Genomic DNA, 56,400 nt, shown 5'->3' with positions numbered 1-56,400 from the left:
CTAAGGCGCGCGCATTCGCCGCTCAATTGTACAGAGGTAAAGGGCCTATATACGAAGGTAAGTGGGGCGCGCCGGCAACCAACGCGACTGCGGCGTGGCCTCCGACCATCAGCGCGCGTGGTTCTTCGTCCGGTGGTTCAGGCTTCGCCGTCATGCAGCTGCGCACGAAACGCGCGCGGCGACAATCCCGTGGCGGCAGCATAGACGCGGCTGAAATAGGCGGGGTCCTCGAAGCCGAGCGCGTAGGCGATCGTCGAGACCGGCAGGTTGGTGTAGACGAGGTTGCGCCGCGCCTCGCGGATCAGCCGGTTGAGGATCAGATGCGAGGCGGTGTCGCCGGTCGCCGCCCGCGTCACCCGGTTGAGGTGAGTGGGCGTGATCGACAGCGCGCCAGCGTAGTCCGCAACGCTCCAGCGCTCCAGATGGTGCTGTTCGAGCAGCGCCTCGAAGCGGCGGAATAGCCCGCTCTCTGCCGTGCCGTTGCCGCCGCTCTCGCCCGTGAGCGCGCGGGCCACGAGCCCGATCATGGCCGACGACAAGGCGCGGAGCACGTGCGCACGGCCGAAATCGCGGGCGGCGTGTTCGGCGAAGATCTGCTTCATGGTGGCGCGGATCTGCGGCGTGCCGCGCACCACGGCCGATCGCGACAGCGGGCCGCGCAGACCCTCGGCGGCAAGCAGCGCCTCGTCCAGAATCTCCGCGGCGATGGTCAGCACCCAGCCCTGGGTATTGGGCTCGAAGCGAAAGCCGTGGACGTGGCCGACAGGCACGTTGACGATCTGCATCGGCCTCAAGGGCACCACGCGTCCGTCGAGCGTCGCCTCGCCGCCGCCGCGCTCGATCAGCAGCACCTGGTGCAGCCGGGCATGGCGATGCACGGCCAGCGTCCAGTCGTGCAGCACCGAGCGCGACGCGATCGTCTCGCAATGCACGACGTCGGGCAGATCGCCGGATTCGCCGAACAGATTGTAGACCCGGATCGCCGGGGCGGGGGCTGCGCTTCTCATGTTCGAATAGTACAAGACAAAGGCAAAACCCTCCATCGGTTTGCAGCGCCCGATCTGCAAAAAAGTGCCGACGGGAGGATGTAAAAATGAAAGTTCAGGTCTGTATCATCGGCGGCGGGCCGTCCGGGTTGTTGCTGTCCCAGCTTCTGCACCTGAAGGGCATCGACACCATCGTGCTGGAGAAATACAGCCGCGATCACGTGCTCGCCCGCATCCGTGCCGGCGTGCTCGAGCACGGCTTTGCGAAGCTGATGCGCGAGGCCCAGTGCGGCGAGCGAATGGACCGCGAGGGGGAGATCCACCAGGGCTTCGAGATCGCCCATGATGGCGTGCTCTCCAAGATCGACCTGCACAAGCATTCCGGCGGCAATTCGGTGCTGGTCTACGGCCAGACCGAGCTGACGCGCGACCTCTACGAGGCGCGCGACCGGCTCGGCGGCAAGGTCGTGCACAATGCCGAGGACGTGACGCCACATGATCTGACGTCGGACCGGCCCTATGTGACGTACCGCTCGAACGGGGAGACGATCCGCATCGATTGCGACTACATCGTCGGCGCTGACGGTTTCCACGGCGTCAGCCGCAGGTCGATCCCGAAGGACGTGCTGCGTGAATATGAGAAGGTCTATCCGTTCGGCTGGCTCGGGGTGCTGTCGCGCACCAAGCCGGTGTCGCCCGAGCTGATCTATGTGAAGCACGAGCGCGGCTTCGCGCTCTGCTCGCTGCGCTCGCAGGTGCTGAGCCGCTACTACATCCAGGTGCCTTTGACCGACAAGGTGGAGGACTGGAGCGACGATGCGTTCTGGGCCGAGCTGAAGCGCCGCCTGCCGGAGCAGGTCGCCGGCCGTCTGATCACGGGACCCTCGATCGAGAAGAGCATCGCGCCGTTGCGCAGTTTCGTCGCCGAGCCGATGAGCTATGGCCGGCTGTTCCTCGCCGGCGATGCGGCCCACATCGTGCCGCCGACCGGCGCACGCGGACTGAACAGCGCCGCTTCCGACATCTACTATCTCTACCACGCCTTGCTCGCGCATTATCAGGGCGGCGACGATTCCGGTCTAAAAGGCTATTCCGCCAAGGCGCTCGCGCGGATCTGGAAAGCACAACGCTTCTCCTGGTGGATGACGATGCTGCTGCACCGTTTTCCCGACCGGCTCGAATACGAGGACCGGCTTCAGCAGACGGAGCTGGACTATCTGCTCTCGTCCGAGACGGCGCAGCGCCTGCTCGCGGAGAACTACGTGGGGCTGCCGTTCTAGCGCGGCGTCTCTTCACCCTCCCCTGGAGGGCAAGGCAATCGCATATGGATTTCACGGGGATTGTCCGCTGGCTTGCTCCGCCTCTCCCGCTTGCGGGAGAGGCCGACGCGCTCGCAGAGCGCGGCGGGTGAGGGCTCTCGCCACGCAGGGACGTCCTCAGTTAATCTCAATAATCCCAGCGCGGAGACACCCTCTCCCCAACCCTCCCCCGCAAGCGGGGGAGGGAGCCTAGTGCCGATGCCGCCGCACCGTGCGCACCATATGCGATTCCCCTGCCCTCCAGGGGAGGGTAAGAGGCCGCTACTTACCTTCCAGCGTATTGACCGGTGTCCAATCCGGCGGCGGCGGAGTCTCGGTCAGCACTTTCGCACGCTTGGCGAACCGAGCTGACGCAGGATCGATCTTCGCTACGCCGTCGAACGCATCAGCCGCCTTCGCAAACTCCCTCGCCCGCCAGCACGCCAGCCCTTCCGCATATGCCGCGGCAACCTTGGTCTGCTCGTCGTTCGCGGCGTCCTTCTCCGCCAGCGGCTCGAACACCCTGATCGACTCGCCGCGCCCCTGGACCCTGATCGCATCGAGCTCGCGCCAGGCGAAGGTATCGCCGGTCTGCGCCATCGTGGTTTCCGATGCCATGATCGCGGTGCCGTAATATTTGTTGGCGCCCTCGAGCCGCGAGGCGACGTTCACGGTGTCGCTCATCACGGTGTAGTTGAAACGGCGCCGCGAGCCGATATTGCCGACCACGGCTTCGCCGCTGTTGAGTCCGATGCGATGCGACAGGCCGTGGCCGGCGAAGGCGGGATGGCCGGCATTGAGCTCCGCCAGCTTCTCGTGGCACTTCAGCGCGGCACGAACCGCGTTGCGCGCGTGCGCGGGATCGTCGGCCGGCGCGCCGAACATGGCGACGATGGAATCGCCGATATATTTGTCGACGTAGCCGCCATGGCTTTCGATGATGTCGGTCATGGCGGAGAGATATTCGTTCATCAGCGTGACAAGCTCGACCGGCGTGATGGTCTCCGCGATCGAGGAGAAGCCGCTGAGATCGGAGAAGAACATCGTGACGTTGCGCATCTCGCCGCCGAGCGCCGGCATCTTGCCGGACGCCATCATGTTATCGATGACCTCGGGCGCGAGATAATAGGCAAAGCTCTTGCGGAGGAAGCGCTCGTCGCGATCGGCCAGCACGAACCGGTAGCCTATCATCATCGCCAGAGCGGCGAGGCTTGCCAGGGCCGGTTCGACGAGAGGCAGCGCCAGCGCATGCGCGAACGCACCGACGGCGAAGGCTGAGTAAACGGCAATGACGGCAAGCCAGGCGGTCACCGCACCGACCGGTGCAAGCATGCAGGCCGCGCAGGCGATGATCGCCGCGAGCGCAATCGTGAGAGCGGTCCGCGCGGCAAAGCCGGGCTCGGTCACCGCGTCTTGCTCGATCAGATTTCGGACCGCAGCGGCATGCACGAACACACCCGCGATGTCGCTACGGGCCTGCTGCGCGGTGCCGGCGCGGGCGGGCAGGGCGCAGCGTGGCGCGGGCGAGCCGTCATAACCACCGGACAATCGCATCGAGGTCAGCTTGCGGTCCTCGAAGTTGAGGATGGTGCCGAGCAATACCACCTTGCCGTCGAAGCTGCGGCGGAAGAAATCGTGATCGCCCTTCTCGGCGCAGGCGCGCAGGTCGGCGAAAGAATAGGTCGGGACGTCGCGGCCCAGGCCGCGAAAGTTGAGCGTCAGCGTATTGGGCTCCGCGCTCGGAATCGCGTAGCCGGACAGCTTCATCACGCCGGATGGGCCGATCGCGGGTTTGGCGCCGAGTGCCCGCGCGGCGAGCTCAACCGCCATCGCGGGCACCGGCTTGTCACCGATGGAGAAGGTAAGCGGCATCCGTCGGATCACGTCGTCGGGGTCGGTATGAACGTTGAGAGCGCGGATATTGTTCTTCACTGCCAGCTGCTGCGCGCGGTAGGGCCTCTCCGGATGGTCGTTGCTCAAGATTTCGCCGAGCACCAGCTTGCCGGTGTCGGAGATCTGCCGCAGGGCTATCAGGTAGTCCCGGTCAAAGCCCTTCATGCGCGTGCCGAGCGGCGCGTCGTCAAAGGAAATCTCGGATTGTTCGATCGAACTCGGAAAGATGACGTCGAAGCCGATCACCTTGGCCCCGCCCTCGGCGATGCTCCCGAGCACCCGGCCGATCTCGCGCGTCCAGGTCTGCGTCGGCGATCCCTTGAAGGGCGGGGTGTCGTAGGTCTCCCCGTCGATCGCCACCACGACGACCGGCGAGGTGGCGGGATCACGGCGATCGCCAATGACCTTGCCGCGCAGCGCCGTGAGGATGTCGAGGGAGAGACCTTGCAGCGTCTGAAGCGGCGGTGACGTGAAGACCGCGCCCGCAAGGAGCACAATCAGGATCGTCGCAACGATGTCCCGCCTGCCGATCCGCCGCATCGCGCCTTCGCGGAGCCGCCTATTCGAGCCGCAGCAGGCGGCCGACGATCGGCGTCGGCGATGACGTGGCGCTGGCGTCGATCTGGAAGGCGTAGCGCTTGGCGCCGAGAATGGCGAGATAGCTGCCGCCGGGCGTCAGCGACTTCCCGGCCTTGGCGAAGTCATAGAACTTGCCGCCGACCATGGTTTCGTTCCTGAGCGGCACGGTGATCGTGGGCTCCTTGCCGTCGGTGCGTTCGATCACCAGCGTGCTCCCGCTCCTGGCCTGCACCAGTGGTGCGACACCGTAGAGCGTCGGCAGCTTGGACGGGGCGCTCTTGGCGTCCGGCCCCACGCTGCGGAAGGACGTTGCGGCACTCTGGTTGGCCTGGCGCTCCGACAGTTTTGCCGCATTGGTATCGCAGGGCACCTTCTCCCGCTTGACCTCGCCCAGCTGTACGATGCTCTGCTCTGTGCCGACCAGAACGACGCCCTCGCTGATCGTCTCGCGCTCACACGATTTGAGGTAGCTGAGCGTGATGCTGGCCTTCGGTCCGAGCTTGATGATCTTGCCCGGCGCCACATAGTCCATGAACGCGATGCCGTCGACCTTGCCTTGAACGTCCTCGACGATCGCGGCAGGAGTCTGCGCCAAAGCGGGGGCGGCAAGGCAGAACGCGCCGACGAAGGCGCCGATCAGGCTTTTCATGGGAAGTCTCATCCAATTCGACGATGCTCTATCGGCCCGTCCCGGTTCGATGCTTACAGCAGGGTGCCCCAAGCAAGTGTGATCAAAATCACTCTTAGTTGTTGGTGCCACTCTAGCAGGAACAGGTTCAAACCGGCGACTAGAGAAAAAATGGAGCCGCGACAGGCTGTTGGCCGGCTGATCAGGTCACGCGGTCGGGGCGGCCCCGGCCGAACGGCCCTCGGTCGAACCGCTCTCCGCCGCACTCACTGCGACGGAGCGAGAGGGGCCTCGGTCCACTGAAAAGGAGTCGTCCGCTGGCCGGCGGCGATCTCGACCACCTCGTCCCAGCGCGACAGGAAGGCCTCAACGCAGGCTGGATCGAACTGCCGCCCCGCGTTCTCAGCCAGGTAATTGCGCGCCGCCTCGAGCGGCATCGGCTCCTTATATGGCCGCCGCGTCGTCAGGGCGTCGAAGACATCGGCAACTGCGACCACGCGCGCGGCGACCGGGATTTCATCCGCCTTGAGGCCGTTCGGATAGCCCGCGCCGTCCCAGCGCTCGTGATGGCCTGCGGCAATTTGCGCGCCGAGCTGGATCAGCTCGCAGCTGGAATCGGCCAGGATCCGCTCGCCGATCGTCGCATGCGTCCGGATCACCGCCATCTCGTCGTCGGTGAGCTTGCCCGGCTTGAGCAGGATGTTGTCGGGAATGGCGACCTTGCCCACGTCGTGCAGGGGAGCGGCCAGATAGATGTCGCGGCACAGCCGGGCCGGCAGGCCCAGCTGGTGGGCGATGATACGGCTGTACCTGGCGACCCGCAGCGTGTGCTCGCCGGTGTCGTTGTCGCGGTATTCGACCGCGAGCGCGAGTCGCAGGATGATCTCCTCCTCGCGCTCGCCGAGCTTTCGTGTTGCTGCTGCGACGTCGCTGGCCAGATGCGCAGCGCGGTCGTTGAGCTTGCGCACGGCTGCACCAAGCTGAATTAAATTCCGCAGGCGCACCGTCATCTCGAGGCTTTGCGGCTGCTTGGGCAGAAAATCGGTTGCACCGGCCTGCAGCGCTTCCATCTTGACGTCATCGGTCTGACGCGAGGTGATCATCGCGATCGGGATGTGGGTGCAGCCGGGAAGCCTGCGAAAGGCGCGGATGAAGCCGATGCCGTCCATATGCGGCATTTCGTAGTCGACCAGCACCAGATCGAAGGGGCGCTCCTGCGCGCAGGCCAGCGCCTCCACGGGATCGAGGAAGGTGGTGGCCTCGACCAGACCTTCAGCCTCGATGTGACGTTTCAGAAAGTTGAGGACGGAGCGGCTGTCATCAACCACGAGCGCTTGGGTCAGCATCGGTGGCCGGGGCTCTCTTCGCTGCAAAGACACGAACCCCAGCCATAGCCCAGGCGAATTTAACGCGAAGCAAACGGCCGCACGGATGTGCACGTCTCGATGACATCTCAGCAGGTTGTGCACGCCTGCGTACAGTTGCGCGAATTCCGAACGAGTGTCACCCGTAGTTGTACGGATGCCCGTGTTAGGGGTTTGCTCACTCGATTCGCGTCAAACGAGTGTCGGAATTCTAGCAAAGGCGGGGCAGCGATGGCGCTCAATCCGACGGAGCCGAAGTGGTCGTTGCGGTTACCCGCGGACTGCAGCATCGCAGCCATTCGCAGCGTCTATGAGCTCATTCGCGAGGCGTTCGGCCGCCAGGAGCGACTCGAGATCGACTGCTCCAGCGTCGACAAGGCCGACGTGACCTCGATCCAGCTTCTGCTGTCGACCGCCAGGACGGGCAAGGCCCAAGGCCGTCCGGTGGTGCTCACGTCATTCTCCCAATCTCTGCGCAACACCCTTCGCCGCGCCGGCTTCGCCAGCGAGGCGATGATCGATCAGCACTTCCCGCAAAAGAAAGATGGCACCTGATGGCCACGATTCTTACCGTCGACGATTCCCCCAGCATCCGGCAGATGATCAAGGTCGTGCTCGAGCCGGCCGGTCACAACGTGATCGAGGCGGGCGACGGCGCCCAGGGGCTCGCCAAGGCGCAAGCCGGCAAGCTCGATCTCGTCATCACCGATCTCAACATGCCCGTCATGAACGGGCTGGAGCTGATCCGCGCATTGCGCAAGCTGCCGAGCGCGGTCGGCATGCCCATCGTGTTCCTGACCACCGAATCCAACGACACGGTGAAGCAGGAAGCCAAGAGCGCCGGCGCTACCGGCTGGATCACCAAGCCCTTCAAGCCTGAGCAGTTGCTCGCCGTGGTCGCCAAGCTGGTGCGCGCATGAGTGCGATGGATCCGACCGAGATCTTCCGCCAGGAAGCCAGCGAGCTGTTCGAGGTTCTGGAAGGGGCCCTGCTCGACCTCGGTCAGCGTCCCGACGACCGCGAACTGGTCGATTCCGCCTTCCGCGCCCTGCATACTATCAAGGGATCGGGCGCCATGTTCGGCTTCGACAAGGTCGCCTCCTTCACCCACGAATTCGAGACCGCATTCGACCGCGTCCGCAAGGGCGAGATCAAGCCGACGCAGGAGCTGATCTCGGTCGCGCTCGCCGCCAAGGACTACATCCGCGCGCTGATCGAGGATCCGCAGTCGACCGACGACATCATCGGCGAAGCCATCCTCGACGACCTCAAGCGCTTCGTTTCGTTCGACCAGCCTGCCGCTCCCGCCGTTGAGATCGCCGAGGCGCCGCCGCTGGTCCCTAGTGAAAGCAAGCAGGCCGGCTGGCACCTCTATCTGGAGTTCGAATCCCACATCCTGCGCAACGGCTCGAATCCGCTCGACCTGTTGGAGGATCTCTGCAAGCTCGGTCCGTGCTTCGTCGTGCCTGTCACCGACGGCATCCCGTTCCTCGACGAGATGGAGCCGGAAGACTGCTATCTGAAGTGGGACGTCAAGCTGCACGCGGCCTGCGACAAGGACGCGATCGACGACGTCTTCATGTTCGTCCAGGACGAGTTGAAGCTCACGCTCTCGCCGCTCGAGCATGTCGAAGCGCCCGCGCCTGCACCGCTCTTTCAGCTCCTCGACGAGGAGCCGGCACCCATGGCCGAGACGCCTGCGCCCCCGGTCGAGCTTCCCGCCGCGCCGGTCGCCGAGCAGCCCGTCGTCAAGACCGAGCCCAAATCTGAACCGAGGCCGGAGCCGAAACCCGAAGCCAAGCGCGAAGAGCGCGGCATTGCCACCGTCCGCGTCCAGGCCGAACGCCTCGACGAGCTGATGGACCGCGTCGGCGAGCTCGTCATCGCCCAGGCGCGGCTGACCCAGCTCGCCGCCTCCGGCTCCGACCTCTCGATCAAGATGATCGCCGAGGAGATCGAGCGCCTTGCCTCGTCATTGCGCGACACCACGATGGGCGCCCGCATGGTGCCGATCGGCTCCTTGTTCGGCCGCTTCCGCCGCCTCGTGCACGATCTGTCGCGGGATCTGTCCAAGCCGGTCGAATTCGTCACCTCGGGCGAGGATACCGAGCTCGACAAGACCATGATCGAATGCCTGGCCGATCCGCTGGTGCACCTCATCCGCAATGCCATCGACCACGGCATCGAAGATAACGCCACGCGCGCTGCCAATGGCAAGACCGAGCAGGGCCGCATCGAGCTCGCCGCCGTGCATTCCGGCGCGCAGGTGCTGGTCACCGTGAAGGACAATGGCGGCGGCCTCAACACCGCGCGCATCCGCGCGAAGGCGGAAGAGCAGGGGCTGATCGCGGCCGGCGCCGTGCTGACCGATCACGAGATCCACCAATTCCTGTTCCATCCCGGCTTCTCGACCGCCCAGACCATCTCGGCGCTGTCGGGCCGCGGCGTCGGCATGGACGTGGTCAAACGCACCATCGAGAACATGCGCGGCTCGATCGATTTGTCGACCAGGCCGGGCCAGGGCACCACCGTGACGCTGCGCCTGCCGCTCACGCTCGCGATCATCGAGGGCCTCCTGATCCGCGTCGGCGAAGGCCGCTACATCATTCCGCTGCCGGCGGTTGAGGAGTGCGTCGAGCTGACGGCCGAGGACGAACGTTCGCGGGGCCGCAACTTCCTCAATGTGCGCGGCAATCTCGTCCCGTTCTTGCGGTTGCGCGAGATCATGTCTTCGACGGGTTCGCCCGACAAGCACCAGAAGACGATCATCATCTCTACAGGCGAGACCCGCGTCGGCCTCGTCGCCGACCAGATCATCGGCAACCACCAGACCGTGATCAAGTCGCTCTCCAAGCTGCACTCCGACGTCACGATTTTCTCCGGCGCGACGATTCTCGGTGACGGCACGGCGGCTCTGATCCTCGATGTCGCGCAGCTGGTCCAGCTGGCGCAGTCGAAGGTCGAGAAGCAGCATATCAGCGAGGCGGCGTGATGGACGGGAATTTGGCCAGCGAGCATCAGAGCGGCGCAATGCAGGTCGTGATGATCGGCCTCGGCGAGGAGAAGTTTGCACTCGACGCCGGTCTCGTGCGCGAGATCATCGATCCCGTCCCCGTCACCAAGGTGGCGGGTGCGCGCGCCTTCGTTCCCAGCGTGATCAACGTGCGCGGTAACGTCATCCCGCTTGCCGATCTGCGCATCCGCTTCGGCATGCCGCAGCTCGACAATTCGGCCGACACACGCATCGTCGTCATCGAGCTCGATTTCGACGGCGAACCGGTTCTGGTCGGCCTCACCGCCGACAAGGTCTACGAGGTCACGGAGATCGCGCAGACCGACGTGCAGCAGACGCCGCGCGTCGGCATGCACTGGAAGCCGGAGTTCATTCGCTTCATCGCGAAGTGGCGTGAAGAGTTCGTCATCGTTCCCAACATGGAACGCATTCTGAATTGAAATGAGGTCTCGGGCGAGACTTGGGTAGGGGCTGGAAATGAGATTTACCGTCAAGGCAAAGCTGGCCAGTGCGTTCGGCTTGATCATCGTCCTGTCGGGAGTGGCGGGCGGCGTGGCCTACTTGAAGCTCGGCGACATGATGGCGACCGCTGACACCATGGTCCTGCGTGCAAACCGGATGGAGAAGGCAACGCAGATCGAAAAGGACATCCTGCTTCAGCTTCGCGCGGAAAAGAATTCGATCCTCGCCACCGAGGCGCAGACCGAACAGTTTGCCGCCGAGGCAGCCAGACTTCGCGAGCACGTGACGAAGACCAAGGATGAAGTCTACGCGCTGGCGAGCGAGGGAGGCCGGAAGCTGCTCGACAGCTTTGCAGCCACATACGCGAAGATGAATACGTATCAGGAAGAGACGATTCGGCTGGCGAAGACAGACAAGACGAAAGCTACCGAGCGTTCGACAGGCGACGGCCGGAAGGCCGTCGCAGATGCGATGGAGGCGATGGGTGCCTACGTCGTCAACACGAAGAAGCAGCTGGCCGAGCAGGCTGTCCAGTCCAAGGCAGAGGGGCATCAGGCCCAGTTTCTGCTGATGACGTTGATCGCCATCTCGCTGGCGGTTGCGATCGGGGCGGCGCTGTGGATCTCCATCTCGATCAGCCGCTCGCTCGGACGAGCGGTCGGCCTTGCGGGCGCCGTGGCGGACGGCGATCTCAGCCAGACCATTCCCTCGGCGAGCAACGATGAGATCGGAGATCTCGTCAGGTCGTTGAACGTGATGGTCGAGAAGCTCCGGCAGATCGTCACTGAAGCGATCACGGCGGCGCAGAACGTTTCCGCCGGGAGCCAGGAGCTCTCCGCCAGCGCCGAGCAGCTCTCCCAGGGCGCGACCGAGCAGGCCTCGTCGGCCGAGGAAGCCTCCTCTTCGATGGAGGAAATGGCCTCCAACGTGAAGCAGAACGCCGACAACGCCAACCAGACCGAGAAGATTGCGACGCAATCGGCCAAGGACGCCGAAGCCAGCGGTGTCGCCGTCGGTCGTGCCGTCGAGGCGATGCAGACCATCGCCGAGAAGATCACGATCGTGCAGGAGATCGCGCGCCAGACCGACCTGCTCGCGCTCAACGCGGCGGTGGAAGCGGCGCGCGCAGGCGAGCACGGCAAGGGCTTTGCGGTGGTCGCTTCCGAGGTGCGCAAGCTCGCCGAGCGCAGCCAGGCGGCCGCGGCAGACATCGGCACGCTCTCGACCGAGAGCGTCAAGGTCGCGCAAGAGGCGGGCCAAATGCTGTCCAAGCTCGTGCCCGACATCAAGAAGACCGCGGAACTGGTGCAGGAGATCACCGCGGCCTGCCGCGAGCAGGACGTGGGCTCGGCCCAGATCAACCAGGCGATCCAGCAGCTCGACAAGGTCGGCCAGCAGAACGCCAGCGCATCCGAGCAGGTGTCCTCGACCTCGGAGGAGCTCGCCTCGCAAGCCGAGCAGCTCCAGTCCACGATCTCGTTCTTCCGGATCGAGCACGCGGCACGCAAGGCGATTGCCGCGGCCGAGCCGATCGACCGCGCCGTCGGTCAACTCCGGGCCAAGGCTGCGCACATGGCGGCTGTGGATCGCGAGACGAAGAAGCCGGCCCCCGTCCGCAAACCGGCACGCGCGATGAAGGTCGCCGGTGGCGGTGGTGGCTTCGCCTTCGACATGCACGACGGCGAAGACGACCGCGACGCCGACTTCCAGCGCTGATCAGCAGGTCCGGCCTTTATGCCGGACCGCATTCATTTGCCAACCTTCGGATCATTGGACTGCATCATGGCCGCAACCTCGCAATATCTGACGCTCGGGCTCGCCGGCGAGACGTTCGGCATCAGCATCCGCAATGTCCGGGAGATCCTCGATATGCGGCCGATCTCTCGGCTTCCGCACGCCCCGAACTTCCTGCTCGGCATGATCGACGTGCGCGGCAGCGGCTATCCGATCGTCGACCTCAGGACCAAGCTCGGCCTGCCGGGCGTGCCGGCCACCGAAGCCACCCGTATCATCATCCTCGACGTGCCGATGAAAGGCCGCCTGGTCGGCGTCGGCTTCGTCGCCGACTGCGTGTTCGAGGTCACCGATATCGACGAACAGGCGATCGAGCCCATCCCCGAGATCGGCGGTAGATGGCAATCCGATTATGCCTCCGGTATCGGCCGCAAGGGCGAGAAGTTCGTCGTCATCTTCGACCTCGCCAGGCTGATGGCGAACGACAGTATCCCGGAAGGGCGCGATGCCGGCGCGGACGCACCGCGCGCCGCCTGAGTAAGAGTGAAGCGTGATCACGCGTAAACACCCCAATTCGAACCAACGAGACTGACATGAGATTCACCGTCAAAGCCAAACTTGCCACCGCCTTCGGCGTCGTCATCCTGCTGTCCATGATCGCCGGCGGCGTCGCGTATCTGAAGCTGAACGACATGGTCGCGACGGCCGAGCATCTGTCTGCCCGTGCCGGCCGGCTGGCCAAGGTTGGTGAGCTTCAGGAGGCCGTCCTGCTTCAGGTGCGGGCCGAGAAGAACACTATCCTCGCGGCGGAAGCCGACCAGGACAAGTTCATCAGCCAGATCGCCCAACTGCGCGAACGTGCGATGAAGGTAAAGGACGAGGTCTATTCCAGCGCGAGCGAGACCGGCAGGAAAATGATCGAGACTTTCGCCGTTGCCTACGCGAACTCCAACGCGGTACAGGACCAGACGCTTGCGCTGGCCAAACAGGACAAGGCCAAGGCGACCGAGCGGTCGATGACCGAGGGCCTGAAGGCCTCCACGCCGGCACTCACTGCGGCGAGCGACTACATCAACTATGTGAAGAAGCAGATGGCCGCGGAGAGCGAGCAGGCCAAAGTCGACGGCAGCCGCGCCACCCTGATTCTCATTTCCCTGATCCTCGTGTCGCTCGTCATCGCCATCGCTGCGGCGGTCTGGATGGCTCTGAATATCAGCCGCTCGCTTTCCAGTGCGGTCGGCCTTGCCGATGCGGTGGCGATCGGCGATCTCAGCCAAAAGATCGATTCGTTCAGCAATGACGAGATCGGCGACCTCATCAAGTCGCTGAATGCGATGACGGTCAACCTCAATCAGACCGCGTCCATAGCCAACGAGATTGCGCAGGGCAACCTCACGGTCGAAGCCAAGCCGCTGTCGGACAAGGATACGCTGGGCCTGGCACTCGAGCGCATGGTGGAGAAGCTTCGGCAGATCGTCGCGGAAGCCCTCACCGCCGCCCAGAACGTCTCCGCCGGCAGCCAGGAACTCTCCGCGAGCGCCGAGCAGCTCTCGCAGGGCGCGACCGAACAGGCCTCCTCTGCCGAAGAAGCCTCCTCCTCGATGGAGGAGATGGCCTCGAACGTGAAGCAGAACGCCGACAACGCCAACCAGACCGAGAAGATCGCCGCGCAGTCGGCCAAGGATGCGGAAGCCTCCGGCGCAGCCGTCGGCCGCGCCGTCAGCGCGATGCAGACCATCGCCGAGAAGATCACGATCGTGCAGGAGATCGCGCGTCAGACCGATCTGCTCGCGCTCAACGCCGCAGTGGAAGCCGCGCGCGCAGGCGAGCACGGCAAGGGTTTTGCGGTGGTCGCCTCCGAGGTGCGCAAGCTCGCCGAACGCAGCCAGGCGGCAGCGGCCGAGATCGGCACGCTCTCGACCGACACCGTCAAGGTGGCGCAGGAGGCCGGCGCCATGCTGTCAAAGCTCGTTCCCGACATCAAGAAGACCGCCGAGCTCGTCGAGGAGATCACCGCCGCCTGCCGCGAGCAGGATGTCGGTTCGGCGCAGATCAACCAGGCGATCCAGCAGCTCGACAAGGTCGGCCAGCAGAACGCCAGCGCATCCGAGCAGGTGTCCTCGACCTCGGAGGAGCTCGCCTCGCAGGCCGAGCAGCTCCAGTCGACCATCGCCTACTTCCGCATCGAGCAGGGTGGAAAGAGTCATGCCGCCGCGCCGATCGACCGGGCAGTGAATCAGCTGCGGGCCAAGGCGGCCACCATGGCGGCGGTCGAACGTCCGGCGAGGAAGCCGCCGGCCAAGCCGGCGCGCGCCGCGAAGGTTGCCGGCGGCGGCGGTTTCGCGTTCGACATGAACGACGGCGAGGACGATCGGGACGCGGATTTCCAGCGCTAGGATTCTGACGGATCGGCCCCCCATCGGCGGGCCGATCCGTCTTCGGCAATTTTAGTTAAAGTGTAGGATTCAAGATGCTCCGTATGGCCGGTTATGCAATGCAGGCGGCCGTCCCGGACGGGAGCCGCCGGCCATGATGCCTGCCATGCAGGATACGGCCGTGCACCTGTCCGACCGCCACTTTCGGACCATCGCCGAATTGATCGAGGGCCAGGTCGGCATCAAGCTGCCGCAAGGCAAGCGGCTGATGCTGGAGGGGCGGCTGCACAAGCGCGTGCGCGCGCTGAATTTCTCCGACCTCAATGAATATGTCGAGAACCTGTTCGAGGCGGACCATTTCGACACCGAGCTCACTCATCTCATCGATGTGGTGACGACCAACAAGACCGACTTCTTCCGCGAGCCGCAGCACTTCACTTTCCTGCGCGAGATTGCGGTTCCCGCCCTGCTCAAGGCGCGTGGACGGAGAAACGCGAATCTGAAGATCTGGAGCTCGGCGAGCTCGACCGGCATGGAGGCCTACACGACCGCGATGGTGCTGGACGACATGACGCGGACCGGCTCGCGCTTCCAGTACCGCATCCTCGGGACCGACATCTCGACCGCAGTGCTGCGCCTCGCCAGGACGGCGATCTACAGCCGCGACGTGCTCGCCCCGGTGCCGGAGCAGTTCGTGAAACGGTATTTTTCGTCGTCGCGCGACAAGTCGCGCGGCGAAGTGCGGATCGTACCCGAGCTACGGCGCATGACGCACTTCATGAGGATGAACCTCATGGACAAGTCCTATCCCGTCGACCGTGACGTCGATATCATCTTCTGCCGCAACGTCCTGATCTATTTCGAGCGCGAGACCCAGCGCAAGGTGGTGGAGCAATTGTGCAGCCATCTGCGTCCGGGCGGCTATCTGCTGGTCGGGCATTCGGAATCGATGATTCACAGTGCCGTGCCTGGGCTGAAGCAGGTTCAGCCAACCATCTTCCAGGTCTAGCCGGAGCGCAACCAGAATGCCGAAGGAGAAAGTTCGCGTGCTGATCGTGGACGATTCGGCGTCGGTGCGCCAAATCCTGCTGACGATCCTGAGTGAAGATCCCGAGATCGAGGTGATGGCGACCGCGTCCGATCCGTTCGTGGCGGCCAAGCGGCTCGAGAAGGAGCTGCCTGACGTCATCATCCTCGACCTCGAAATGCCGCGCATGGACGGCATGACCTTCCTGCGCAAGATCATGGCGCAACGTCCGATACCGGTGATCATCTGCTCCTCGCTGACCGAGGAGGGCTCGAACGTGATGTTCGAGGCGTTCGAGGCGGGTGCAGTCGACATCGTGCCGAAGCCGAAGATCGACACGCGCCAGGCGCTGCTCGAATGCTCCACCCGGCTGCGTGAGGCAGTGAAGTCGGCCGCCCGCGCCCGGGTACGCCCGCGTGCGGAGCGTCGCGCAATCGAGAAGAAGCTGACCGCCGATGCCATCATCCCGCCGCCGGTGCAGGGCAAGGTTCGGCCGACCACGGAACGCATCGTGTGCATCGGTGCCTCGACGGGCGGCACCGAAGCGCTCAACGACGTCCTCGAGATGCTGCCACTGCACTGTCCGCCCATCGTCATCGTCCAGCACATGCCGGCAGGCTTCACCGCAGCCTTTGCCAGGCGTCTCGACGGCGTCTGCCAGATCCGGGTCAAGGAGGCCGAGGACGGCGAACCGGTGCTGCCGGGTTGCGCCTATATCGCGCCGGGTGCCCGCCACATGCTGCTTCAGCGCATCGGCCTGCGCTACCAGATCGCGATCAAGGATGGGCCGCCGGTGTCCCGGCATCGCCCGTCCGTCGACGTGTTGTTCCGTTCGGCGGCCCAACATGCCGGCGCCAACGCGCTCGGCGTGATCATGACCGGCATGGGCGATGACGGTGCGCGCGGAATGCTGGAGATGCGCAAGCTCGGCGCCTCGACGCGGGCTCAGGATGAAGAGAGTTGCGTGGTGTTCGGCATGCCCAAGGAAGCCATCGCCCATGGCGGCGTCGAGAAGGTCGTATCGCTGAATCATATCCCGCGCGAAATCATGCTCTGGTATCAGACCGGGCACGTTGCGGTGGCAGGTTGAGCGCAATGTCAGTCATTCCCGCCGACACGCTTGCCGAGGCGATCGCCGCAATCGAGGACGTCTCCTCGCGTATCGAGGACGTGTTCGCGCGCGTCGGTCACGAGCTCGGGCGCGGACATCTCATCTTCAAGGAGCTGAACCAGGGCCTCGCAACGCTTTCCTCGGAACTCTCCGGCGCAGAGATCGAGGGCGCCGCGACCGCGCTACAGGAGATCGCGGCGCGGCTCAGCGACCTGGCGCAGGCGCTGCCGGCCGAAAGCGCCCTGCTCGAGACGATCGGCAAGAACACGGCGGAGGCGTCCGCCTTGCTCAAGCCGTTGTTCAAGCACATCCAGATGATCACCATCATCGCCCGCAGCGCGCGGATCGAGGCAGCCGCGCTCGACGGCGATCGCGAGGGTTTTCTCGCCTTCACGCAGGAAGCCTACGATCTCGGCAAGGCCGTGCAGGGCGCGATCGAGGGCTGTGCGCGGGATCAGCAGCGCCTCTCGGAGGCGGTCGCCACCGCATTCGGCCGGCAGAAGGAGTTCGAGAGCCGCTACCGGCATCAACTGGCGGCGGAGAGCGCCGAACTCGGCTCCGCCTATTCCGGATTGCATGACCAGCGCCGCAACAGCAGCCATTTGGCCGACCGCGCAGGTTCCAGCACCAGGAAGATCGCCGAGGCGGTCGGCAGCGCGATCGTTTCCCTGCAGGCGGGCGACAGCACGCGTCAGCGTCTCGAGCACGTCTCCCATGGGCTCGGCCTTGCGTCTGGAGCCGCCCCGAGCCTCGTTCCCGAGCCGATCGCGAGCGATGACGGCGCGCGTGCGATCTGCCAGCTGCAGGCGGCCCAGCTCAGGGATGCCCAGCGCGAGTTCGGCGGCGACATCGGCCAGATCGTTCGCGCGCTGACCGCCATCCTGCACGATGCGGGCAGCGTCGTCGGGCACGGCCGCACCTTGTTTGGCGGCGAGGATGGCGGCTCGTCGTCGTTCCTGACACGCATCAAGCAGACGCTGGCGCACGCATCGACGTTGATCGCCACCTGCGAGGGGGCGGGCCGCTCGGTCGACGAGGCGCTCGCGATCGTCGAGGATACGCTGACGAAATTTCGCCAGGCGATCGCCGGGCTGGCCGAGGCGACGATCGACATCACGCTGATCGGAATGAATGCGGGCCTCAAGGCCAGCCATCTCGGCAGCCGCGGCAGCGCCTTCGTCGTCATCGCCAACGAGCTCAAGGCAACCGCCGACCATGTCTCGGTGGGAGCGGGGCGTTTGAGGCCCGTGCTCGACGGCATCGAGCGGTCGGCCGGGGAGCTGAAGGAGCTCCGCGTGCAGGGCGATCCCACCCAGCTCGCCAAGCTCGAACCGCAGATCCTCCAGGCACTGCGCGAGGTCGAGGCCGGCAATGAACGGCTCGGCAAGCTGATGAGCCGGCTCGTCGATGAAGGTGCGGAATTCGAGGGTCTGATGAATTCGGCGCAAGGCCTGATGACCACGCTCGGTGAAGGCTCCGCGGCATTGCCCGCGGTCGCGACGCGGCTCGAGGCCGCGAGCGCAGCCGCGCAACAGCCGCGGCCGCAAGCTCAGGACGAGGTGGTGCTCGACCGGCTCTTTGCGCGCTACACGATGGAACGCGAGCGCGACGTGCACCGGGAGTTCCTGCAAACCTTCGGGCTGGCGTCTATCGCCGCCCTGCGCCCGGTCGAGACAGTCGAGACCGCGGACGACGGCATAGAATTGTTCTGAGCTTGCTGCGGGCGAAGCCCCCTGCGCCGGCGGAAATTTGACGGATTGACTTTGCACGGCGTTAACCGTGGCGGAATGCTCGCCGCCGCGGTCATTGTCGCGGCCCCACGGTTCGTTGCAAATACGCATGGAATTCATGGGTGGATCTCTCCATGCTGAAAGAGGGCAAATACGCGGCGTGGTTCAGAACCGCGCAAGCGCAAGGCACCGGTATCGTGCATGTGGCCCAGGGTCGGATTTCCGGCAGTGACAGCTTCTTCACCTATGGCGGCTCCTATCAGTTCCATGACGACCAGCGGTTCACGGCCGTCCTCACCACACGGCGACATGCCGACGGCCCGCCGACCGTGTTCGGGCTCGACGAAGTCGAGGTCGAGCTCTCCGGGGTGTATACCGGCGCGATGGCGACCTGTTCGGGAACGGCCCGGCAAGCGCCTGATGTGAAGTTCGAGGTGACGCTGATCTACAGTCAGGAAGATCCGCCGGCTGCCGACGCCCGAAGCGCGGTCGTGAAGCTCAAGTCCGACAAGCTGCCCAAGGGGCTCGACGGCCGTTCCCGCCCGCGGCGTCCTTTCACGGCTGGCTCGCCCAAGTAAGAGCCAGATCGACGACGCCCCGCGCAGCGCAACAAGAAGCTCGCACCTGCCGCCCTGATTAGCGTTGCATTGACATTGTTGTTTCGAAGTCGCGTCGCAGCCGCACTGAAGCAATGCTGCCTTTACGAGCGAGAGCTAGTATTGCGGCCAGTCAAGCGTGGTGGAAGAACATGCCTCAAATCTGGATGACATACGACGAACTCGGTGCGCTTTGCGGCTGCGGCGCCATGGAGGCCCGGGACCGCGCCATCCATTCGTCACTCGATCGTCGCAAGAGCCGCGATGGGTTGACACGCGTCAAACTCGATCCGGCGCTGATGGTCGAATTCTTTGCATCCATTCGCGAGACGGATTTCGATCTCGATCTCGCAATTGAAGCGTTGCAGAACACCCATCGGCAGATGGCCGGACTCCTCGCTCCCTCCGAGTCCCGCAGCAGGCGTGGGGTGGCTTGAGCCGGCCGCCTTAGGAAGGTGGTCTGGGCAGGAACGCCAAGATCATCTGGGCGAGCATGACGCCCACGGTGCCTCCCGCCGCCTTCTGCAACACGTCGAGGAAGCCCGGATCGCGGTCGGGTATGAACGCCTGCATCAGCTCCAGCCCCATAGCGACCGCGACGACGAGAGAGCAGGCAAGAACGAACCGTCCGGGCAGCAGGAAGGAAAGCAGGAAGCCGAGCAGCCCGTAGGCGCTGAAGCGCTCGATCACGACGACCCAATAGGCCTCGTGATGCCCCATGAGCGCGGGTCTACCCGCCAGCCTCGCCAGGGTGGCATAGACGATCAGCGCAAGACAGATGCTCGCAGCCGCTATGAGGTGATTCCTGCGCATGACGCCAACATACAAGGTTTGGTTGTCCGTCAGGTTCGAAAGCCGAAAATATCGTTAAAGGGGTCTGCCGCACACGCCTGCTTTCAACGTGATACGTTCGGGCGGTTCGACGTTGCAGGCGGAGCGACAGGCTGGACGGAGTGCGGCGAGCAGCGAGCGCTGTCGCGCCGAAGTCAGGACTTCTTGCCCGTCTTCGGCTTCAACGAAAGGCCAAGCCGTAGCGCCATGCGCTTGACTGCATCGGGTGAGCGCCCGAGAATTTTCGCGGCTTGTTCCAGCGAGGCTGAAGACTTCGCCAGCTCCATGAGCCGTCGGTCTTCCTTGAACGACCAGGGCCTGCGCGCCATAACAAAATGATCCTCTCGTCGACACAACGACAAAGCCGCCAAGCGGACCCATATTCGCTCGACGGCTTTGCTTGGGCGGGGCCGGGCCTTGGGGAAGCCCGGTGCGAGAGAGGGATAAGGAAAGCGTGAAAATTCGCAACAAACAACGCAGATTAAGCTAACCTCTCAACCTTACCGGGATGAAGTTGGTGAATGACGCTCCGTATAACCACGGATGTTTCGTTAATGTCGTCTGCAACCGGGCAGCGATCGCATTCGAAATCCGTCGAAGCCGTCTTCATCAATATCAATGCGAAGAGCAGACGTGCTCGGCCACCGTGCGCTTGCCGCTTGCCGAGAGGAACGCGGGATTCGGCTTTCGTCTTATGTCCACCCATGCCTAAGATCTTCTGCACATGAACGAGAGAGATCAGGGGCTGCCGCCGCGGACGAAGTTCGATGGCTCCAGCTTGATTCCAAGCAGGAAGAGGCTTGGCTGGCCTGGATCGCACAAAGCCGGTTGGAGCGGGAGCACGCTTTAAGCTTTGTTAACTATGCCTGACCGATGGTAGCGGCCCAGATCTCGAATGTGGGATGGCCCAAATGTTTCAGCTGTTCCTGAGAGCGCGCGCACACAATCTTCTCGGCTCCCGCCGCGAGGACAAGGGTTTCAAGGCCCGCTCCGTCGAGCGTGATGCGGCAACCGACCGCGTGCGGATCGGTGCTGTGCTGGCGGCGATTGAAACGGCATTGCAGGAGTCGGAGAGGGAGCAGGCCGGGCTCAACCGGCGCGTTGACGATGCCCTTGCGCGTGCATCCGTCACGTTCGGAAACGGGACCGATGAATATCTCGAGCGGGAGCCGCTCGACAATCATCATCAGGATCTCTTCGCGGCCGACATCTCGAACGGCCAGCGCCGGCTCAAGGAGTTGGCAAGCGCCATTGCTCACTTGAAGTTCGTCAAGACCGCGATGCTCACGCGTTTCCCGGACTTCAAGCCGCCGCAGCTCGATAGCTGATATTGCGGATCTTGCTGCGCGCTCTGCAGCCATCGTTCGCCTCGAGATCAGGACGGAGTGCGCGACAGCAGTCTCAACGGCCACGGACGCCGAATAGCCTCATCCTGAACCGCCAGCGCCGAAAGCGGACGCTGCACATGGAGAGGAGGCGCGTAAGCGCCGTCTCGAAGAACAGGCGTGCCGTCAGGATGCCGCCAACAGCCGTATGCGGCACGCGGGGCAGAGCGCGTGACAATTCAGCATCGCTTTGCGGTTTGGTGCTGTGATCCTTTTTGCTATGGTTCCGGCAAGCATTCACGGATTTGAAGGAGAGCAGAGGTGCCGGTCAGAAATCTACAGACGTTGGTTGGATTGGCAGGTGTCTTGACCCTGGCTGCGCCGGCGACGGCTTCGGCCATCACCGCCGAAGTGGCGCGCGCATGCGATGCTGCGGTCGCCAAGGCCTTTCCGCCCAGGCAAATCGGCAATCCCGCGGCCGGCAGCGCCAAGGGAACGGGCAAGGATCAGCGCGAATACTTCCAGAAATGCGTCGCCAATAACGGCAAGGTCGACGACATGCCGGCGGATGCGCCAAAGGACAACAAGCCGTCCAAATAGAAAACAGAAAGGCGGCGAGAGCGTTTTCGAGCGAGTGGATGACGGCTCGCTTGAAGAAGATGTATCGAGACAGGAATCGAGGGCTTCGGTTCCGAGACAACCAGAACCCATGTTGCTTTGGCGTCGTGTTGCGTTAGCGTCGTGGCGGCGGACAGGGCGAGTAGAACGCGCCGTTCGCCGCGTTGATGCGTTCGACGCATTGGTTGGGATCGGTGATCGTTCCGGCCACCGTGAAGTCGTAGCCCATACCCTTGACCACGACGATGTAACGCCCGGGCGCGAGCGCAAAACCGTCCTGCTCCGGTTGCAGCAATAGCATTCTCGACTGGTCGTCGATCGGACCTACCTTGTAAGGGTAGGACATGCTGCGGATGACCCAGGAATCGCCGGCGCTGACCATGGCCGCTTTGCCGGTGGCATCGACTGCCATCGACCGGGAGACTTTTGCGATCACCCGAACCTCGGTCCCACCTGCATCGACACCCCCGTCCGGCCTGAACACGATGAATTTGACGTCACCGTCCGGCAACGTGGTCACGCTCGGCGCGTTGATGGCTGCCGAGATCGCGACGCGCCGGTCCGGAATCTTTCCGGGCACCGGCTTGAGCTCATGGAGTTGGCCCTCGCTCAAGGCGTAGACGCCGAACGTGGTCGGCAAAGGCATCGAGGGGTGCGCAATCGGCGCCGGCTCCTTTGGGTTCTCCGGCGTTCGTTCCAAGGTCTCGCCCAGCGAGGGACTCGTGGTCGGTTGAGGCTCCGAAGTCTTCGCCCGCTCGGACGGCGGCGCGACCTGCGACAATGCGGTCAGTTGTGTCCTCAGCCGTGGCCAAGAGACGATCGCGGTCCCGGCGCCCGCAATGAGCAGGAGGATGGCGGTCAATCGAATGGGAGAATTGAAGGCCCCCCGCTGCTTGGGATGATCGGGCGACCTCGGCGATGCGACAGGACGACGTGCCGTTTCCGCAGCCATAAAAGGGGTCGGGAAAGCCAAAGCAGACGACGTTGGAATGGGCGGGGGAGTAACCCGCGCGTCAGGAGGGGCGTCGACTTGCGGAGAATTCGACGCGACGGTGGCACTCGCCTTTGCTGATGAGGAAGTTTCGTCTCGCTCGAAGGACCGTTCGACCTCCCGAATGGCGCGTTCGAGGACCTGCTGGAGCTCTCGTGCTTCCCACGCACTGGCGGGGGTGAATTGTTCCAGAAGCTTGACGCGAGCCAACTCGTAGACGATATCCCGCATCTGCTGCGGGTCGTCGGAGATCTCGCGAATCCGCCCCGATAGCAGGCGGACGAGTCCGGCCTTAATCTCTTGCGCCTTCGAGGCGTTGGCTGCTGTGTCGCCGGTCTCGGTCATCAAGGCCGATCAACTAGCCCGGATATTGCTGTTTCGCTAGGCTTTTCACCCCGGCTCCCCTCGGCCGGGGTGAGCGCTCTATGGCCGCCCTGCAAAGGTCCTGCGCGATCGTCTCGAAGCGCTTGCTTTTGGGCAGAAACCTGTGACATTTCGCCCGGCTCCTCATTCCGGTGTTTGACCATGCGCGGCGTTTTGACAGCAACCATGTTTTTGGCCTTCCTGGTTCAGTCCGCTTCTGCGCAAGGGACCAAGGATCGGCCAACACCACCAGTTCCAGCATCATCACGACCCCGACGAAAAAAGCGCAGACCACCCAAGCTGCGTCCCGGCCGACCGCAATCCGGAACGTGACGGGGAGCCTTCCTGCCGGAAGGGCCGCCCAAGGCGTTTGGAGGGATGGCAAGCTGGTTGCCGTGCCCAGGTGAGGTCACGCAACGAACGGTCAAGCAGCCGTGAAGGAACGGTGCCCGCCTCCCTGGCGTTCTTGATCGGGAGATATCGCATGAAACGATTGGTTTTGATCATATTCGCGTTTGCCGTCCCTGCCAGCGCTTGGGCCCAGGGCGTCAATGACCCCTCGACGCCCAATCGCAACGTGATCATCGTCAACCCCTCGCAGCCCGCACCTCCCAACGCGACTCGGAATATTCCGAGCCGGATCGAGCCGCCGGTCACGAGCGGCGGACGCGCCCGGCCCTATCACGGGAACAGGACCCGCGGGAGCGGGTCGAGCCGCTATTAGCCGCTTCGGCGGCGCTGTGAGACAAACTATTGTGGGTTGACCTCGACCTCCAGGGTAGAGGTGCCGGGGTCGTGCCGGTTTTTGCCCGAGATCAGCAGCGTGAACCTGTCGGCACCGCGCGCCGTGCTTTCGGCCGAATAGCGGAAGCCGGACCCGACCACCGCCAATTGCCCTCGCGATGGTCCGCTCACGACCGAGACGTTGAAGATCTGCATGTACGACCAACGTAGCCCTTGGATGCAGTCGGCTCCGGGTTCGATCGACATCGTCCACCTCACCGTATCCTGCGATAAGGCGAACGGCGTCCGTTCCTTGATGCAGAGGGGGCTGGCGTGCGGCGCGGGGCCAGATATGACCGAAGCCGCAACGACGACACCTGCCAGCAATACCGGACTTGCGCGCATTCTCAGCAACTCCACGGGGCGGATGCCGAAAGTTAGCAGCAATGACCTAATGAGGTCTTAGAGCAGAGCCGTCTGCCCTTGGGCCGATCCCGTGACGCGGATCTCAGGTCCTTCGATCATCCGGTTGGCCTCTCTCCGGACATGCCATTCTGCCCCTGTTTTGCCCGACAGGTCAATTTCTTTTCGGAAAACTGTAACTCCTTGATTCGACTGGCTCCGGCTACTGTGCATGGGGTTGTTTTTCGATTTTTTGCGGGAAGGCCCCCAGGGAAGCTCGCCCGCGAACTGGCTTTCCTGCCATCGGCAAAGGTGTAGGCTGAGGAATGGAAGACGAGGACATTGGCCGATGGTCGTCCTTGTCGTTCTGTCAGGGAGGCACCAGCGTGCGAACGGGTCGACGTGGCCACTGTGAAAAGCGGTTTGGGAAGCTGTCGCGGACGGTCGCAACCATCGCCGGTATACTCGGCCTTGGTCTCGCCTGTCCGGCCTTGGGTCTCGCTCAGACCGAACTGGTGCCCTCGCTCAACGACTATCTTCCATCCAGCGAGCCGGAAGTCACGCGCGACGAATGGCGCCAGCGGATCGAGGACGCACGGCGCCGCGCCAAGGACGTCTTGCGCGAGCGGCGGGAGCATCCCGAGCTCTCCAAGCCCATTCCGGTAGATCCGGACCTCGTCGCGACTGAGAGCCTGCTCAACGATGAAAGCCTGCAGCGAGGCGACATCGTCACGACCAAGAAGGGCATGTTCGTCTACAAGGGGCGATCCGATCAGCCGCGCCGCGATGAGGACTTTGTGCCCGTCAATCCGAAATCGGTACGCTGAGGAATTCGCTGCAGCCCCGGGCGCGATAGCCACAAGGCCGGCGCGGGCTCAGTACCGCCGCAAGATCTCGTTGAATTTGGGATCGGTGATCTTCGTCGTCTCCAGCAGCAGCGATTTGCCTTGCGGTGTTGCCTGCACATAGGCCGCGATCAGCAGAGGCTCGTAACGCGAGCGACTGGCCAGCGCCGACCGGATGTCGGATTGCGCCAGGAGCTTGATCTCCTCATCGGTCGCCGCCGCGCTCGACGTCACGGTCCGGACGCGAGAGAAGGCAACGTCGATCGGCACCGATCCGGTCAAGTAGGACATCTTCACCGCCGGCGTGACCGCTTCGCCGGATTGGGCCTGTAGCATGCCGAGCGTGAGCCACAGCGCGGGCCGGATCGGTGAGATTTTCAAGGCAGCCAAGACGGCGGCCTGGGCTGCCTCGTTCTCGCTGGCCCTACCGCCCGCCGCGGTCGACGGACCTTGAAGAACGTCAGCGGCCATCGCCGCCGCGTAGTTCGCAAGCAGATCGCCATCCCATGAAAACGCGGCCAAGCCTGCGGCGGCTGCCAGCTTCGCCTTGTCGGGCGGAAGCTTGCCCGAGAACAAATCGCCGGCGCGAAAGTTCGACCTTGTCAGATCGCCGTAGAACGCCATGCCGGCGTGAAGCGCCAGCACGATTGCGGTGCAGATGCCGACGACGCGAAGCAGGATCATGCGGTTCATGGAGGAATTGACGAGGCCTGTGCGGGCGGGCCCGACGACGGGACCGAGGTCTGGCCAGAGCCCTTTAAATTGCCAGCAAACTATCGCCCTGGATGGTCAGCAGCGTCAAGTTTCCGGTCGCGTAGGCTCCGGTGTCGATGTTGATGCGGTTCGGGCGGATATCGGGCGCGCTGACCGGCGTATGACCGTGAACGACATATTTGCCGAAGCGCTCCTCGGAGGTCAGGAATTCCTCGCGTATCCAGAGCAGATCCGCATCCTTCTGGCGATCGAGCGCGACGCCCGGCTTGACGCCGGCATGGACGAAAAAGAAGTCGCCGCAGGTAAAGGAGGAAGGCAATTGCTGGAGGAAGGCCAAGTGCTCCGGCGGCAGCGCACGTTTCAGTCCCTCGATCAGTTCGACCTGCTGCTCCGCGGACGGATTCATGGTCGGCGTGATGCCGTAGGAGACCAGCGTCAGAAGGCCGCCATAGTGGCGCCACTCCTGCAGGCGGGCCGGGTTCTTGAGAACCTCGAGCAGGAAGACCTCGTGGTTGCCCTTCAGACAAACCGTCTCGTGCGATTTCGAGCGTTCGATCAAAAGATCAAGAACGGCGCGTGAGTCCGGGCCGCGATCGACATAGTCACCGAGAAAGACCTGAATGGCGCGTTCGGGGGCCGAGCGGGCAAGATCGACGTCGATCACGGTTAACAGCGATTGAAGCAAATCGGCACGGCCGTGCACGTCGCCGATCGCATAGACGCGAACGCCGTCGGGAAGCCGAGGCTTGGTCCTCTTTCGAAAATGGCTGGAAAAACCCATCAGGTCGGTCGAATCGCTTCTGGCGTCACGAGCGGATCATCGCGACCGCTCTTAGCAGAAAAGTCACACTTCGGTATTCTTAATTATTTCCGACCGCTTAGCCCGCATTTTGATTAAAGGGTCGCGCGGCGTTTGAGCCGTATTTCAAGGCGTCTCACGTAGCGTCCCCTCAACAAGAACGGGGAGCGCAACATGCGCAAAGTCGTGAAATTCCTGGCGGCCGTGGCCGCAATCGTCGTTGTTGCGGGGGTGCAGCAGAATGCGGACGCCGCGTTCGTCGGCGCGCCCATGGGGCTGCGCGGTGCCATCCAGTACATCAAGTTCGACCGGCCGACGCTGGCGCCGATGGCGTTCACCATCTTTTGCCTGAAGTACAAGGACGAGTGCAAACCGCGGCCGCAACAGATCGTCTTCCGCGGCGGACGCCTGAAGCTCACGGCCCAACGCCTGGCGCAGATGCAAGAGGTCAACCAGCGGGTCAACAGCGCGATCCGTTCCGAACCCAACCTGGAAGGGCTGCGCGGCGAAAAGTGGCTGCTGCATCCCGCGAGCGGCGACTGCAACGACTACGCCGTGACAAAACGCCACGATCTGATCGCCAAGGGCTTCCCGGCGCGTTCGGTGCTGCTCAGCGAGGTCGTGACCTCCTGGGGCGAGCATCATCTCGTGGTCGTGGTGCGGACCTTCTCAGGCGATCTCGTGCTGGACAATCTCTCCGGCCATATCATGCCCTGGTCGAAGAAGCCCTATCGCTGGGTCCGCATTCAGTCGCCCAAGAACCCGAACTACTGGGCCTCGCTGGGCGATCGCGCGGTCTGACGGACTGCGCCTCTATCGTGATCCGGATTGGCTGACGCTCTGCGACAGCCCCAGCCCCACGATCACCGAGAGACACAGGATTGCTGCCGGGCGCAGCAATCCGGGACCTGCAAAGCTCTGGACGAGCGCAAACAGAACACAGGCCGCGGCTGCCGCGGGAAAGAACGAGTCGCGTCCGCGCTGCAGAGCGCCGAAGACCAGGCGGACCAAAGCGATCAGGCTCACTGCTATCATGGCAGCCAACCCAATCCATCCCATCCCCGCAAAGACGGCCGTGGCCGCCGAGGGCGCGTTCAAGACAGCTCCGGCATCGCTCTGATAGATCCTGCCCACCGCAGCAAAGGTCCCGGCACCAGCGCCGAACCAGCGAGTGTCGGCCAACATGCGCTCGAGGGCGGCCTTGGTCTCGGCTCCCATCTCCGGGACGAGCCGCATCAGGACCGGTCCGGAGCTCTGCTCGAACAGGAAGGAGAGCACGATCGCGGCGCCGACCAGGGCTGCCACCGACAATGCGCTCGCGGCCAATGGTGACAGGTCCAATCTGCGGATGACGAGGATCAGCAGCATCAGCACAACGCCAAAAGCCGCTGCGATTGCGCTGTTCGTTCCGGAAAACCCAAAGATCGCGGCGGCGCTGACCAAAGCTCCGACCAGGCCGCAAAGGCCGATCGCGGCCGAGCGCAGCACCGAGTGATGCGTTTCGGCCCGTTCAGCGGCGAGCTGAATGACCGCCAGATTGAGCATGAGGCCAAGGCCGGCCAAGGTCGTTGTGAGGTCATGCGGTACGTCTGCAGCAAACGCCGGCAACAGCCGATGCAAGTCGAGAATCAAGGCCGCAACCGCGGCTACGCCGCTCAGCACAAAGAGGATCAGCTGGGCACGGCTGCGGTTGCGCACGACTACGACGGTGACACCGAGCAACGAGATCGCCGCAAGTGCCAGCAGCAGCGCGTTCAGGGTCAAGCCGATGTCGGCTGTGATCGGCCCGAGCGGCAGACCGCCGAGGACATCGTGAGCGCTCGCCCAGATCGGATGCGCCGAGCTGAGCGGAAGAGGGACCAGTTGGCCGGCGATACACAGCGGAATGGCGATCAGGATCCACCGGCCCCATGAGGTCGCGCGAACATAGTGATCGTAGCCGGCCTTGCGCGTGCTCGAGGCGGCCGCCAGCAAGCTCAGTGCTGCGGCCATCGTCGCGAGCTGTGTCCCGAACTTGACGCCGGCGATTTCGAGAGCGGAAGCGGAAACGATGGAAACGATGAGGGTAAAATAAGCGAAGGACAAACGGCGCTCGAAGGGAATCCTGAAACGGTCAGGTCACCATACAAGCGAGCGGTGGGTTTTCAAGCAGAGGTCTTTGCCGGCAACCCGCCTGGCTTTCGCGCGCCCTGCGAAGGCTGGTGGCAGCCTCAGCCCGGCGTCATCAGCGCGCAGACTTGACCGGGCGGGCGAATACGCGCCCGGTACGCGCGGCAGCAAGGCCAAAGCGGGCCCCTGACCCGAAGAGATAGCCACCCTGCAGAGCAATGGCTGCGAACACCATGCCTTTCAGGCTCTCGATCACCGTGAGACCGATCATCAAGCCGACCGGGACGGCGGCGAGCAACATGACGAAGGTCAGCGGCACCAGCACCAGGACGCGAAAGCGCTGCCCCAGCACGGCACCGACGAGAAAGCTGAAAATCAAAAACGCGGTCATCCGAAACACTCTCCGTGGTCCGGACACTAGGTTTCCCTCCCTAAAAAGACCCTTAAGTTGTATGGCTAAATTTGGCCTATTGGCTGCAACTTGCCAGCAGCGAATGATAGGCCTCCCGCAGCCCGTTCAGCGCTACTACGCCCCTGATCTCGCTGTCGCCTTCGCTGACCGCCACGGACAGCGAGGCCGCTGTCTGCCACTTGCCGGCGGCAAAGGCAGAGACCTCGTCCGGTAGCAGCACGGTAGCGCCTGCGGCCGCCATGCGGGCGTCGAAGGTCAAGGTGCCGCCGCCGGTCGCAGCGATCGTGACCTTCGGGCGGCTCCGTGGCGGGAAGGGCCGGATCAAGGCCACCATCACGTCGATCTTGCCCTGTGGCGCACAGCGGACGATCAGGCCGGCAAAGTCCGGATCCGACTGCGCCGTATCCGCGGTCTTCATGATGGCGGCGAAGCTCTCGCCGTCCTTGGCCCCCTGGGTCCGGGTTAATTTCCAGACGGAGGAGGGGGCCGGTTGGGCGACCACAACAAGTGGCGCTTCGTGGCACGACGATTCTGGGCTGCCGGGGCAGGGGGCGGCAGGGCTCCAGGGGCGACCAGCGGCGCCAAGGAGGGAACCTGCCAACAGCGGGATCAGAAGGAGGCCAGACACGGGGGAGTCCTATCCTGAATGGACCCAGCTTTGGCGAAGGGCGGCGAGGCCTCCGCCCGACATGCTGAGGCCTCAACTTGCGCATTTTGCCCGCCCGCCGGGCACACGAAATACAACAAATAGTCACAAAGGGTTAAACCAAGCCTCCAAGAGTGGCTCGCAGGCAACACTGGCCGACGGATCGCTCTGTTAACCGCCCGGAACGCTTGTCGCACCCACCCCTGAGGCCGTACCACCTTACGTCAATTGGGGACTCTCGGGCGCCATTCATGTCATCTATTGCCAAGACCTATGTTTTGAAGCCTGCGTTTCTGGCGGTCGCTTTAGCGCTCGGGGCCTGTTCGACCAATCCCGGCTCGGGCCCACTGACGGACGACGTCAACAACAAGATCCAGACCGAGAACGCGCCGGCCTACGAGCTGGTGCCGCTCAATCCGGCGACCGTGAAGATCCTGCACACCCATGAGCCCAAGGGGCTCGCCGGCGTGTTCACCGATCGCCGTCCGCCCGCCAGCATCGTGTTCGGCATCGGCGACGTCGTCAGCGTCACCATCTTCGAAGCCGCCGCGGGCGGTCTGTTCATCCCGGCGGAAGCCGGCGTCCGTCCGGGTAACTTCGTGACCATCCCGGACCAGGCGGTGGACAATGACGGCTTCATCACCGTGCCCTATGCCGGCCAGGTCAAAGCCGCGGGCCTTACAGCGGTCCAGATCCAGCGCTCGATCATCGAGAAGATCGGCAACCGCGCCATCGAGCCGCAGGCGGTCGTTGCGATGTCTTCGCAGCGCACCCAGCTCATCAGCGTGCTCGGCGAAGTCAATTCGCCGGCGCGTTATCCGGCGAGCGCGGCGGGTGCGAAAGATCGCGTGCTCGACGCGATCACCCGCGCCGGCGGCATCAAGGGCCAGGGCTTCGAGACCTGGGTCATGCTGGAACGCGGCGGCAAGCGGGCGACCGTGCCGTTCGAAAATCTCGTGATGGCACCCGAGAACAACGTCTATGTTCGTCCCGACGACAGCATCTACGTCTATCGCGAACAGCAGAAGTTCCTGGCGTTCGGTGCCAGCGGCCAGAGCGGCGAGTTCAACTTCGATGCCTGGCGCATCAACCTCGGCGAAGCGGTCGGCAAGGCCGGCGGTCTGCTGGATGGCCAGGCCGATCCGGCTGCGGTGTATCTCTATCGCCGCGAGCCGCGCGAGGTCGCTGCCCAGCTCGGCATCGACGTGAGCAAGTACACGTCAGAGACGATCCCGGTCATCTTCAACGTGAACTTCCGCGATCCGGGCGGCTTCTTCCTCGCCACCAAGGTCATGATGAAGAACCAGGACATCATCTACGTCTCGAACTCGCGCAACGTCGAAGTTGCCAAGTTCCTGACCTATCTGCGTGTGATCATGGCGACCGGCAGCGATGCCGTGAACCTCTCCAACGATGCCCTGATCTTCCGCAACAACATCAAGCTGGCGCCGTAAGACGCCAACTTGATCGACCAAGTCCGATGGCACCGGGCCTTTGTCCCGGTGCCATTTTCGTTTAGCAATCGAAGCGGTTCTGCCGGGGCTACCAGTTCGGGATTTGGATCAAGGCGCCATTGAACGCGGCGTGCCGGTCGTCGGTCCACCCCGGAGTGTTGCAAGGGGCTTCATGCGGTTTCGAGCATTCTGGCGTCTTCTGGCGCTCGTTCCTCTCGCCTTCGGGCTTGCACCGATCGGAAAGGCTCTCGGGGCTGCCGCGGAGCTGGGCGTCCGCCATCGGATCGACGTGCTGGTCTCCGCCGAGCCCGATGCTCCGATCCTGTCGCGCCTGAGGGGGGCCAAGGGCGAGCTGTCCTTGACCGTTCGTCTCTCGGCGAACTCCAAGGAGAGCAAGTTCTTCGGAATGTTGCGCCCGTCTTTTCCCGATATCGTCGTTCCCGATGGCGCCGGCAAACCGCTGGTGCAACTGACCAAGCTCTGGGAGGAGGATGTCTGCCATCAGCGCCGCGGGCTGCCCAAGGTCACCGTGACCCAGCTCAGCGGGCATTTTGCGGACGGCGAGGGGCGGATCGAGATCTCCGCCCTCAACCGGCACATCGGCCTTCTGGTCCCGCCCGACGAATTAACCCCCGGAATAAAACTCGACCCCGGGACCGATAGCCTCGGGGCATTCTATGCCTACCGGGCACAGACCCGGAACAGCCGCCTGAATGTGGATCTTAGGATCTACTCGATCGATTGCCCTCTTTAGTTCGGGCAAGGAGCAATCAGCCTCGGCCGATGAGCTGGCGCTTCCCGATCTGATCTGCTCCCGACGCGCTATCGCGCTGCGTGCGTGTCGTACCAACCCGCTGGAGGAAAGTCCGGGAAGCGGTAATCCTTTCGCCCGGCCGCGCGCACCAGCGCGGCCTGAATCCCGCCAAGCATGCGGAATACGCTCTTTCGCCCCTGGAAGATGCCGGCGTCTCCCGCCAGCGCATAGCCGCGGAAGATCCCCTTGTAGACCTCAAGCGCTTCGAACATGTCCATCCACCGCCCGGGCAGTTCGTTGCCGAACAGTCCGCTGCTGCCTTGTTCGAATCTGTGCGGCTGGAAACAGCCTTCGGTCGCCGGTTGAGGCGGCTCCTGCAGGGAGACGAGGCTTTGATCCACGATCTTGTATTTGGAATAACCCAGGCTCCTGAGCAGTTCGAACTCCCTTACGAGATCATTCCAATTCTTCTTCTCGGACTCGATCGACACAAATCGCGGGGGTTCGGAAATGTTCTCGAGTGAGGACAATGCGTCGAAATCGTTCCCTTCGATATCGATCTTGCAATATCTGGGAATGCCGTGGTCGCGCATGATATCGGCCAGCCGCTCGGCTTTAGCCGTTATCTTTTGCACGCTCGCTGCGCCCAGCATCTGGTTTCGCTTGACCCATTCGAGATTTGCCGTTCCCCAGACCGAGTGCTCGGTGTTGACGTAGAAGTCGATATTCCCCGGCGTCCTGGCTACGGCCAGGTTGAGGATCTTCAGTTGCCCTGTGGCAACCTGCTGGGAAAACTGCTGGCCAAGTGCGCTACAGAATTCCGGTACAGCTTCGATGGCAACGACCTTGAATCCCTTTTTGAGATAGAACCCGGTGTCTTCACCCTTGTGGGCGCCGAGATCGTAAATGAGGTTTTCGTCAATCATGGTTTTCGTACTCGTGTCCAGAGCGTGATGAGCGTCGTGCGCAATTCGTTTCTAAAGCGCGATGTGATTAGGGTGAATCGTCATGGCGCTTTAGGTTGTTGTTTAAGTATGGTCTTTTCGGAAAACCGCTGCGCACTTTTCCGGATCATGCTTTAGCGGTGGAAGGACAAGATGTTGGTTGGATGAATTGATCCGGCAATCAAATCCGCCACTGCAGCCATGTTTCCGGCTAGCCTGCCTCGATAATCGATCATCGGATGCTCGCGAAGTGAGCGCAGCGCGTTGGACGCGAGCGCTCGTGTCCAAAAGTATGCGCATTTTCCGAGGGTAATTGTTCCTTTGCGTGCAAGGTAGAGCGGATTGGCGAGCTGCGAGTAACCATATTTGTAGCCGCTGACCCGTCCGGACTTTGACCCGAGATGTACACCGGTCAAGTTTGAAGCTCGATAGATGTCCGAGAACCTCCTGATCTGTCCGGAAAAATCCGTATCCTCCAGCCAGCCATAGAGCGGCAGATTCTCGTCGAATGCACATTGGTCGAAGACTGTCGCTCTGAAGGCCATATTGCACCCGTACAGGCCCTCCTTCGACTTGCTGTATCCGGTCTGATCGCTCGCCCGAGGTAGCGCCAGCGCATCCGAAGCCTGATCCTCGGTGATTGCGATGCTGCCTCTTGCCCCGTCCATGATCACCGCTCCCGTAACGGCGAGGACCTGTGGACTTGCCGCAAACAGCGCTTCGCATTTCTGCAGCCAATCGGCTGCGGGCCTGAAGTCATCGTCGAAGAAGACAATGATCTTCGCAAGCCAGGCCTCGGGAGTGCTTATCTTCTTGGCCGTTTGTACGCCGTGGTTTCTCTGCGACGTCAGTCCCGGCCGAGGAGAAACCAGTCGGTGCACGCTCGGATCATTCGGGACGGCGGCAGCATCGGGCAAATCCTTGGGTTCAGCGCCCACGAGCATGACGCTATCAGGCGCGCGTTCTTGAAGTCGAAGCTGGTCTAGAAGAACTTGAACGTCTGCCGGTCTGCCGCGTGTCGCTAAGATGACGTCAATATTCAATTTACCCTCGCAGAGCGACGGCCAGCAACGCTGGTCGTCTGACATAAGAACTTCGTGGAAACGTTCGATCGGAAGCAGGAATTCTCCCGGAAACAGTCTGCCGGCAATTGGCGACGTGGGCTTTCGCAAGCCTGGAGATGCGGTGCGGGCGAAGCACTACCGGACCACGTTGCGGAAATCCAGCGTAGACGATTGAAATTGGGACCGTCCAGCCCCTTCATCGGATGATATCCGCGCTTGGGGCGAACCGTCCTGTTAACGAACTCGAGGCCCCCAGGATCGGGACGCATTGCGGAGCAGGGCCGGCAAAACGTTCTCCCTCTTTACTGTGCTCCCGGAAGTTGACGCCGGAAATTAACCTCTGTAGGCGGGGTACGGTTCAGAATGGATCATCCACCGCCGTCTCTGCCGAGTGCGGCACTTGCTGGACGCCTGCGGGATCATCCGCTCTAATGTATTCTCCACTGGGGGGCGTCAGACGAAAGCGATGGGCCGTGTTTCGATGAACATTCGCTGGTCGGCCGATCTCGTATCCAGCTGTGTGCTGTTCTTTGTTGTAGCGAGCGCGCCGTTCCCGTTTGGGTCGACCAACAATCTGGCCATTGCCTTCTGGTGCGCTTGTCTGGGAATTGCCCTGATATTTGCGCCGGCGAACGCCCTGCGTCGTCCCCATCTCTGGATCATCGCAGGCATCTTCATCGTTGTCGCTGCTTACGGCTTCGCGCTGCACGAACAGCTGTCTGACGGCCCGTGGATTGCGCCATATCATCCGATCTGGAAGCAGCTCGGCTCGCTGTTCGATACGGCCGTTGCGCCATCGGCCTCGATTGTCAGGTACGAAGCTTTCTTTGCTGTGGGGGCGCCGCTTGCAAACATCTTGGCTGTTCTGGTGGGGCTCGTCATTGGCGCCGACGCGAAGCGTGCACGCCAGGTAATGCTGGTGATCGCGCTCTCAGGCAGCTTCTACGCTGCATATGGCGTCCTCTCGTTCCTCATCGAGCCGACCATGATTCTGTGGCGCGACAAGACCGCCTATCTCAGCAGCGTCACCGGCACGTTCATCAACCGCAATACCGCCGCGGCCTATTTCGGCTCATGTGCGGTCATCTGGATACTTCTGCTTCTTACGGACGTGCGCCGCCACCTTCCCGGAGGACGCTTCAGATGGAGCAATCTCTCCCGCGATCTGGCTAAGATTCCCCAGGCTTCGATAGCTCTGAAATTCGCCGCGCTCCTGATCTGCGTCATGGCGATGTTCATGACTGGCTCGCGGGCGGGCGTGGCTGTTTCGCTCCTCTCCATGATCTTCGTCTTTGTCGTCTTCCTCCGGAAGGACCTTCGGCCGCGCACCGGCGTCTGGATGGCCTTGGCGGCCGCCGCCTTGGTCGCTCTCGTTCTCTTGGAATTGCTCGGTGGTCGTGTCGTGGGCCGCTTCGATAGCCAGGGGCTGACCGATAGTGGCCGGCTTGAGGGGTGGAAGTCCTCGCTGCTCATCGTCGCCGATACCCCCTGGTTCGGCACTGGGATGGGGACTTTCCAGTCGGCCTTTCCAGCCTTCCGCAGCCCGAATATTTCCATGCGCGGTACCTGGAATGCAGCCCATTCGACCCCTCTGGAGGTCGCTTTGGAGGCCGGAATTCCGATGACGCTCCTCCTGACGGCCGCTTGGGCGGTCATGCTCACGGTGCTTGCGCGCGGGGTGTTCAGCCGCAAGCGGAACGCTTCGATTCCTCTGGCCGCGATCGGCACTGCGCTGCTGGCATTGCTCCATTCCGGCCTCGATTTCACGTTGCAGATACCGGGTTACAGCATCCCCTTCTTTGCGCTTTTCGGGGTCGGCCTGGCGCAATCCTTTCACTCCGGCGAGCGGGGCGTCGAGCCGAAAGGGGCTGCGGCAAATGCGCTGTCGATCCGTGCTCGCACTTCGGGATCGCCAAAACAGTCCTCTTTTCAGGTGCTTGGGCCTTAACTATTCCTTTAGATTTGGTGGACAGGACTGCCTCTTTCGACTACTTTCCCATCGTTTCGTTCGGGCCATAAAGGCAAACTAGTTGTTGAGGAAATTATGAACCTTATCAGGTTTACGGTTCGAGCCGCTGTGGTGATTGCGATCGCAAGCTCGATATCCTCCGCCGCCAGCGCGGCTGTTTATCCGCCCAGCCGGCAACTGCAGGCTCAGATCATCTCCGATTTCAAGGGTTCTCCTGCGACGCTTCTGCAGCAATATCCTGACGGCGGTCCGCAGTTGATTTCGCGCGTCCGCGACCTGGGAGCTTCGGATCCGACGACAGTGCCGGGTCTGATCGAGCTGTTGAAGAACCCGGCGACATCGAAGGACCAGTTGCGCGCGATCGTCGCTGGACTTGCCCAGGTCGCCCGCATGGCTGCACAGACCGATCAGGCGTTTGCCAATGAGATTCAGGCCGCCGTCGCCGGAACGAACAATCCGGACGTGATTGCTGCCTATCAGGCCGCAACCGGCGATGTTGCAATCGCTGCGGCGGGCGGTGCCGGGGGCGGTGGCTCCGGTGGTGGGGGCCCGACGACCGGCTTCGGATTCGCCTTTGGTGGCAGCGGCTCCGGTGCCCAGAACTTTGGTGGCCTGCACTACCCGAACAGTGTGACGACTTATACGGGTTCAGTGACTCCATCGACCGCCTATCCTGCGGTCAGTCCGACGCAATAACGTCCGGGCCTCTTGCGCCGGCATCCCCTTAGAGAAAATAAACCAAGGCAGCGTGTCACGCGCTGCCTTTGATCTTCCGCGATGACTCGCACGATATACTGCCCGTGAAGCACGTGGTGTGTCCATGCTTCGATGACTAGGCGTGATTGCGGACACGTGAAATCACGTCGCCGCGCGCTTGTCGGCCCAAGTACGGGCATTGATTGATTTCAGGAATTACCGGATGTTGCAGCTGAACAAGTCCACCTCAGAGATCAATCGCGAATTCGCCGAGACTCAAGGCTCCCCGTTTCAATCGCTGACTTTGCATTTGGATGTCATCCGGCATCAGTTCCCAACAATTGTCGCGATCATATCCGCCTCTGTGATCTTGGCGCTTCTCTATCTCTTTACCGAAGCTCCGCAATTCACCTCTACGGCGTCGATCGTTATCGACACTCGCAAAGTACAATTGTTCCAGCAGCAATCGATGCTCGGTGACGTGGCCCCTGACTCCGCGTCGGTGGAAACGCAGGTCGAAATTCTCAAGTCCGAGAATATCAGCTTGGCGGTCATTCGTGATCTGCACCTGACGGAAGATCCGGAGTTCCTCGGCAACGGCGGAAGCTTGATCGGGTCGATCGGCAATTTCTTTTCCGATCTGTTTTCCAGTGGCCGTGCCGGTTCCGAGTTCAGATTGCAGCGCAAAGCCCTGCAACGCTTTGAGAGCAATCGTACCATCAAGCGTCTCGGTCTCACATACGTCATGGAGATCGGCTTCACGTCGCGTGATCCAGCGAAAGCGGCGCAGATCGCCAATGCGATCGCTGACGCCTACATTGTTGACCAGCTGGAAGCCAAGTACCAATCGACGCGTCGCGCCAGCGTCTGGTTGCAGGATCGCATCAAGGAGTTGCGCGCTCAGGCATCCGCGGCACAGAAGGCGGTTGTCGATTTCAAGACGGCCAACAACATTGTCGATACCGGCGGGCGCTTGATGAACGAGCAACAGCTCGCCGAAGTGAATAGCCAGCTGGTTGGGGCGCATGCCTCGACGGCCGAGGCCAGGGCGCGGCTGGACCGCATCAACGATATTCTGAAGCGCGAAATACCGGACGCGGCAGTGGCGGATGCTCTTCGGAACGAGACTATCGTCAAGCTGCGAGGCCAGTATGTCGACATGGCCGCCAAGGAAGCGATCTGGGCCGCCAAGTATGGCCACGATCATCTTGCCGCGGTGAACCTGCGTCGCCAAATGGACGAGATCAAGCGGAATATGATCGACGAGCTCAAGCGCATTCAGGAGTCTTACAAGAGCGACTATGATATCGCCGTCACGCGCGAGGAGAGCATCAAGGCTAGTTTGGCCACCGTGGTCTCGGAGTCTCAGCTCACCAATCAGGCGCAGGTTCGGCTACGCGAGCTCGACAGCAATGCGCAGTCGTATCAGGCGATGTACGACAATTTCCTGCAGCGCTACATGGAATCGGTCCAGCAGCAATCGTTCCCCATCAGTGAAGCGCGCGTGATCAGTGCAGCAACGACACCGCTGGTCAAGAGCTATCCAAAGACTCTCATCGTGCTGGGCGTGGCTCTTTTTGGCGGTTTGGTGCTGAGCTTCGTCCTGGCGATCGTGCGTGAAATGATGGACCGGGTGTTCAGGACGACTCAGCAGGTCGAGGAGGTGCTCGGCGCGAGTTGTATAGCGCTGCTGCCGACGGTGAACGCAGCTGCGACCAAGGACGCAAGGCCGAAATTGTTGCGTTATGTCGTTGATCATCCTCTCTCGCGCTTCTCCGAAGCGGTGCGCTCGACGAAGGTGGCGGTCGATCTGAACTCGATCGTTCGAGAGAACCGCGTGCTGGCGGTTACGTCGACTCTTCCGAATGAAGGCAAGAGCACGCTGTCTGCCAACTTGGCGCAATTGATGGCCCATGGCGGTGCGCGCGTCCTCCTGATCGATTGCGATCTCCGCAATCCCTCGCTCTCTCGCGCGCTGACGCCCGACGCGGAGTTTGGTTTGGTCGAGATCCTCGCGCATAAGGCTAAACTGGAGCAAGCGTTGACGGTTGATGCGCAGACGGGGCTCTCGATTTTGGCTGCAGGTACGACCTCCAAGCTTCTTCATACCAACGAGATATTGGCATCCAAGATGATGCATGGCCTGATTGGCGAGCTGAGGGACAAGTTCGATTACATCGTGCTCGACATGCCGCCCATGGCGCCGGTCGTGGACGTGCGCGTGACGTCGACTTTCGTTGACTCCTACATATTCGTCGTGGAGTGGGGCAAGACCCTGATGGACGTCGTCAGGCACAATCTGCGTGGTTCTCAGGAAATCCAAGACAAGCTGCTTGGCGTCGTTCTCAACAAGGCAGATACGAAGCGCCTTGCTCGCTACGAGTCGTACCACAGCCGTTACTATTACAAGAAGAACTATGCCCGTTACGGCTACGTCGATTAACGTGGGCGGGATCTGGCGGAAATGTTGCAGGGGCGTATTGCTTCTGACGGGTATCGCTGGAGTAGCCTGGTCACTGGTCGTGTTGCCATCGTTCTGGACCGATCTGCAGGTCAGCTCCATCGCCACGCATATTTTGGTCGGTGAACAGCTCAAGCCGGGGATCGTGGAGTCGATCGCGGTTCGTATGGACGCGGACTCGCCATCGAGCCTTCCCTACCCCAGTCTGGTACGAGCCCGAGCGCTGATTGCGTTTCGCTCGGCCGAGGAGGGCCTGCAGGGTAAAGGTTCCCAGGACCTGGAGCGCAGATTGTCGGCCGCGGAGACCAAGCTGAAGTCGTCGTTGATGCTCGATCCGGCCGACGCTTTTCTTTGGCTGTTGCTGTATTGGGTGAAGAACGAGCGAGACGGTTTCGACGCGGGAAATATTCGCTATCTTGAACAGTCATACGCGGCTGGACCATACGAAGGCTGGATCGCGCTCCGTCGCAACAGGTTGGCGCTGGCGATATTTCCACTGCTTGGGGAGCAGCTGCAGCAAAAGGTCGTTGCCGAGTTCGCTGGCATGGTCGAAAGCGACTTCATCGATGATGCGGCACGCAACCTGACGGGAGTCGGCTGGCCTCAAAGGGATAGATTGCTGGCGAGCCTCGGGGGCGTTCGCCTGGTCGCCCGTGAAGCTTTTGCGAAGCGGTTGGCATATGACGGCGTGAAGGCCACTGTGCCGGGAGTCGAATTACCTGAAAGGATGTGGCGGTAATGGTTCGATCGCTCTTTCGGCTTGTCCTGCTGATCTGCATGGCTCCGGCCTGGACATTGATCCAGAACGTTCCGTCGGCTCACGCACAAAGCACGAAATCAAAATTCACGATGCAGGGCGCCGCCGACACATCGGAATCGCCCGTCATCCGTGACGGCGCCAATCGTCCCTGCCTCAATGTTGAGGCGGCTGCCAAGGGGCACGTCCAGAACGGGGAGCTGATGGATCATATCGTGAGCGTCAAGAACAACTGCTCTCGAATGATCAGGGTCAAGATCTGCTACTACCATAGTGATCACTGCAAGGATGCGACCGTCTACGGCTATCAGCGCGTCGACACGATTCTGGGAACGATGAAGATGTCGATGTTTCGATATTCACTGTCTCAGAAATGAGCTCGCCGAGCGCCCTGCTCATCTGATCGCGGGGGCCTCGAAAAGGTCAATGAACTTTCTCGCGTCATCTTCACGCTGAACGAGCAGCGCTGCGCGATTACGCTCGGCCTCGTTCAGGGCGGTTTGAAAGTCAGCGACCGACTTTTCCCACGCGAGGATTTGTTCCGCGATCCCGTCGAGATCTGACGCGCGCGGATCGAGCAGCAGTTCTTCCGGCACCATGTTGGCGATGCATCCGCGGTTGGAGGCAGCGACGATGATACCCGCCATCTGCGCCTCATAGATCACCACAGGCTGCGCCTCGTTGACGTATCTCGTCGGAAATACCAGGACGTCGATCGAGGAGAGAAAGTGGACCTTGGCGTCGTCATATACGGGCCCCACATACTCGATCCCACCGATCTCGTTCGCGCGGCGCTTGATGTAGTGCTCAATCTCGAGATCGGCGCAGGGACCGGCGATTCGTGCCGTCAGGCCGGATCCGCTCTCTCGCAGTCGAGCCATCAGGTCGAGAAAGCGGTCGATACCTTTTTCGAGCGAGATGTTCGATAGATAGCCAATCGAGCCGAATGTCCGGTCACAGCTCCGTAGTTCGACGGCGGGCAAATCGATAAACGCCAGGTTGGAAATGACGAGCGTCCTTAGATGCTTGCCATACAGCTCCGAAAGTGTCGTGGCCATCCTGCTACAGAGCGCGATATGAAACTGGTTGGCGCCGGCCATGCGAACAATGGACGCCAAGATGGCGCTACGCTTCGTCAGGTAGGCGAAGCTGTGATGATGGAACGCGATCGTCTTCCCTGCCCACCGCGCAAGGATGACGACCAGCAGGTCATAGAGCAGTCCATAGCCGCCGGACAGAGAGAGGTAGAGTATCGAGGCCTCCGGGTGGCGAAGGACAGTTCGTCCGCATCGGACGTATGCGCGTGCGCGATTGAAATGATGCCGCCACCGATCGGGAGCATCGCCTGGTGAGGTGTTGCCGAACGCGAGTTGAAATCCGGCAGCGCGCAGAGTATCGGCCGCCCGCTTGGTGATGAGAGCTGCGCCATGAACCGGCGGAGGAAGGGGGCCCGCCACAACGATCATTCTACCGGGCACGAGGTCGTCGGTCCTTCAGCAATGTTAGCCAATGAATAATTGGTGGCGAGCGCAGCATTTGGCGGGGCAGCGCCGCGGATCCCTGATGTCGCCCGACGGGCCGTGGAGGCCAAATCATTGTGTGCGACACGTGGGCCGAGCCCGGGATACGGCTACGAGCCGCGTTTGAATATCAGGTGACCGTGAAGGCCGTTCGGTGAAAGATCTTTGCGGTCTTGGGGATGTCTCGCTGGTGAACCGCGGGGTTGCCGCCGATCATCGAGTATTCTTGGGGCGCGACGTGGGTCACGACGGCGCCCGAAGCCACAACGCAATAGTCCGGGATGGTGACGCCCTGCAGAATGATCACGCCGGTGCCGATCATCGTGTAGGCTCCTATCGTGATTGGAGAGCAGGTCTGCCGGGCGGACATTGGATTGACCCCGTGGGTCAACAACTGGCTGCGGAATCCGGCGAGACCGCAGAATTGACGAAACTCGATCCGGTCGGTGCAATCGATGTAATGCTGGCTCATCACCAGACTCGCCTTGCGCATGATAAGATCCGAACGTCGCTTCGTCCTGTTTCGGAAGGCCGGCGAATTCAGGCGAGTTGACAGTCCACCGATCCAGTTCAGATTGCCGATGACCGCATCTTCATCCATCTGCAACCGATCAAGCCGGCCGATATAGTTGAGATGACCGATGTAGGTCTTCGCTTCCAGGATGCATTCGTCGGCGAGAATCAAGGACAGACCGATCCGCGCGTCGCGATGGATCGAAAAACCGGGGATCGCGTTGAGGACCAGCCGACGGACTTTCCAGGGGAAGAAAAGAAATAAAACTTGAATAGCAATCTTCAGCATAGTCGTTCCTCGCGCCCACTCAAAATAACCGAAAGTGCTGCGGTTTGGTCAAGATCTCGGCTTTAAGGTTTATTTCGATAGTGTATCGCCTCGAGGACGCGAATTCACCAGCGCACCAGCTAGGCGGCTTCCGCCGGACAGTCGAGCTTCTTCCGCATGAAGACCATCAAGACCGTCTTGAAGGCCTGAGGCGTAAGCGACTGAACGAGTTGGAACGCACGGTAGAGGCCGCGGTTGTTGGCGTGGTAGGATGGCTCCGCATCCCAAGCATATACAAAATGGTCGAAACGCGCGGGTGGGAAATACCTCCGTAGCGTAGCCGGCGTATTCAAACGATAGACCGCCGGAAAGATGTCCTCATCCTTGCGCTCGGGTTGTGCCGAGCCGAGTATGGTGCGGCTAATTCCGCTGGGGACCAGGCGGTTGGCCAATGCGATGTAGCCGTACCTGTTTGGGGTTCGCGCGCAGATCCAGCCGCCGGGCTTCAAAAGTCTGTCCATCTCGGCGGTGCTTTGAGCCGGATCCGGAATGTGCTCGAATGTGTAATCCGACAGGATGATGTCGGCGCAACTGGCAGGCAGCGGCGCACGTCCCGTCGGATCCAAGAGCATCGCCTCGTCCAGCGATGGATTGGTGAAGACGGCTTCGTCGACGTCCAGTCCGATGACTTGGGCAACGCGTCCCTTGAAATTGCAGAGATTGCGCCGGTATTCCGAGCTGGCGTCTTCATGGATCGAGCCGCGGCCTGCGCCGAAATCGATCATTCTGGTGCTCGGCGTCACGAGGGCATTCACGCGTTGGTAAAACGCGATCGTGCCGTCGATTCTGGAAAATCCGCCGGCAGCCAATTCCGGGAAGAAAGTTGAATGCATGGGACTCACTAACGCTGGTGCGCTCAAGAGAAATGACGGCCAAATATCCAGGCAGTCGTCGTCTGAACCACGACCGGAATATTCTAGACCGGTGGACGGGACGACGATCCGCCGTGATACAGCAAATCCTGATAGGCCGAGGTCTCACGAATTTCGAACGCGCTCGGGAGGTCTATGACGCTGGCGTCTCCGCGGTTGAGGCGAAACCTCACTTTGCCCGGCACCAGCGGAATTCGAAACGACGTGATTCCAGCTTTCGCCTTCAGGCTCTTCGCGCCTTTCGCGGTCACTATCGTGAGCTCGCCCGGCTCCTTCAAGAACGCAAGCAGCTCAATGTCGTTCTGAGGCGGATCGGCAAAGCGGCTGACCAGATTTGTCGCGAACCTAAACGGTTGAGCCGAGCCGGTCCCAGCCGCCTCGGTGGACTCGATTCGGTGAAAATAGTAGAGCACGTCTTCAGTGATCGGCGGCATCGTGCCGTTCTTGAACCAAGCGATATAGAACGCAGCGAGATCGTAAAAAGCATATTGAATGCTGGTGGACGGTCGAATTTCGGATCCTTCGGAATAGTCGTTCCAGGTGGCGATGTTGACCGCGTCGGAGCCGATTTCCATCGCCGCGGCCCATGAAGCCCGGAATAATTCACTGTTGTGGCATTCCGAGAACCAGCGATTGTGCGGGCGGAAATCCTGGGGCCACACCACGGATGCCCAGACCTTCCCGGCCTGCTTCGCCAACTTTCCTACTTTCTTGAGAAGAGGGATGTCGCTCAGTTTGTCGACCCCCCACATCGATGCGCCATCGATCAAATCCATGAAATCGATCGTTCTGCGCACATCGAGAAATGTCGGATAGAAGAAGACCTTCTCTCCGCCGGCCGTCAGTCGTTGCAACAGTTCCTTCCATCGGCCAACGTCCCATTGCTCGGGAGAAAAGGCTCCCAGGATCAGTCGGCCGTCGGATTGACGCGCAACGTGGGAGTTCCGCGCCAGCTTGAGGATTGCGTCGGCGATCGCGTCGACCGGTGTCTTCACCAGAATTACGGTATCGATCGATAGTATGACTTCAAATCCCGGCGGGCCCTGTTTGGCGGCCTCGAGCATGTTGCGTAGGTGGATCATGTACGGGGAGCCGTCGTCTATGCCTCCCATGTTGAACAGGAAACCATCCAGCCCGATGTGACGAGCGGCTTTGATCTCATCGAGCATGTCAAGCACAGCCCAGTTTGCCTCTGGGCGTGGAGGTCGAGGCAGGGGCCGTTCGCGAACGAAGCCGCCTTCGGCCCGAAGTTTACCTTGGGTCCCGTCCGGCGACATATAATCGGCATACTGATCCTTGTCCGCCGGCCAGTTATCGAACGAGGTCGGAAACCAATGCCAATGAGCGTAAACTTTCTTCGCCTTCGCTCCCGAACTCGTCGCGGCCGCCACCGAGGCCGGCATTGAAGATGCTCCCGCGAGGAGGATGCCGGCGGAGAGAAGCCGACGCCGGTCCATACGGGCGTGCAGCTTAAGGTCGTCGTTAATCCGGGCCGGGAAAAAGGACATTCAAGTAAGTATTCCGTTGATATCTTCTATATATTACAAGGATATCTCACCTGAGATTTGGCCGCAAGGTGAGCGAGTTCGAAGCGTTAACGCGACCGAGATATGTATTGTACGATCTGCACCGAGGCTGAACTGCGGTGGGATGTGCTCTTTCCAGAGCCGGCGCCGCAACGTGGAGCTTGGCGAACTCTAATGTTTTTTAGGTTATGAACCAGTTCTCGCGTAGTGCAGCCGCTTCCCAGTTGTATGTGACGCCGAAGAGCGTCTTCGACTATGTCGTGATCGGCTCGGCCGGAGCCTACTTGCTCCTCTCGTTCACCCAGGCCTGGTCCAGCCCGCGTGCTTCGTTGATCGCTGCCATGATACTGGCGGTGAACGGGATCGTTTCCCTATTCGGACTGAAGATTGCTCTGGCCAGATCTTACCTGCTGTTCGTTGTCTTCTTCGTCTTCAACCTTCTGTTTCTGGCCGTGGCGCCTCTTCAGCAGATCGGAAACGACTTCGATCCAATTCTGGCTGATGTAAGTCTCGTCGTGCCGGCCAGCGTCCTTTGCGCATTCATGACGATCGTGGGCCTCTGCTTCGTCGTCTATCGTCCCTTTCGAGCTCCCGAATCCCGCCCTAACCGGTTTCTGGACAGAAGCCTCGCCGCCGAGCCGAACCCGAACTACACCCTTCTGGCAGCTGCCTCGATGGTCGTATCGCTCGGATTGGTTGGTTATCTTGGCTCGTCATTGCTTCAGGTGAATCGCGAGGCTTTCGGTTCGGTGGTTGGCGAAAGCAAGATGATCAACATTCTGGTCACGGCATTCTTCCGACCATTCACCCTGGTTGCTCCCGTTATCGGTGTCAGTGTCGCCTTGGCTCGCCGGAACACGGGCTGGGTGACGTGCTTTGCAGTTCTGCTTCTGGCGGGTCTCTTCATCAACAACCCGCTCATTTCCGCGCGTTTTCGCTCCTCGACATTGATCGTATTCTGCGTGCTTGCGATATTTGGTCCAAGAAGCGTTCGTCTGTTTCTTGTCACCTATTTCGCCGGATTGCTGGCGTCGCCCATATTCGGATCCATTTTCCGGTACGCAAACGTCTCTCTCGATCAGCGGCCGTTCTCCCAGTTCTTCGTCCATCCTGATTTCTCAGGCCTGGACCTGTTTTGCTATGCCATCATGTGGGTCGAAATGAAGGGCTTGGAATGGGGATCGAACATCATGGGGGCACTGCTGTTCTTCGTTCCGCGCGATCTTTGGGCGGGGAAGGGAAGAACAGTCGGCGAGATCATGCATGACTACATCTTCATCCTGAAAGGCTTCGGCACCGATAACGTTTCGGCTCCGCCGCCGATCGAGGGCTATTTCAGCTTCGGGATTGTTGGGGCGATGCTGATGTCGGTCGCGATCGTCTATGTTCTCGATCGGGTAGAACGTCGCGGCCTCGCTGCCCAAAGGCTGTCGCCGCTGTACTTCATTCTCTGTCTTTCGCCGATGCTTTGCATGATCTTGCTTCGCGGCCCGTTTCAAGTGGGGTGGTCGGAATGGGCAATCCATAGCTCTACCGTCGTGGCTTCGGCGATCATGCTCCTCCTCACCAAACGGAGGGTCCATATTCCTGCACCCCCCTCAATTCGCCGCGGCTCAATGCCGGAGACGTCGCAGAATTGAGCGGCTAACCGGGCTGCGTTCGGATACGGCCCGTGGTTCCCTTGACTGCCACCCAAAGCGCCGCGGCGCCATTGGCAATCGCCAGCGACACGAACGCACCGGTAACGCCAAGAGCCAGGCAACTGGGAATCGCGATGACGGCGGTGATCGCCGCGGAGATCAAGCTGCCGGCCTGCATCAGGCCGAGCCGGTGATTGGCCCTCAGCCACATGCTCACGGTCGCGAGTGCGAGGGCGAAGCTCGTCGAAATCAATGCAACGGGGATTGATCCTCCGAGCGCGACATACTTGGCTCCGAAGATGAGAGAGGCCGCGTCGCTGCCGAACCAAATTGCCATGACGGCCAACGGAAGCGGAGCAAAGACGATCAGAGCCAGGATCAGCAGGTGAGGCGTTTCAATCTGGCTGATCCTCGCGACTGCAATGCGCGGCGTGATGAATCCTGAGAGCCCGCCAAGCAACTGCGCGAATGGAGCTATCACGGCGAACATCAGCCGATAGCTTGCAACGGCTTCAGGCGAATTCAGGAACACGAACACGAACGGATAGATATTTGTCGTCGCCAGGCCGAGGAGGTTGTTGATCAGGAACGAATATCCCGCCCGGAAATGGGACTTCAGGGAGATGTTCTGGTTGTCGTTGAGCTTGCGTGGGATGTTTCGCCAAGCTGAGACAAGGAAGACCAGATTGCCGAGGATGAACGGTACGGTATATGCAAAGTGCGATTCCAGATTGACGTGGGGCAGCATCCAGGCTGACACGATCAGGACCGTTGCGTAAGCCGCCGCTGCGACGGCGGATGCCTGCACGTGTCCCTGAATGTGCATAATTCGCCGAACGAACTGGACCGGACCGGCAAAGCTGAAGAACAGGCAGGCGAGAGCCACAACGGTGAGCGTTTGCATCTCGTGAGTGCTGCTGGTCAAGACGAGTGCGCATCCTGCGGCCAGTGCCAGGCAGCAAAAGGATACATTGACCGTCCACAGGCGCCGTAACAATGATCGTTGACTGTCCTGTGCGCTGATTCCGGTCGCGATGATGGGATCGCAGATGACCGCGTGATGAGCGCCGATGAGAATGAGATAGCAGGTATATCCAAGGCTCAGCTCGGCGAATTCGGCCAGCGGCAGCCGGCGCGCGACCACCGCCAGGTAGAAGAAATTGGAGAAGCTGAAGATGACCTGCTCGCTGCCCAGAACGAAATATTTGATGAGGTAGGTTTTCATCTTCCTGAAATTGGATTGCTGCTGGCGGGCGCTAGGCCTTAGCGGTGGTACCCTGTTTGCGCAACGTTATAGGATGATGCGCAGCCCCGATGCGAGCTTGTTTGAGGACAAAGTTAATTGCCTGATTCTCATTCTGGGCGAACGAATCCACGATCAGGCGCGTGCCCATGCGATTGGCGGCATCGCTGAATGAATGGAATGCCTCTACCGGATGGGGCGGGGCAAGACATCAGTAGGCCACGGGATCGCGAGTCACTTGTACCACGGTGCGCAAGATGATCTTCGCGTCGAGCCAGATGCTCCAGTTGTTGATGTACCACAAGTCCAGGTCGACCCTGGATTTCATCATGTTGACGGTCAGCGTTTCGCCGCGGTAACCGTTGACCTGGGCCCAGCCGGTGATGCCTGGTTTGACGTGTTGGCGAAACGCGTAGTTGCTGATGACCTGCTCGTACTCCGAGTTGTGCGCAGCCGCGTGGGGGCGGGGGCCGACCAGCGACATGTCGCCCAGCAGGACATTGAGGAGCTGCGGCAGTTCGTCGATCGAGGTCTTACGCAGCCATTTGCCGACCGGGGTTACGCGAGGATCGTTCCTGCGCGCCTGCAGAATGATCGGTCCATCTTCCAGCACGCGCATCGTCCGAAACTTGTAGATCTTGAAGGCGCGACCGTTGAAGCCGTTCCGGGTCTGCCGAAACAGCACCGGGCCGGTCGATGTGCATTTGATCAGGATCGCGGTCATCAGCATGACCGGTGCGAACACCAGCAGGCCGAGGCTGGCACCGATCAGGTCGAACGCGCGTTTGAGAGCCTGTTCTTGTCGCGAAATTGGTGCACGCCGTATCTCTGCAATCATGCTGCTCCCGGCAGTCGTGACCGGGTAGCGCAAGAACCTCGAGACATCCGGATCGGAGACGAGATTTACCGATATCGGAAGGATTCTCAGCGCGTCCGCGATCATGTCGATCGCGTGCCAATGATCCCACTTGAGCAGCAGGAACACTTGTTCGATCTGGTTCTCCCGCGCGTAGGCGATGAAGTCGTCGAGGCGCGGTCCGATCGACGGGATCAGCGCCGGCGAAGTCAGGCACTCCGGGCGGAGCTCCATGATCCGCGTGATCCGGTAGCCATGCTGTGTGAGCTCTGCCATTGCCTCCGGTGACAGCAGCCCGCGCTCGGCGATCGCCACGGCGCGGCGCCTGGCGAAGGCACCGCCGTTCCGCAACGCCGTCGTGACAAATCGCGCAATGGCTGCCTTCGCCAGCAGAAGCAGGACTGGAGTGACTAGGTAGAACGAGATGATCGTGCCGCGCGAGACTTGATTGCTGGCCTTCATGGCGAAGGTGATAACGATCAGCGCGCTGAACAAGGCGGTCCACGTTGCCAGTGTCTTTTTGAATAGCCGCGGCAGGTCAGTAAAGTTTTTGAGAGCGTAGCCGTGCTGAACCTTGATCAGAAGTATGAAGTTGAGCGCAACGAGGAAGCTGAGCGCGGTGTAGACGTCGAGTTGGTCGTGCTCAGGCCGTGCAAAGATCTGGTATCCGGCAGCGCAGCCGACGCCGCTTGCGACGATGATGATAGCATCGGCCACAAGAGCCAGCAGCTCGACAATGTTGGGTCGCCACCACCGCACGACTAAACTTGCACGTGCCGGATTCGCCTCATCGAGAACGTGAATCTCTACCGGACTGTCCGCGGCGCAGGTCGGGCGAGCCGATGCAATTGTCATAATATCAACTCAGGAAAAGGAAGATCCGGGTTGGGTGCTATCAGGAAAGGCCGTAGTCGAAACAAGACGAATTGAAAAAATAACCTTACTTCTTGTGCTCCTATTATCCTAATTCTGCCATTTGGAACACAAAATTTCGAAGGTCGGAAGGGGATACGTTCATGCGTCACCGACGACGGCGATCGGGATCAACGGTGACGCGCCGGGTGGCGATCGGTCTCGCGGCGCTGTCCGCAACCGGCCTTGTTGTCTTCGCCTTGATTCCTGACGTTACGCCCGTCCACACCCCCGCCGATTCCTCGTTTCACGCCAGCTTCTTCCTGGATGGGCCCTACTCCGCTCGCTTCGCCGGCGAGATGATTGCTGCCAAGGAGGGCTATTTCAAGCGAGGCGTCGCGATGAGAGCCCTTCCAGACGATCCCAATTTCGTCGAAACGGTTGCGAGGGAGAACGCAATCGGGGTGACGACGGGCCAGAAGTTCTTGCTTGCGGTTTGGCGAGGGGCTCCTGTCACTGCCTTTGCAGCCAGCTTCCTTGACACCTCGGTGGCGATTTTCGCGCTGGAGCGGTCGGGCTTGCATCGGCCGGATGACCTCATCGGCAAGCGCATCGGTTGCCGCGAGGGGAGTGAGGCAGAGGTCGTCTTCGACGCCATGATGGCCAGGCTTCGATTGCCACGTAGCCAGATCGTCAAGGTTTCCGACCGGGCCAGCTTCCAGGCGCTGAGATCTGGGGATGTGGACGCGATCGTTGTCCCGATCGATCAGCAGCCTAGCCAGACAAGCGCGGACTACGTCCCATTGAGCGTTATGAAACCTCAGGACTACGCAATCCACGTGCCTGGGCAGGTTTATTTCGCCAGCAATGATCTGATTCGAGAGCGGCCGTCCGCAATTGCCGATCTGTTGCACGGCTTGGTTCGGGGGTGGCAATTTGCCTATGCCGATTACAGCCGGGCGATTCCTATCATTGTCGATTTTGACCGGTCCGGCCTCGATCCCGAGCGCGTCAAGTTCGAAATGGAGCAGCAGCGGTCGCTGGTGCTGCCTGTCGGCGCCCGAATAGGCGAATACGACGAAAGTCGGTGGCGAACCCTGCGCGATATCCTGGTCTTCGCGGGTCTTGGCAGGGAGAACGCCCCGCTGCTTCAGGCTGTCAGCACACAATTCATCAGGGGCGAGTATCGGCGAGCGCCGGAAAAGGAGGGGGCCGGCGCCTTCTAGCGGCCCCGATTCGACATTCCGGGCTGGTGGATGGATACGCTATGGTCCGTTGCCTTTTTCCGATCCCGTTGATAAACAATCTGCTCGATATCCGGCTGAATTTTGAAAGATTCTGATTTGGCGCATTTCGTCGCCGGTTGGCGAGCGCAGGGGAAGGTGATGGCAAAGCAGACTATCCGGCGTTTGGGGTTGTTGGTATCGGCAATGGTCTTGTTGGCCGGGCCGCAGGCAATCGCTGCGATGCAGTTGCCGGCACCCGTCGTCCCGACGCCGGCCGAACACGTATTCCCGGTTACCTTCTGGGCTCAACCATATCCATACCGCTATGTGCCGCGGCGGCGTTGCCCTCAAGTCCGCGTGGAAACTCCCTACGGTTGGTATTGGGATCGGGTCTGTATAGCGGAGACCAGCCCGGTCCTTCGCCGGCCTTACTAGGCGGGGCGTTTCTGGGAGAGCTTGCGTTGCTTGTCGCGCTTGACGGCTCTTGACGGTACGCGTTCATCATTAAAATGATCCTTTCTTTACTCCGTTAATGAGAGCTGCCACCACCTCGCAAGCGAAAGTGCGGGGAGCGACAGACTGGTACCTTGCGCAAGCGCACGTACTGGCCCGGAGCGAAGTTTTTCTTTCCGACGATTGGCGGGCCTTACCGAGCGTAGTCCCCTCGATTTCGCACCGGAGTTCAAGCGGCGATTAGCCGCCACGGCAGCGATCGTTTCAGCGGAGGCTGCGAAGCCAAAGCGGTGATCATTGGCTGTCTCGGGTTCTTTGGATACGAGTTATCGTTTAGGATTTGGATTGAATGCGTATTCTTTTGGTCGGCATCAATTACGCTCCCGATCTGATCGGCGTGGCCAAATACAATACGGAGCTTTGCGAAAGCCTTGTTGCCGAGGGCCACGAGGTGAGGGTCGTTACGGCGCCTCCCTACTATCCGGCCTGGAGCATCCCGGCCGGTTTGAGTGGCTCCTATTTCAGGCGCTCGATGATGGGGGGCGTGGGCGTCATGCGAGCGCCGATCTACGTTCCCAAGCAGCCGACTGGTGCAAAGCGTCTGATTCACCACTTGTCCTTTGCACTGACAAGCTTGGTGCCGGCGCTGATCGATGCATATTCCTGGCGGCCCGACATCATAATTTCCGTCGCGCCGTCGTTGATGTCGGCCCGATTTGCTTCCTTTGTTGCTCGTCGCACCGGTGCTAAGTCGTGGCTTCATGTGCAAGACTTCGAAATTGATGCCGCATACGGTCTAGGACTGCTCCGGAATGCTTCCCTACGGAAGGTGATGCTCAAGGCGGAGGCGGCGGTCCTCAGGTCGTTTGATCGCGTTTCCAGCATCTGTCCGCAAATGGTGGAGCGTTTGTGGGACAAGGACGTCGATCCGCAAAGAACGACCGAGATCCGAAACTGGATCGACACGGATGTGATATTTCCCCGTCCGAAGCAGACCAAATATCGCGCATCCCTGAATATCGACGAAGATGACGTCGTTGCTCTCTACTCCGGGACCATGTCGGCCAAGCAGGGACTCGACCTCCTCGTCGAAGCCGCCGCTCTTCTTCGGCGTAATCCGCGACTGCATTTCATTCTCGCTGGTGAAGGGCCGCACAAGGCAAGACTGGTGGACATGGCCTCTGAGAATCCGAGAGTTCATTTCCTGGAACTCCAGTCGAACGAAAGTTTCAACGAATTGTTGGCGACGGCTGACCTTCACGTAGTCCCGCAGAGGGCGGAGGCGGCCGACCTTGTATTGCCGTCCAAGTTGGGGGCGATGTTTGCGTCCGCGCGCCCCGTCGTCGCGATGGCAGAACGGGGCACGGGGCTTGCTGCCGAAGTGCAGGGTGCCGGTTTGCTCGTTCCGCCGGGAGACGTTCGATCGCTTGCAGATGCCATTCTTCAGTTGAGCGAAGATCCTTCTCTTAGCGAGAGGCTTGGCGCAGAGGGACGAAAGCGCTCCATCGAACGTTGGGACCGCCGTACCATCGTGCGTCGCTGGATCGAGAGCATGAGTTCGATTTGCGGTCTGCCGGGTAGATCTGAACACGGGACCGGTGTGGTTTCCGAGAAGGCGACGACATCGATCAATGACGCTCTTCGTCTGTCCTGACGTGATACGTCAGAATGTCTCCGGCGTTAATGATCAGTCCCTGCCACGATTGACCTGCATGGAAGGTCGCTTCTACATGACAACGGTGGTTGAGCCGTTCCATCGTTATCGTATTTGTTTCCAATCCCGGCGGTCAACGGCAGGTTTTCGCATATGAGTGGGCGTGTTGCGCTAATTACGGGCGTCACTGGACAAGACGGTGCGTATCTCGCCGAGCACCTTATATCGCTCGGTTACGTCGTTCATGGCATCAAGCGACGTTCGTCTTCCTTCAATACTGCTCGTGTCGATCATTTATATCGCGATCCGCACATTGGTGATGTGCCGTTCCTGATGCACTACGGCGACATGACTGATTCCACCAATCTGATCAGGCTCGTGCAGCAGATCAAGCCGACGGAGATCTACAATCTCGCGGCGCAGAGCCATGTCGGCGTCAGTTTCGAGAGTCCCGAATACACCGCTAACGCCGACGCAATCGGGGTACTGCGGCTTCTGGAGGCGATCCGCATCCTGGGCATGGAGAAGGAGACGCGGTTCTATCAGGCATCCACGTCCGAGCTGTATGGGCTGGTGCAGGAGATCCCGCAGAGGGAGACAACGCCGTTCTATCCGCGCTCGCCCTATGGTGTCGCGAAGCTCTACGGATACTGGATCACGGTCAACTACCGCGAGGCCTACGGGATGTTTGCCAGCAACGGCATCCTGTTCAACCACGAGAGTCCCATCCGCGGTGAAACGTTCGTGACCCGCAAGATCACGCGCGCCGTGGCCCGCATCGAGGTCGGGATCGAGGATACGCTTTACCTGGGCAATCTCGAGGCGAAACGAGATTGGGGGCATGCCAAGGACTATGTCGAAGGGATGCACTTGATCATGCAGGCGGACAAACCGGACGATTTCGTGCTTGCCACTGGCGAGACCCGCTCGGTGCGCGAGATGGTCGAACTCTCCTTCAGGGAGGTGGGACGCGAGATCGAATGGCGCGGCAAGGGCGTTGATGAGACTGGCATCGACAGAAGCACCGGCAAGACGGTGGTTCGAATCGACCCGACCTATTTCCGCCCGACCGAGGTGGACATTCTGGTTGGCGATGCGAGCAAAGCGAACAGGGTGCTGGGTTGGAAGCCGAAGCGGACGTTCGGCCAGCTCGTGCACGAGATGGTGGCAAGCGATCTGAAGGATGCAAGGCGGGAGCTATCGAGTGCCAACCACAAAGTTTGATCTGAATGGCAAGAGCGTCTACGTCGCCGGGCATCGGGGGATGGTCGGCGCTGCGCTCGTGCGCAGGCTCGCGCAAGAAAACGTCCGGTTGCTCACCGCGAAGCGAACCGAAATCGACCTGATCAACCAAGCTCAGGTGTCCGATTGGTTCGCAATGATGCGGCCGCAGGTCGTGTTCGTCGCAGCGGCCAAGGTGGGAGGAATTTCCGCGAACGACAAGCTTCGCGCCGAGTTCATCTACGAGAACATCGCAATCGCGGCTAACGTCATCCACGCTGCGCATACAAGCGGTGCCGAGAAGCTGATGTTTCTCGGTTCATCCTGCATCTATCCCAAATTTGCGCCTCAGCCGTTGCGCGAAGACTCGATCTTGACTGGTCTGCTTGAGCCGACCAACGAGCCCTATGCGATCGCCAAGATCGCCGGCATCAAGATGGCAGAGGCCTATCGGCGCCAGTATGGCTCTGACTTCATTAGCGTGATGCCGAGCAATCTCTATGGCCCCGGGGACAACTATCACCCGGAATATAGCCATGTCGCAGCGGCCCTGATCCGACGCTTTCACGAAGCCAAGGTCGCCGGAAGCAAGAGCGTCGTGGTCTGGGGAAGCGGTTCGCCGCGTCGCGAGTTTCTCTTCGTCGACGACATGGCGGACGCCTGCATTCACCTGATGAAGAACTATTCCGACGAGAGGCCGATCAACATCGGCACCGGCAGCGACATCACCATCGCTGAGCTCGCCCGTATGATCGCCGGTATCGTCGACTATCGAGGGGATATCGTCTTCGACCCGACACGCCCTGACGGAACGCCGCGCAAGCTGCTTGATGTCAGTCGTCTCGCAGCACTCGGGTGGCAGGCCAAGACTCCGTTGGAAGCCGGGATGCGGCGCGCCTATGAGGCCTACCTGACGACCCAGGCATCCGCCATAGACGACCGGTGAAACATAGTCCTCCCTCTGTGCCAAACTTACCATAATGCGCGAGTTTCAGAAGCTGGATCAGTTTCGTGTACCGCCGGGATTTCGCGGACGGGGAGCGGTCGTCGTGCTGCTTTGGCAGGTCGTTCAATCGACACTCTTTGCACTTTCGCCTCAGCCCTTTTTTGCATGGCGGCGCTTTCTGTTGCGCCTGTTCGGAGCAAAGATCGGCCGCAAGGTGCTGCTGCGCCCGACGGTGCGCGTGACCTACCCCTGGAAGACTGAGATAGGGGACTATTCCTGGATTGGTGATCACGTCGAACTGTACAGCCTGGATTGCATTTCAATCGGTTCTCATTCGGTCATTTCGCAGCGATCCTATCTCTGCACGGGATCGCATGACATGGCCGACCTCGCGTTCAGCTACATCACCGCCCCGATCACGGTCGGCGATCAGGTTTGGATCGCCAGCGACGTGTTTGTTGCGCCGGGCGTGAAGGTGGGCAGAGGCGCCGTCGTCGGCGCGCGGAGCACCGTGCGCGAGGATGTTCCTCCCGAGGTCGTGGCCATTGGCGAGCCCGCGCGGGTCGTGCGCGATCGCCTCGCGTCCGATGGGGACAACTCCTGCAATGCAATCTCGGAGCCATCCGATCCGCGCCGCTGATTGGCTCGAGCCACGGGCCTCGGATTCCTGATCCTGCGTCGTCTTCCGGTGGACACGTGCAGATCATGATGCAGATCCAGTACAACCTGGCTGACCAAAGGGCCGTTGATGTGCCAACCATGGAGCGATTGCCTGGAGCGGCGATGCGATCAATAAGCTCGGGCGTCTAGGCCGACTTCATCGCAGAGATCCATATGAGCAGTAGCGGCTCGTCGCGGCTTTCGGCGCTTCAGTCGCGGCGAAATCGACGACCGGACGGATGCCGCGCTGCGCCTTCAATTCCAGAGCGCTCACGGAGCAGCGCAGGTCTGAGTTGCAATCAGTTATGAATTCAATCTTAAGCTATATATGTAGGCGGCTCCTGGGACCTGTTCTCAAGTCGAGAAATCTGCAGCAATCTTGTTGCCCTCGTGGTCCGGATCCGGCGGCCCCGTTCCAGATCAAAAGTTGCGTCGCAGCCGTCCTCGTTTGACCTCAATCGAGAAATAAGGATATCTACACCTAGAAATGCAACCTGCGGTGATGTCTGAGCGACGATCCATGCGCCCGAGGCGAGTGAATGCCTGTTGATCGCTACGCCGAATACACGGAAAATCGAAATGGGCTAGAGGCAGAGCCGAGGGAACGGCTGATGCCAAGAACTCTGCAGGAACAGCTGGACCAGGTTGAGCGCGACATCAAACTCTTCACCGAGTTTGATAGGGCAGAGAAAGCTCGGTTGAATTGCGAGTCTTACCTGTGGACTGCCGAGGACCGCATCGAGTGGCAGGAGACGCAATCTGACAATGCTCGACGATTACGAGAACTTCTCGACGAGCGTGAAGTTTTGCGCCGCCAATTGAATCTGTAAACTGACGGTTGTGGATGCTGCAATCCGCAAGGGAGAAATGGCAGCCCTCCCTGGTCCGGCTTCAAGAATGCCCCCCGATTCGATCTTACCCGCATTCGTCTTTTGATTGCTTTGCCGTGAGCGATGTCCTTGGAAGGCACGCCGCACTCCGCAATCGGAATTGATTGATCAATCCGGCAGCGGACCGCTGCCGACGGATGGCGATCGTCAGTGCGGATGATGCGGGTTCGAGCGCACCTGGTCGCGCAAGGCGTACGATCTCGAGAAGGTCGATGACGGCAGCCGGATACGGCTAGAGCAAAATCTGACCGACTTGGATCGGGAGGGATTCCCATGGGAGTCAAAATCTGATTCACCCTGTGTGCTGGACGAGGAGGCCGGCACACA

53 protein-coding genes are annotated in these 56,400 nt (G+C 61.3%); 32 read left to right on the top strand and 21 right to left on the bottom strand.

Going from position 1 to position 56,400, the window contains the following annotated elements; genetic code table 11:
• Positions 1-137: 137 nt before the first annotated feature.
• The gene (locus EDE08_RS33415; RefSeq protein WP_131873723.1) at positions 138-1,043 is read right to left on the bottom strand and encodes a helix-turn-helix domain-containing protein; all 906 of its coding nucleotides are present in this window, start codon (positions 1,041-1,043) and stop codon (positions 138-140) included.
• Between the two features lie 50 nt (positions 1,044-1,093).
• Between EDE08_RS33415 and pobA the strand changes: the two genes are divergently transcribed.
• Positions 1,094-2,266: a 4-hydroxybenzoate 3-monooxygenase gene (gene pobA / locus EDE08_RS33410; protein WP_131873725.1), complete on the top strand. Its 1,173-nt coding sequence runs from the start codon at positions 1,094-1,096 to the stop codon at positions 2,264-2,266.
• A 300-nt stretch (positions 2,267-2,566) separates the two neighbouring features.
• Here pobA and EDE08_RS33405 read toward each other — a convergent pair whose 3' ends face one another.
• The 3 genes from EDE08_RS33405 to EDE08_RS33395 all read right to left on the bottom strand — a co-directional run bounded on the left by EDE08_RS33405 (position 2,567) and on the right by EDE08_RS33395 (position 6,730).
• Entirely contained in the window at positions 2,567-4,717 is a 2,151-nt protein-coding gene (locus EDE08_RS33405) for an adenylate/guanylate cyclase domain-containing protein (RefSeq protein WP_131873727.1), read from the bottom strand.
• Positions 4,718-4,736: 19 nt separating this feature from the next.
• A complete protein-coding gene (locus EDE08_RS33400) occupies positions 4,737-5,405 on the bottom strand; it encodes a hypothetical protein (RefSeq protein ID WP_165936312.1) in 669 nt (222 codons plus the stop codon).
• A gap of 245 nt (positions 5,406-5,650) precedes the next feature.
• On the bottom strand, positions 5,651-6,730 hold the full coding sequence (locus EDE08_RS33395; RefSeq protein WP_131873813.1) for an HD domain-containing phosphohydrolase: 1,080 nt from the start codon (positions 6,728-6,730) through the stop codon (positions 5,651-5,653).
• A gap of 249 nt (positions 6,731-6,979) precedes the next feature.
• Here EDE08_RS33395 and EDE08_RS33390 point away from each other — a divergent pair, with 249 nt between their 5' ends.
• From EDE08_RS33390 to EDE08_RS33335, 12 genes are all read left to right on the top strand, one after another.
• A complete protein-coding gene (locus EDE08_RS33390) occupies positions 6,980-7,303 on the top strand; it encodes an STAS domain-containing protein (RefSeq protein WP_131873730.1) in 324 nt (107 codons plus the stop codon).
• Positions 7,303-7,668 (top strand): response regulator, encoded by a 366-nt coding sequence (locus EDE08_RS33385; protein WP_061878761.1) that lies wholly within the window; start codon positions 7,303-7,305, stop codon positions 7,666-7,668. Before EDE08_RS33390 ends, EDE08_RS33385 begins: the two co-directional genes overlap by 1 nt.
• Positions 7,665-9,740, top strand: coding sequence for a chemotaxis protein CheA (locus tag EDE08_RS33380; RefSeq protein ID WP_131873732.1), 2,076 nt, complete (start codon positions 7,665-7,667; stop codon positions 9,738-9,740). Before EDE08_RS33385 ends, EDE08_RS33380 begins: the two co-directional genes overlap by 4 nt.
• On the top strand, positions 9,740-10,201 hold the full coding sequence (locus EDE08_RS33375) for a chemotaxis protein CheW (protein ID WP_165936311.1): 462 nt from the start codon (positions 9,740-9,742) through the stop codon (positions 10,199-10,201). Before EDE08_RS33380 ends, EDE08_RS33375 begins: the two co-directional genes overlap by 1 nt.
• A gap of 37 nt (positions 10,202-10,238) precedes the next feature.
• Entirely contained in the window at positions 10,239-11,939 is a 1,701-nt protein-coding gene (locus EDE08_RS33370; RefSeq protein WP_131873736.1) for a methyl-accepting chemotaxis protein, read from the top strand.
• 66 nt (positions 11,940-12,005) lie between these two features.
• Positions 12,006-12,494: a chemotaxis protein CheW gene (locus EDE08_RS33365; protein ID WP_131873738.1), complete on the top strand. Its 489-nt coding sequence runs from the start codon at positions 12,006-12,008 to the stop codon at positions 12,492-12,494.
• 56 nt (positions 12,495-12,550) lie between these two features.
• Entirely contained in the window at positions 12,551-14,353 is a 1,803-nt protein-coding gene (locus EDE08_RS33360) for a methyl-accepting chemotaxis protein (protein ID WP_131873740.1), read from the top strand.
• Between the two features lie 133 nt (positions 14,354-14,486).
• The gene (locus EDE08_RS33355) at positions 14,487-15,341 is read left to right on the top strand and encodes a CheR family methyltransferase (protein WP_131873742.1); all 855 of its coding nucleotides are present in this window, start codon (positions 14,487-14,489) and stop codon (positions 15,339-15,341) included.
• A 16-nt stretch (positions 15,342-15,357) separates the two neighbouring features.
• The gene (locus EDE08_RS33350) at positions 15,358-16,449 is read left to right on the top strand and encodes a protein-glutamate methylesterase/protein-glutamine glutaminase (RefSeq protein ID WP_131873744.1); all 1,092 of its coding nucleotides are present in this window, start codon (positions 15,358-15,360) and stop codon (positions 16,447-16,449) included.
• A gap of 5 nt (positions 16,450-16,454) precedes the next feature.
• Positions 16,455-18,182: a chemotaxis protein gene (locus tag EDE08_RS33345; protein ID WP_131873746.1), complete on the top strand. Its 1,728-nt coding sequence runs from the start codon at positions 16,455-16,457 to the stop codon at positions 18,180-18,182.
• A gap of 152 nt (positions 18,183-18,334) precedes the next feature.
• Positions 18,335-18,778: a hypothetical protein gene (locus tag EDE08_RS33340; RefSeq protein WP_131873748.1), complete on the top strand. Its 444-nt coding sequence runs from the start codon at positions 18,335-18,337 to the stop codon at positions 18,776-18,778.
• 113 nt (positions 18,779-18,891) lie between these two features.
• Positions 18,892-19,233: a hypothetical protein gene (locus tag EDE08_RS33335; protein WP_245524970.1), complete on the top strand. Its 342-nt coding sequence runs from the start codon at positions 18,892-18,894 to the stop codon at positions 19,231-19,233.
• A gap of 10 nt (positions 19,234-19,243) precedes the next feature.
• On the opposite strand, the gene EDE08_RS33330 is transcribed toward EDE08_RS33335, so the two are convergent.
• Positions 19,244-19,609, bottom strand: coding sequence for a VanZ family protein (locus EDE08_RS33330; protein ID WP_131873750.1), 366 nt, complete (start codon positions 19,607-19,609; stop codon positions 19,244-19,246).
• 173 nt (positions 19,610-19,782) lie between these two features.
• Positions 19,783-19,956 (bottom strand): hypothetical protein, encoded by a 174-nt coding sequence (locus EDE08_RS38705; protein WP_165936310.1) that lies wholly within the window; start codon positions 19,954-19,956, stop codon positions 19,783-19,785.
• Between the two features lie 582 nt (positions 19,957-20,538).
• On the opposite strand from EDE08_RS38705, the gene EDE08_RS33325 reads away from it, so the two are divergent.
• Together EDE08_RS33325 and EDE08_RS33320 are read left to right on the top strand one after the other, a co-directional pair.
• Complete coding sequence (locus tag EDE08_RS33325) at positions 20,539-20,955, top strand: hypothetical protein (RefSeq protein WP_131873752.1); 417 nt, start codon at positions 20,539-20,541, stop codon at positions 20,953-20,955.
• Between the two features lie 363 nt (positions 20,956-21,318).
• Entirely contained in the window at positions 21,319-21,552 is a 234-nt protein-coding gene (locus tag EDE08_RS33320; RefSeq protein ID WP_245524969.1) for a hypothetical protein, read from the top strand.
• A gap of 133 nt (positions 21,553-21,685) precedes the next feature.
• Here EDE08_RS33320 and EDE08_RS33315 read toward each other — a convergent pair whose 3' ends face one another.
• Complete coding sequence (locus EDE08_RS33315; RefSeq protein WP_131873754.1) at positions 21,686-22,906, bottom strand: hypothetical protein; 1,221 nt, start codon at positions 22,904-22,906, stop codon at positions 21,686-21,688.
• 502 nt (positions 22,907-23,408) lie between these two features.
• On the opposite strand from EDE08_RS33315, the gene EDE08_RS33305 reads away from it, so the two are divergent.
• Complete coding sequence (locus EDE08_RS33305; RefSeq protein WP_131873756.1) at positions 23,409-23,648, top strand: hypothetical protein; 240 nt, start codon at positions 23,409-23,411, stop codon at positions 23,646-23,648.
• A gap of 26 nt (positions 23,649-23,674) precedes the next feature.
• On the opposite strand, the gene EDE08_RS39290 is transcribed toward EDE08_RS33305, so the two are convergent.
• On the bottom strand, positions 23,675-23,914 hold the full coding sequence (locus tag EDE08_RS39290) for a hypothetical protein (protein ID WP_197967443.1): 240 nt from the start codon (positions 23,912-23,914) through the stop codon (positions 23,675-23,677).
• A gap of 521 nt (positions 23,915-24,435) precedes the next feature.
• On the opposite strand from EDE08_RS39290, the gene EDE08_RS33295 reads away from it, so the two are divergent.
• Positions 24,436-24,876, top strand: a complete 441-nt coding sequence (locus tag EDE08_RS33295) for a hypothetical protein (protein WP_245524968.1) — start codon at positions 24,436-24,438, stop codon at positions 24,874-24,876.
• 48 nt (positions 24,877-24,924) lie between these two features.
• On the opposite strand, the gene EDE08_RS33290 is transcribed toward EDE08_RS33295, so the two are convergent.
• Both EDE08_RS33290 and EDE08_RS33285 read right to left on the bottom strand, forming a co-directional pair.
• A complete protein-coding gene (locus EDE08_RS33290; RefSeq protein WP_131873759.1) occupies positions 24,925-25,587 on the bottom strand; it encodes a hypothetical protein in 663 nt (220 codons plus the stop codon).
• A 64-nt stretch (positions 25,588-25,651) separates the two neighbouring features.
• Entirely contained in the window at positions 25,652-26,389 is a 738-nt protein-coding gene (locus tag EDE08_RS33285; protein ID WP_131873761.1) for a metallophosphoesterase family protein, read from the bottom strand.
• A 192-nt stretch (positions 26,390-26,581) separates the two neighbouring features.
• Here EDE08_RS33285 and EDE08_RS33280 point away from each other — a divergent pair, with 192 nt between their 5' ends.
• Positions 26,582-27,208 (top strand): transglutaminase-like cysteine peptidase, encoded by a 627-nt coding sequence (locus tag EDE08_RS33280; protein ID WP_131873763.1) that lies wholly within the window; start codon positions 26,582-26,584, stop codon positions 27,206-27,208.
• 12 nt (positions 27,209-27,220) lie between these two features.
• On the opposite strand, the gene EDE08_RS33275 is transcribed toward EDE08_RS33280, so the two are convergent.
• From EDE08_RS33275 to EDE08_RS33265, 3 genes are all read right to left on the bottom strand, one after another.
• Positions 27,221-28,171, bottom strand: a complete 951-nt coding sequence (locus EDE08_RS33275; RefSeq protein ID WP_245524967.1) for a hypothetical protein — start codon at positions 28,169-28,171, stop codon at positions 27,221-27,223.
• A 460-nt stretch (positions 28,172-28,631) separates the two neighbouring features.
• A complete protein-coding gene (locus EDE08_RS33270; protein ID WP_061878779.1) occupies positions 28,632-28,907 on the bottom strand; it encodes a hypothetical protein in 276 nt (91 codons plus the stop codon).
• A 76-nt stretch (positions 28,908-28,983) separates the two neighbouring features.
• Complete coding sequence (locus EDE08_RS33265; RefSeq protein ID WP_245311998.1) at positions 28,984-29,346, bottom strand: hypothetical protein; 363 nt, start codon at positions 29,344-29,346, stop codon at positions 28,984-28,986.
• A 479-nt stretch (positions 29,347-29,825) separates the two neighbouring features.
• On the opposite strand from EDE08_RS33265, the gene EDE08_RS33260 reads away from it, so the two are divergent.
• Positions 29,826-31,028: a polysaccharide biosynthesis/export family protein gene (locus EDE08_RS33260; RefSeq protein WP_061878780.1), complete on the top strand. Its 1,203-nt coding sequence runs from the start codon at positions 29,826-29,828 to the stop codon at positions 31,026-31,028.
• A 103-nt stretch (positions 31,029-31,131) separates the two neighbouring features.
• Entirely contained in the window at positions 31,132-31,782 is a 651-nt protein-coding gene (locus tag EDE08_RS33255) for a hypothetical protein (protein ID WP_245524966.1), read from the top strand.
• Between the two features lie 68 nt (positions 31,783-31,850).
• Here the strand turns inward: EDE08_RS33255 and EDE08_RS33250 are convergent, their stop codons facing one another.
• Both EDE08_RS33250 and EDE08_RS33245 read right to left on the bottom strand, forming a co-directional pair.
• The gene (locus EDE08_RS33250; protein WP_131873767.1) at positions 31,851-32,708 is read right to left on the bottom strand and encodes an FkbM family methyltransferase; all 858 of its coding nucleotides are present in this window, start codon (positions 32,706-32,708) and stop codon (positions 31,851-31,853) included.
• Positions 32,709-32,860: 152 nt separating this feature from the next.
• Positions 32,861-33,814: a glycosyltransferase family 2 protein gene (locus EDE08_RS33245; RefSeq protein ID WP_131873769.1), complete on the bottom strand. Its 954-nt coding sequence runs from the start codon at positions 33,812-33,814 to the stop codon at positions 32,861-32,863.
• A 457-nt stretch (positions 33,815-34,271) separates the two neighbouring features.
• On the opposite strand from EDE08_RS33245, the gene EDE08_RS33240 reads away from it, so the two are divergent.
• The 5 genes from EDE08_RS33240 to EDE08_RS33220 all read left to right on the top strand — a co-directional run bounded on the left by EDE08_RS33240 (position 34,272) and on the right by EDE08_RS33220 (position 40,050).
• Positions 34,272-35,738, top strand: coding sequence for an O-antigen ligase family protein (locus tag EDE08_RS33240; RefSeq protein WP_131873771.1), 1,467 nt, complete (start codon positions 34,272-34,274; stop codon positions 35,736-35,738).
• Positions 35,739-35,834: 96 nt separating this feature from the next.
• Positions 35,835-36,455 carry a hypothetical protein gene (locus EDE08_RS33235; RefSeq protein WP_061878785.1) on the top strand — a complete coding sequence of 207 codons (621 nt, stop codon included), beginning with the start codon at positions 35,835-35,837 and terminating at the stop codon, positions 36,453-36,455.
• Positions 36,456-36,678: 223 nt separating this feature from the next.
• Positions 36,679-38,898 (top strand): polysaccharide biosynthesis tyrosine autokinase, encoded by a 2,220-nt coding sequence (locus tag EDE08_RS33230; RefSeq protein ID WP_131873773.1) that lies wholly within the window; start codon positions 36,679-36,681, stop codon positions 38,896-38,898.
• Positions 38,899-38,935: 37 nt separating this feature from the next.
• Positions 38,936-39,655, top strand: a complete 720-nt coding sequence (locus tag EDE08_RS33225; RefSeq protein WP_131873775.1) for a hypothetical protein — start codon at positions 38,936-38,938, stop codon at positions 39,653-39,655.
• A complete protein-coding gene (locus tag EDE08_RS33220) occupies positions 39,646-40,050 on the top strand; it encodes a hypothetical protein (RefSeq protein ID WP_131873777.1) in 405 nt (134 codons plus the stop codon). The genes EDE08_RS33225 and EDE08_RS33220 overlap by 10 nt, the downstream gene beginning before the upstream one ends.
• Positions 40,051-40,068: 18 nt before the next feature.
• Here EDE08_RS33220 and EDE08_RS33215 read toward each other — a convergent pair whose 3' ends face one another.
• The 4 genes from EDE08_RS33215 to EDE08_RS33200 all read right to left on the bottom strand — a co-directional run bounded on the left by EDE08_RS33215 (position 40,069) and on the right by EDE08_RS33200 (position 44,414).
• On the bottom strand, positions 40,069-41,139 hold the full coding sequence (locus EDE08_RS33215; protein ID WP_131873779.1) for a glycosyltransferase family 4 protein: 1,071 nt from the start codon (positions 41,137-41,139) through the stop codon (positions 40,069-40,071).
• A gap of 184 nt (positions 41,140-41,323) precedes the next feature.
• Positions 41,324-41,995 carry an acyltransferase gene (locus EDE08_RS33210; protein WP_131873781.1) on the bottom strand — a complete coding sequence of 224 codons (672 nt, stop codon included), beginning with the start codon at positions 41,993-41,995 and terminating at the stop codon, positions 41,324-41,326.
• A 119-nt stretch (positions 41,996-42,114) separates the two neighbouring features.
• On the bottom strand, positions 42,115-42,894 hold the full coding sequence (locus EDE08_RS33205) for a class I SAM-dependent methyltransferase (protein WP_131873783.1): 780 nt from the start codon (positions 42,892-42,894) through the stop codon (positions 42,115-42,117).
• A 56-nt stretch (positions 42,895-42,950) separates the two neighbouring features.
• Entirely contained in the window at positions 42,951-44,414 is a 1,464-nt protein-coding gene (locus tag EDE08_RS33200; RefSeq protein ID WP_131873785.1) for an endo-1,3-alpha-glucanase family glycosylhydrolase, read from the bottom strand.
• A gap of 206 nt (positions 44,415-44,620) precedes the next feature.
• Between EDE08_RS33200 and EDE08_RS33195 the strand changes: the two genes are divergently transcribed.
• Positions 44,621-46,072 carry a hypothetical protein gene (locus EDE08_RS33195; RefSeq protein ID WP_131873787.1) on the top strand — a complete coding sequence of 484 codons (1,452 nt, stop codon included), beginning with the start codon at positions 44,621-44,623 and terminating at the stop codon, positions 46,070-46,072.
• 4 nt (positions 46,073-46,076) lie between these two features.
• Here the strand turns inward: EDE08_RS33195 and EDE08_RS33190 are convergent, their stop codons facing one another.
• Both EDE08_RS33190 and EDE08_RS33185 read right to left on the bottom strand, forming a co-directional pair.
• Positions 46,077-47,297 (bottom strand): polysaccharide biosynthesis protein, encoded by a 1,221-nt coding sequence (locus EDE08_RS33190; RefSeq protein ID WP_131873789.1) that lies wholly within the window; start codon positions 47,295-47,297, stop codon positions 46,077-46,079.
• Positions 47,298-47,526: 229 nt separating this feature from the next.
• Positions 47,527-49,026 (bottom strand): undecaprenyl-phosphate glucose phosphotransferase, encoded by a 1,500-nt coding sequence (locus tag EDE08_RS33185; protein ID WP_131873791.1) that lies wholly within the window; start codon positions 49,024-49,026, stop codon positions 47,527-47,529.
• A 194-nt stretch (positions 49,027-49,220) separates the two neighbouring features.
• On the opposite strand from EDE08_RS33185, the gene EDE08_RS33180 reads away from it, so the two are divergent.
• The 6 genes from EDE08_RS33180 to EDE08_RS33150 all read left to right on the top strand — a co-directional run bounded on the left by EDE08_RS33180 (position 49,221) and on the right by EDE08_RS33150 (position 56,013).
• Entirely contained in the window at positions 49,221-50,249 is a 1,029-nt protein-coding gene (locus tag EDE08_RS33180) for an ABC transporter substrate-binding protein (RefSeq protein ID WP_245524965.1), read from the top strand.
• 802 nt (positions 50,250-51,051) lie between these two features.
• Positions 51,052-52,356: a WcaI family glycosyltransferase gene (locus EDE08_RS33170; protein ID WP_131873795.1), complete on the top strand. Its 1,305-nt coding sequence runs from the start codon at positions 51,052-51,054 to the stop codon at positions 52,354-52,356.
• Between the two features lie 153 nt (positions 52,357-52,509).
• On the top strand, positions 52,510-53,580 hold the full coding sequence (gene gmd, locus EDE08_RS33165; protein ID WP_131873797.1) for a GDP-mannose 4,6-dehydratase: 1,071 nt from the start codon (positions 52,510-52,512) through the stop codon (positions 53,578-53,580).
• The gene (gene fcl / locus EDE08_RS33160; protein ID WP_131873799.1) at positions 53,540-54,523 is read left to right on the top strand and encodes a GDP-L-fucose synthase; all 984 of its coding nucleotides are present in this window, start codon (positions 53,540-53,542) and stop codon (positions 54,521-54,523) included. The genes gmd and fcl overlap by 41 nt, the downstream gene beginning before the upstream one ends.
• Before the next feature lie 34 nt (positions 54,524-54,557).
• Positions 54,558-55,163, top strand: a complete 606-nt coding sequence (locus EDE08_RS33155) for a WcaF family extracellular polysaccharide biosynthesis acetyltransferase (protein WP_131873801.1) — start codon at positions 54,558-54,560, stop codon at positions 55,161-55,163.
• A gap of 559 nt (positions 55,164-55,722) precedes the next feature.
• Complete coding sequence (locus tag EDE08_RS33150; protein ID WP_245524964.1) at positions 55,723-56,013, top strand: hypothetical protein; 291 nt, start codon at positions 55,723-55,725, stop codon at positions 56,011-56,013.
• The last annotated feature ends 387 nt before the right edge of the window (positions 56,014-56,400 follow it).

Origin of the sequence: Bradyrhizobium sp. R2.2-H (assembly GCF_004346455.1) — a bacterium.
Classification (GTDB): domain Bacteria; phylum Pseudomonadota; class Alphaproteobacteria; order Rhizobiales; family Xanthobacteraceae; genus Bradyrhizobium; species Bradyrhizobium diversitatis.
The sequence above is the reverse complement of the archived record's forward strand: the minus strand, read 5'-3'. Positions and strand labels throughout refer to the sequence as shown.

Excerpts from the sequence above, each read along its gene's own strand:
- EDE08_RS33415 (WP_131873723.1), bottom strand. The coding sequence starts at position 1,043 with ATGGAGGGTTTTGCCTTTGTCTTGTACTATTCGAACATGAGAAGCGCA.
- pobA (WP_131873725.1), top strand. The coding sequence starts at position 1,094 with ATGAAAGTTCAGGTCTGTATCATCGGCGGCGGGCCGTCCGGGTTGTTG.
- EDE08_RS33405 (WP_131873727.1), bottom strand. The coding sequence starts at position 4,717 with ATGCGGCGGATCGGCAGGCGGGACATCGTTGCGACGATCCTGATTGTG.
- EDE08_RS33400 (WP_165936312.1), bottom strand. The coding sequence starts at position 5,405 with ATGAAAAGCCTGATCGGCGCCTTCGTCGGCGCGTTCTGCCTTGCCGCC.
- EDE08_RS33395 (WP_131873813.1), bottom strand. The coding sequence starts at position 6,730 with ATGCTGACCCAAGCGCTCGTGGTTGATGACAGCCGCTCCGTCCTCAAC.
- EDE08_RS33390 (WP_131873730.1), top strand. The coding sequence starts at position 6,980 with ATGGCGCTCAATCCGACGGAGCCGAAGTGGTCGTTGCGGTTACCCGCG.
- EDE08_RS33385 (WP_061878761.1), top strand. The coding sequence starts at position 7,303 with ATGGCCACGATTCTTACCGTCGACGATTCCCCCAGCATCCGGCAGATG.
- EDE08_RS33380 (WP_131873732.1), top strand. The coding sequence starts at position 7,665 with ATGAGTGCGATGGATCCGACCGAGATCTTCCGCCAGGAAGCCAGCGAG.
- EDE08_RS33375 (WP_165936311.1), top strand. The coding sequence starts at position 9,740 with ATGGACGGGAATTTGGCCAGCGAGCATCAGAGCGGCGCAATGCAGGTC.
- EDE08_RS33370 (WP_131873736.1), top strand. The coding sequence starts at position 10,239 with ATGAGATTTACCGTCAAGGCAAAGCTGGCCAGTGCGTTCGGCTTGATC.
- EDE08_RS33365 (WP_131873738.1), top strand. The coding sequence starts at position 12,006 with ATGGCCGCAACCTCGCAATATCTGACGCTCGGGCTCGCCGGCGAGACG.
- EDE08_RS33360 (WP_131873740.1), top strand. The coding sequence starts at position 12,551 with ATGAGATTCACCGTCAAAGCCAAACTTGCCACCGCCTTCGGCGTCGTC.
- EDE08_RS33355 (WP_131873742.1), top strand. The coding sequence starts at position 14,487 with ATGATGCCTGCCATGCAGGATACGGCCGTGCACCTGTCCGACCGCCAC.
- EDE08_RS33350 (WP_131873744.1), top strand. The coding sequence starts at position 15,358 with ATGCCGAAGGAGAAAGTTCGCGTGCTGATCGTGGACGATTCGGCGTCG.
- EDE08_RS33345 (WP_131873746.1), top strand. The coding sequence starts at position 16,455 with ATGTCAGTCATTCCCGCCGACACGCTTGCCGAGGCGATCGCCGCAATC.
- EDE08_RS33340 (WP_131873748.1), top strand. The coding sequence starts at position 18,335 with ATGCTGAAAGAGGGCAAATACGCGGCGTGGTTCAGAACCGCGCAAGCG.
- EDE08_RS33335 (WP_245524970.1), top strand. The coding sequence starts at position 18,892 with ATGCTGCCTTTACGAGCGAGAGCTAGTATTGCGGCCAGTCAAGCGTGG.
- EDE08_RS33330 (WP_131873750.1), bottom strand. The coding sequence starts at position 19,609 with ATGCGCAGGAATCACCTCATAGCGGCTGCGAGCATCTGTCTTGCGCTG.
- EDE08_RS38705 (WP_165936310.1), bottom strand. The coding sequence starts at position 19,956 with ATGGCGCGCAGGCCCTGGTCGTTCAAGGAAGACCGACGGCTCATGGAG.
- EDE08_RS33325 (WP_131873752.1), top strand. The coding sequence starts at position 20,539 with ATGTTTCAGCTGTTCCTGAGAGCGCGCGCACACAATCTTCTCGGCTCC.
- EDE08_RS33315 (WP_131873754.1), bottom strand. The coding sequence starts at position 22,906 with ATGACCGAGACCGGCGACACAGCAGCCAACGCCTCGAAGGCGCAAGAG.
- EDE08_RS33305 (WP_131873756.1), top strand. The coding sequence starts at position 23,409 with ATGAAACGATTGGTTTTGATCATATTCGCGTTTGCCGTCCCTGCCAGC.
- EDE08_RS39290 (WP_197967443.1), bottom strand. The coding sequence starts at position 23,914 with ATGTCGATCGAACCCGGAGCCGACTGCATCCAAGGGCTACGTTGGTCG.
- EDE08_RS33290 (WP_131873759.1), bottom strand. The coding sequence starts at position 25,587 with ATGAACCGCATGATCCTGCTTCGCGTCGTCGGCATCTGCACCGCAATC.
- EDE08_RS33285 (WP_131873761.1), bottom strand. The coding sequence starts at position 26,389 with ATGGGTTTTTCCAGCCATTTTCGAAAGAGGACCAAGCCTCGGCTTCCC.
- EDE08_RS33280 (WP_131873763.1), top strand. The coding sequence starts at position 26,582 with ATGCGCAAAGTCGTGAAATTCCTGGCGGCCGTGGCCGCAATCGTCGTT.
- EDE08_RS33270 (WP_061878779.1), bottom strand. The coding sequence starts at position 28,907 with ATGACCGCGTTTTTGATTTTCAGCTTTCTCGTCGGTGCCGTGCTGGGG.
- EDE08_RS33265 (WP_245311998.1), bottom strand. The coding sequence starts at position 29,346 with ATGAAGACCGCGGATACGGCGCAGTCGGATCCGGACTTTGCCGGCCTG.
- EDE08_RS33260 (WP_061878780.1), top strand. The coding sequence starts at position 29,826 with ATGTCATCTATTGCCAAGACCTATGTTTTGAAGCCTGCGTTTCTGGCG.
- EDE08_RS33250 (WP_131873767.1), bottom strand. The coding sequence starts at position 32,708 with ATGATTGACGAAAACCTCATTTACGATCTCGGCGCCCACAAGGGTGAA.
- EDE08_RS33245 (WP_131873769.1), bottom strand. The coding sequence starts at position 33,814 with ATGTCAGACGACCAGCGTTGCTGGCCGTCGCTCTGCGAGGGTAAATTG.
- EDE08_RS33240 (WP_131873771.1), top strand. The coding sequence starts at position 34,272 with ATGAACATTCGCTGGTCGGCCGATCTCGTATCCAGCTGTGTGCTGTTC.
- EDE08_RS33235 (WP_061878785.1), top strand. The coding sequence starts at position 35,835 with ATGAACCTTATCAGGTTTACGGTTCGAGCCGCTGTGGTGATTGCGATC.
- EDE08_RS33230 (WP_131873773.1), top strand. The coding sequence starts at position 36,679 with ATGTTGCAGCTGAACAAGTCCACCTCAGAGATCAATCGCGAATTCGCC.
- EDE08_RS33215 (WP_131873779.1), bottom strand. The coding sequence starts at position 41,139 with ATGATCGTTGTGGCGGGCCCCCTTCCTCCGCCGGTTCATGGCGCAGCT.
- EDE08_RS33210 (WP_131873781.1), bottom strand. The coding sequence starts at position 41,995 with ATGCTGAAGATTGCTATTCAAGTTTTATTTCTTTTCTTCCCCTGGAAA.
- EDE08_RS33200 (WP_131873785.1), bottom strand. The coding sequence starts at position 44,414 with ATGTCCTTTTTCCCGGCCCGGATTAACGACGACCTTAAGCTGCACGCC.
- EDE08_RS33195 (WP_131873787.1), top strand. The coding sequence starts at position 44,621 with ATGAACCAGTTCTCGCGTAGTGCAGCCGCTTCCCAGTTGTATGTGACG.
- EDE08_RS33190 (WP_131873789.1), bottom strand. The coding sequence starts at position 47,297 with ATGAAAACCTACCTCATCAAATATTTCGTTCTGGGCAGCGAGCAGGTC.
- EDE08_RS33185 (WP_131873791.1), bottom strand. The coding sequence starts at position 49,026 with ATGACAATTGCATCGGCTCGCCCGACCTGCGCCGCGGACAGTCCGGTA.
- EDE08_RS33170 (WP_131873795.1), top strand. The coding sequence starts at position 51,052 with ATGCGTATTCTTTTGGTCGGCATCAATTACGCTCCCGATCTGATCGGC.
- gmd (WP_131873797.1), top strand. The coding sequence starts at position 52,510 with ATGAGTGGGCGTGTTGCGCTAATTACGGGCGTCACTGGACAAGACGGT.
- fcl (WP_131873799.1), top strand. The coding sequence starts at position 53,540 with ATGCAAGGCGGGAGCTATCGAGTGCCAACCACAAAGTTTGATCTGAAT.
- EDE08_RS33155 (WP_131873801.1), top strand. The coding sequence starts at position 54,558 with ATGCGCGAGTTTCAGAAGCTGGATCAGTTTCGTGTACCGCCGGGATTT.
- EDE08_RS33150 (WP_245524964.1), top strand. The coding sequence starts at position 55,723 with ATGCCTGTTGATCGCTACGCCGAATACACGGAAAATCGAAATGGGCTA.